The sequence below is a fragment of the Serratia sp. CY52157 genome, assembly GCF_052168495.1.
Taxonomy (GTDB): domain Bacteria; phylum Pseudomonadota; class Gammaproteobacteria; order Enterobacterales; family Enterobacteriaceae; genus Serratia; species Serratia ureilytica.
Map to the genome: position 1 here is coordinate 336195 of NZ_JBJNMO010000001.1, position 54368 is coordinate 390562.

Here is a 54368-nt window from a genome sequence, read left to right on the forward strand (position 1 = left end):
GCCGCGTCCGGCGGCCGTCGCGCTCAGGTGGCCGAGCTGGCGCGCGCCGGCATGGCGGTTGGCCTGGCAGGGCTGTTCCTCGAAGCGCACCCGGATCCGAACAACGCCAAGTGCGACGGCCCGTCCGCGCTGCCGCTGGACAAGCTGGAGCCGTTCCTGGCGCAGATGAAAGCCATCGACGACCTGGTGAAGAGCTTCCCGGAGCTGGATACCAGCAACTAAGCGCTCATCGCCAAAAAAAAAGCCCGACTCGTCGGGCTTTTTTACGTTTAGGCGCCGGTGTCCGCCAGCGCTTCCGGCAGCGTCGGGTAGAACTGCAGCCGGCCCTCGATCGGCTGCACCCGCGCGCGCGCCAGGGTTTTCAGCGGCTGGAACGGCACGTCGGTGATCACCAGCTTTTTATCCGCCGGCAGCGCGTCGATAAAGCGACGCAGGGCGCTCAGGCCGCCGGCGTCGAGCACCGGCACCGCATCCCATTGCAGCACGATCGTCCGATAGCCCTCGCTGCGCGCCAACAGTTCGGTAAAAATGCGCTCGGCGGCGGCGAAGAACAGCGGGCCGTTCACTCGCAGCACCAGGCGGCCATCGTCGGCGCTCAGTTCGCTTAGCCGCGTCATGCGGGCGATACGGCGCATAAACAGCAGCGATGCCAGCACGATGCCCACGGTAATGGCGATCACCATGTCGAACAGCACCGTCAGCGACATGCACAGCAGCAGCACCAAAATATCGTCCTTTGGCGCCCGGCGCAGCAGGTAAACCACCTTGTGGGCCTCACTCATGTTCCAGGCGACCATCAACAGCAGCGCCGCCATCGCCGCCAGCGGCAGATAAGAGAGCCACGGCGCCAGGACCAGCAGCGCCAGCAGCACCAGCAGCGCGTGGATGATGGCGGATACCGGCGAGGTGGCGCCGGCGCGCACGTTGGCGGCCGAACGGGCAATCGCGGCGGTCGCGGTGATGCCGCCGAAGAACGGCGCGATGATGTTGCCCGCGCCCTGGCCGATCAGTTCGCTGTTCGAGTTATGCTTCTTGCCGGTCATGCCGTCGAGCACCACCGCGCACAGCAGCGATTCGATCGCCCCGAGCATCGCCATCGAAAACGCCGCCGGCAGCAGGGCGGAGACGGTTTGCCAACTGAGGCTGAACGGCTGCCCGCCGCCGCCCGGCAGATCCCAGGGCAGCAGCAGCTGCGGCAAGATAGGCGGGATGCCCTGGCCGCTGCTGCCGTCGGCCAGCAGGTAGCTGAAACGGGAGCCGATGGTCGCCACCGGGTGGTCAAACAGCGTCAGCAGCCCCATCAGCGCAGTGCCCGCCAGCAGCGCCGGCAGGTGACCGGGCACGCGCAGGCCGAGTTTGGGCCAGAAGATCAGGATCAAGAGCGTCACCGCGCCGATCAGGGTATCGCCGAGATCCAACGTCGGCAGCGCCTGCAGCAGGGCGTACAGCTTGCCGACGTAGTTTTCCGGCGTGTGCGCCAGCTGCAGACCGAAAAAGTCCTTAATCTGCATGGTGGCGATGGTGATGGCGATACCGGAGGTAAAACCGAGCGTCACCGGCAGCGGAATGTACTCGATCAGCCGGCCAAAGCGCGCCAGCCCCATCAGCAGCAGAAATACCCCGGAGATCAACGTGGCGACCAGCAGGCCGGCCAGGCCGAACTGCTGCGAGACCGGATAGAGGATCACCACGAAGGCGGCGGTGGGGCCGGAGACGCTGTAGCGCGAACCGCCGCTGACGGCGATGACGATACCGGCGATGGCGGCGGTATACAGGCCATACTGCGGCGGCACGCCGCTGGCGATCGCCAGCGCCATCGCCAGCGGAATGGCGATAATGCCGACCGTCACCCCGGCGATGGCGTCTTTCAGCAACCGCGCCAGGCTATAAGGTTCCCGCCAGCAGGCGTCTATCAGCGCGCTGAAGGGGCGAATTTTGTTTATTTCATGGGCTTTCATCTACGGTGCGTACCAAATCTTCAAAAGTGAAAGGAATGGCGGGCCCGATGAGGTCCGTCTTGTCACGTGACTGATACCATACGCCTTTTGCTCAGCGGATTACCAGACCTGTATCAATTTGGCGCAGGAAATCAAAGAGTCGCCGTTTTATCCGGCGCTAAATGCCGCTGATGAGTAAGTCAGCCGCAGAATCTGCGGCTGAAAAGGAAGTGAACAATCAAGATTTTGACGGTTAATGCGGGGTGGGCAGGGATAAGCCGAGAAAATGGGCTAAAGTGCTCACCAGCAGCTGATGATCTTCTTTCTGCGGCGCGCCGGAAATGCTGATGCTGCCGACGCAGCCGAGGCCGGTCAGGGTGAGCGGAAAGGCGCCGCCGTGCACCGAATAGTCGCGCACGCTCAGCCCGTAACGCTCCTCCAGCGACGTTTGGCGCTGCTGCAGGCGCAGGCCGATAGCGTAAGAGCTTTTGTGAAAATGGTTCACCAGGTTGCGCTTGCGCCGCACCCAGTCGGCGATATCCGGCGTGGCGCCCGGCATGGCGTAATAAAACAGCGTTTGCCCGGCCAGCTGGATCTCGATGGCGATGCTCAGGCCGCGCCGCTCGGCGGCGGTTTTCAGCGCCGCGCCCAGTTCCCAGGCGGTCGCGGCGTCAAAATGCGCAAACGCCAGCGTCGCTTCCTGTTCGCTGAGTGCGTGCAGTTCATCGTCGATATTCATGCGGTTCTCCCCAGATAACCCAAAGCACAGAGTAGCCTGAAGCGTTCGCGATGAGATAGACGGCTTAGCGATAAGATAGAACTGCTACTCTATTAATAGACCGTGTAAAATGGCCGCCGCCGAAGCGGAGACGACAGGGATGCGTTATTCAACGTCTGCATATTACCCCCTGGCGACACCGAGGAGCGCGCTGACTATTTATGACTTACATTGCGTCCATTTCCACCCTTTACAGCGACGCCTGCATCACCTACGCCACGCTGTCGATAAGCTATTTCCTGCTCAGCAAGAATGCCCCGTTTTCTTATCAATCCGTACGGTGGAAGCGCATCATTTTCGGCCTGCTGGCCGGCGTGGCAGCGCTGTACTTAAGCCAGGACCGCCTGGAGCTGACCGATAAGGTTCACTACAGCTTTGCGATGATCCCGATGATTTTGGTGACGTTCTTCGGCGGCGGCGTCAGCGGGCTGGTAAGCTTTCTGTTCGCTATGGCACTGACCGGCGGCTTCACCGTCGATAACCTGTTCATCGCCTCGATCGTCGCGCCGCTGCTGCTGTCGCGGGTGTGGCTGAAGAAATCCCATCGGGTGTTTTACCTGACGATCGGCGTCATCGCGTTGTATCGTATCGTTGTGGTGTGGCTGTTGGTGGACCTGAGCGGGCTGTGGCCGGATGTGTTGCTGTACCAGGCGGCTTCGGCGCTCTGTCTGGCGATTTGCTATCATGCGCTGAATTTCAAAGAGCGCCACATCTACGCCTATTTCGCGATGCGCGCGCGCGCCACGACCGACAGCGTGACCCACATCAACAACCGCGCCAGCGTCGATTATCACCTGATGCTGCAGCGCGCCGAACGTCGCCCGTGCGGGCTGATGATCCTCGATTTGGATAACTTCAAAAACATCAACGACACTTACGGTCACCCGGCCGGCGACGTGCTGCTGGCGAGCGTGGGGCGGCTGTTGCAAAACAGCGTGCGCAATGAGGACTTTGTCGGGCGCTACGGCGGCGAAGAGTTTATGGTGATCACCGCCAGCTACGATCCGCAGGTGATCGGCGGGGTGGCCGAGCGCATTCGCAGCGCGGTGGAAAGCTCGACGTTCTTGCTGAATGCGCACGACGAAGCGCACATCACAATGTCCATCGGTGTGTCGCTGTATCTGCCTGGCATGATGCTGGACAAGGCGATCGCCATGACCGACGAGGCCTTGTATGAGGCGAAGCGCAGCGGCAAAAACCGGGTGGTGACCAGCCGCGTGATGCAGCTGGCGCCGCTGGGCGCCGGATTCCCGCGCGAGTAAGCTGCCCCCGCCGCCACGGCGGGGGCGTTGGCTCAGGCCGCCAGCGTGTGTTTGCGGAACGCGTTCAGCAGCTCTTCGGTGAACGTCAGGCGTTTCTGGCGATCGGCCAGATCGAGCGTGAACTTCAGCTTGCTCGGGCCATCCAGGCGGTAAACCTGCGGATTGCCCTGCAACAGGCCGATCAGATAACCCGGGTCGACGCGGTTATTGTCGCCGAACTCGATAAAGCCGCCGCGCTCATTGCTCTCGATGCGTTTGATCCCCAGCTTCTGCGCATGCAGCCGCAGCGCTGCGCACTGCAACAGGTTACGTGCCGCGTCCGGCAGCTGGCCGAAGCGGTCGATCAGCTCGACCTTCAGCTCATCCAATTCACCGTCGTTCTTCGCGCTGGCGATGCGCTTATACAGCGACAGGCGGGTATTGACGTCGGGAATGAAATCTTCCGGCAGCAGCGCCGGCATGCGCAGCTCCACCTCGGTCTGGCTGTTGGTAAGATCTTCCAGCGACGGTTCGCGGCCGTTTTTCAACGCGTCGACGGCGCTTTCCAGCAGCTCCATGTAGAGCGAGAAGCCGACGGTGGTCATCTGGCCGCTCTGGTCTTCGCCCAGCAGCTCACCGGCGCCGCGGATCTCCAGATCGTGGGTCGCCAGCGCAAAACCGGCGCCGAGGTCTTCCAGCGAGGCGATGGCCTCGAGCCGTTTATGGGCGTCGGTGCCCATGGCTTTCGGGTTTGGCGTCAGCAGATAGGCGTAAGCCTGGTGGTGCGAACGCCCGACGCGGCCGCGCAATTGATGCAGCTGCGCCAGGCCGAAGCGATCGGCCCGCTCGATGATGATGGTGTTGGCGCTGGGGATATCGATGCCGGTTTCGATGATGGTGGTGCACACCAGCACGTTGAAGCGCTGGTGGTGGAAATCGTTCATCACCCGTTCCAGATCGCGTTCGCGCATCTGGCCGTGGCCGATGGCGATGCGCGCTTCCGGCACCAGTTCAGCCAGACGCTGCGCCGCTTTTTCGATGTTTTCCACGTCGTTGTAGAGGTAGTAAACCTGGCCGCCGCGCAGCACTTCGCGCAGGATCGCCTCGCGCACCACCAGGCTGTCGTATTCGCGCACGAAGGTCTTCACCGCCAGGCGGCGCGCCGGCGGAGTGGCGATGATCGACAGATCGCGCATGCCGCTCATCGCCATGTTCAACGTCCGCGGGATCGGCGTGGCGGTCAGCGTCAGGATATCGACGTCGGCGCGCATCGCCTTGATGCGCTCCTTGTGGCGCACGCCAAAGCGGTGCTCTTCATCGACGATCAGCAGCCCCAAATCCTTCCAGCGCAGATCGCTCTGCAGCAGTTTGTGGGTGCCGATGATGATGTCCACTTTGCCTTCGGCCGCGTCGTCCAGCACCTGTTGCTGCTCTTTGGCGCTGCGGAAGCGCGACATCATCTCGATGCGGATCGGCCAGGTGGCGAAGCGATCGCGGAAGTTGTCGAAGTGCTGCTGCGCCAGCAGCGTCGTCGGCACCAGCACCGCCACCTGCTTGCCGTTTTCCACCGCCAGGAAGGCGGCGCGCATCGCCACTTCGGTTTTGCCGAAGCCGACGTCGCCGCACACCAGGCGGTCCATCGCCAGCGGCTGGCACATGTCGCTCAGCACCGCGTTGATCGCCTGTTCCTGATCCGGCGTGGTTTCGAACGGGAAGCTCTGGCAGAACAGCTGGTACTGCTCGCGGTTGTGTTTGAAGGCGAAACCGGCCTTGGCGGCGCGCTGGGCGTAAATATCCAGCAGCTCGGCCGCCACGTCGCGCACCCGCTCGGCGGCTTTCTGCCGCGCGCGGGTCCAGGCGTCGCCGCCCAGTTTGTGCAGCGGTGCGTTTTCGTCCGCGCCGCCGGCATAACGGCTGATCAGATGTAGCGAAGAAACCGGCACGTACAGCTTGTCCTCACCGGCGTAGGAGAGGATCAGGTATTCGGCCTTGATGCCGCCAGCTTCCAGCGTGGTCAGACCGACGTAGCGGCCGACGCCGTGCTCCAGATGCACCACCGGCTGGCCGGGATGCAGCTCCGCCAGGTTGCGGATAAGGGTATCGGTGTTGATGGTGCGCCGGTTGTCCTGCCGGCGACGGCTGACGCGCTCGCCGAGTAGATCGCTTTCGCAGATCAGCGCCCGCCGGCGCAGGCCGTCGAGGAAGCCGTGTTCGGCGGCGCCGACCATCATGTAACGGCCCGCGGTTTCCGCCTGATCGAGTCGTTGGATCAAGGCAGGCGCCAGCTTGATGCGGCCGAGCAGATCCTGCAGCGTTTCACGCCGCCCCTCGCTCTCGACGGAGAAGATCACGCTGCCGTCAAAACTTTCAATAAAGCGGCGCAGATTATCCAGCGGGGATTTATGCTGCGCCTGCACCGCCAGATCGGGCAGGGCATGGTAATCCAGATTGGTATTGCCCGCTTTGGCTGGCAGCTCATCGGTTTTCAGCGCGATGCGCGGCCAGGCTTTCAGCTCGCCGAACAGTGCGTCAACGCGCAGCCACAGCGTATCCGGCGCCAGCAGCGGGCGCATCGGATCGACGCGGCGGCTTTCGAAACGCTGGTTGACGTCCTGCCAGAAGCGCTCGGCGGCGCCCTCCAGATCGCCGGTGTTGACGATCAGCGTATTGGCCGGCAGGTAGCTGAACAGCGACGGCAGCGGCTGGCTGAAGAACAGCGGCTGCCAGTATTCGATGCCGGCGGGCCAGGCGCTTTTGCTGACCTGCTGATAGATGTGCTCGGCGTCACGACGCACCTCAAACTGCTCGCGCCACTGGCTGCGGAACAGCTCGATGGCGTTTTTGTCGGTAGGGAACTCGTGGGCCGGCAACAGATTGATGGCCTCGACTTCGCTCAGCGTGCGCTGGGTGTCGACGTCGAAGATGCGCAGGCTGTCTATCTCGTCATCGAAGAAGTCGATGCGGTAAGGCTCATCGCTGCCCATTGGATACAGGTCGAGCAGCGCGCCGCGGGTGGCGAATTCGCCGTGCTCCATTACCTGATCGACGCTGCGGTAGCCGGCTTGTTCCAGCTGCGCGCGCAGTTTGTCGCGCGACAGGCGCTGGCCTTTTTTCATCACCAGCGCATGGCCGTGCAGGAATTCGTGCGGGCAGACGCGTTGCATCAGGGTATTGACCGGCAGAATGATCACGCCGCGCGCCATGGTCGGCAGGTGATACAGGCTCGACAAACGGTCGGAGATGATTTCCTGGTGCGGCGAGAAGCTGTCGTACGGCAGGGTTTCCCAGTCGGACAGGGTGGTCACCATCTGATCGGTGAACTGTTGGATCTCGTCGCGCAGCCGCAGGGCGTTTTGCATGTCCGGCGCGATCAGCATTACCGGGCCAGGGTGACGCTCGACGATCTCGGCGCACTCCACGGCGCAGGCCGCGCCGGTCAGTTGCCCCAGCTGGCGCAGATCGCCCGCGCGTTCGGGCAGAGAATAACGGGGGGATGAGGAACGGTTACGGCTATCGGAAGTGCTCATTCAGGTATCTTTAATCAATGTGTTGGATGGCGTCCCGGCACGGATAACCCAGCGCCTTTATGCTGTTTATAGTAGCCCAGCGGCCGGCAAACTGACACCGATAAAAGTGCCCTGTCTCGCAAGTTATTGGGTTGGCATTGCATGCAAGCGCGACGCCAAACAGGCGTCGCGAGGGGCGGAAACAGCGCAAGATTAGCGCTTCTGATATTCGTCAAACGACAGGTAATCCGTATTCAGGACAATCGACGCTTTGCGCGAAATGATTTTAGCCGGTATGCCTGCCACGATGCAGTTGGGCTCGATATCGCTGGTGACTACGGAGTTGGCGCCAATCGTCACATTGTCACCGATGGTGACCGGGCCAACGATTTTTGCTCCGGCGGCAATGGTGACGTTATCGCCGATAGTGGCAACGTCGTCCCGGCTTTTGAAGAGGTTGTTGCCGATGGTCACCCCTTGCAGGATGGTACAATTTTTACCAATTTTGACGTTGGGATGGATGACGATGCCACCGAAATGCGGGATAACCAGACCTTCACCGATGCTGGCCTGATGGGGAATTTCGATGCCATATTTTATTTGCAGGCGCTTCAGATTCTTTACCAGCAGGCGGAAGCAAATTCTCTCAACGATATTGCGTTTCCTGGAATGAAAATCACTGTGCAGCCTCAGCGTGAAAATATAGTTAAAGCCGATGTAGTTCTGTTGGAAAAGGGACTTGATTAGTCTTGCGACGCCGGACTTTCTGCTGGCGCGAAAGAAGTCGGCATAAATTTTATATTTTGTTTCCGTTCTCATTGATTGCCCTTGGGTTTAACCGATAACTATCATCAACTTCGTCAATGTTGGCAGATAGTAACATAGGCCGAAATCGCTGGCGATCCTGTGCGGGAGTCCCAGACTGAAACCCGTCGGATAACGGCATGTGCCAATAATGATGGAAAACGAGGGCGCGGCGGGTGCCCTGCGAGCGACAGGGGCAAATGCGATTTCGCAGGCGACACTGTCATTTTCAGAAGAAACTGAGGCGGACCGGCAAAAACATTTTCGGCGACTCACCAAAACAGTCAAGGGTAAACAAGGGGTTATCCGCGATGGAAATGCCACATGCACATCGATGCAAGAATCGTAAAAATCTTTATTTTTCATTTAATTGTTTTCACGGCGACGATATAATCCGTGATCACTTTGCTTAAGCCACGGCTATCAAACGGATTTCATGTATCAACCTGTCGCGTTATTCATTGGCCTGCGCTACATGCGCGGGCGAGCCTCAGACCGCTTCGGGCGGTTTGTTTCCTGGCTTTCCACCATCGGCATTACGCTGGGGGTGATGGCGTTGGTCACCGTGCTGTCGGTGATGAACGGTTTCGAAAAGGATCTGGAGAACAACATTCTCGGCCTGATGCCGCAGGCGTTGGTCACCAGTCCGCAAGGATCGGTCAACCCGCAGCAGCTGACGGCCTCCGAGGTGCAGAAGCTGCAGGGCGTCACGCGCGTTGCGCCGCTGACCACTGGTGACGTGGTGCTGCAAAGCGCTCGCAGCGTGGCGGTCGGGGTGATGCTCGGCGTGAATCCCGACGAGGCCGATCCGCTGACCCCGTATCTGGTCAACGTCAAGCAGCAACAGCTGCAGCCGGGCCAATACAACATCATCATCGGCGAACAGCTGGCGGGGCAACTCGGCGTCAAGCGCGGCGATTCGCTGCGCGTGATGGTGCCGAGCGCCAGCCAGTTCACGCCGATGGGCCGCATTCCCAGCCAGCGTTTGTTCACCCTCATCGGCACCTTCCACGCCAACAGCGAGGTGGACGGCTATCAGCTGCTGGTCAACCAACAGGATGCTTCGCGCCTGATGCGCTACCCGGCCGGCAACATCACCGGCTGGCGTCTGTTCCTGCAACAGCCGCTGACGGTCGATACCCTCAGCCAGCAGGCGCTGCCGGCGGGCACCGTCTGGAAAGACTGGCGCGATCGCAAGGGCGAGCTGTTCCAGGCGGTGCGCATGGAGAAGAACATGATGGGGCTGCTGCTCAGCCTGATCGTGGCGGTGGCGGCGTTTAACATCATTACCTCGCTCGGCCTGCTGGTGATGGAGAAGCAGGGCGAGGTCGCTATTCTGCAGACTCAAGGGCTGACCCGTCGCCAGATCATGTCGGTATTTATGGTGCAGGGCGCCAGTGCCGGCATCATCGGTTCGCTGCTCGGCACGCTGCTCGGCGTGCTGCTGGCCACCAACCTGAACAACCTGATGCCGATCCTCGGCGCATTGATCGACGGCGCTTCGCTGCCGGTGGCGGTCGATCCGCTACAGGTGACGATCATCGCCGTGGTGGCGATGGCGGTTTCCCTGTTGTCCACGCTCTATCCTTCATGGCGCGCTGCCGCCGTACAACCCGCTGAGGCTTTACGTTATGAGTAACCATCTTTTGCTGCAGTGTGACAACCTGTGCAAGACCTATCAGGAAGGCAACCTGCACACCGACGTGCTGCGCAACGTCAGCTTTGCCATGCAGCAGGGCGAGATGATGGCGATCGTCGGCAGCTCGGGTTCCGGCAAGAGCACCCTGTTGCACCTGCTGGGCGGGCTGGACTCGCCGACCTCCGGCGAAGTGATCTTTAAGGGCGAATCGCTGAACGCCATGTCTTCGGCGGCCAAGGCCGAGCTGCGCAACCGCCAACTGGGCTTCATCTATCAGTTCCACCATCTGTTGCCGGACTTCACCGCGCTGGAAAACGCCGCCATGCCGCTCTTGATCGGCGGCGCCAAACCGGCGCAGGCGCAGGAGAAAGCGCGGGAGATGCTGGCGGCGGTCGGGCTGGAAAAGCGCAGCAAACACCGCCCGTCCGAGCTTTCCGGCGGCGAGCGTCAGCGCGTGGCGATCGCGCGCGCGCTGGTCAATAACCCGGCGCTGGTGCTGGCGGACGAACCGACCGGCAACCTCGACAAGCGCACCGCGGACAGCATCTTCGATCTGCTCGGCGAGCTGAACGTGCGTCAGGGCACCGCTTTCCTGGTGGTAACGCACGATCTGCAGCTGGCCAAGCGCCTGAGCCGCCAGCTGGAAATGGCCGACGGCCACCTGCAGGCGCAGCTGACCCTGATGGGGGCCGAGTAATGGCGGGAGCCTCACTGTCCTTCCTGACGGCCCTGCGTTTTAGCCGCGGCCGTAAACGCGGCGGCATGGTGTCGCTGATCTCGGTCATCTCCACCATCGGCATCGCGCTGGGGGTGGCGGTGCTGATCGTCGGTCTGAGCGCGATGAACGGCTTTGAGCGCGAGCTCAAGAACCGCATTCTGGCGGTGGTGCCGCACGGCGAGCTCGAGCCGGTCAATCAGCCGTTCAGCGGTTGGCCGTCGATTCTGCAGCGGGTGGAAAAGGTGCCGGGCATCTTGGCCGCCGCGCCGTACATTAACTTTACCGGCCTGATGGAAAACGGCGCGCAGCTGCGCGCGGTGGAAGTCAAAGGCGTGGATCCGCAGCAGGAGAGCCGACTGAGCGCGCTGCCGCAGTATGTGCAAGGCGACGCCTGGGCCAACTTCAAGCCCGGCGAGCAGCAGGTGATCCTCGGCAAGGGCGTGGCCGACGCGCTGGGCGTCAAGCAGGGCGCCTATGTCACGGTGATGATCCCCAACAGCGACCCGGAAATGAAGCTGCTGCAGCCGAAGCGCATTCGCCTGCACGTGACCGGCATTTTGCAGCTCAGCGGCCAGCTCGATCACAGCCTGGCGCTGGTGCCGCTGGCCGACGCGCAGCAGTATCTCGACATGGGTGACAGCGTCACAGGCATCGCGCTCAAGATGAACGACGTGTTCGCCGCCAACAAGCTGGTGCGCGACGCCGGCGAAGTGACCAACGCTTACATCTACATCAAGAGCTGGATCGGCAAGTACGGCTACATGTACCGCGACATCCAGATGATCCGCGCCATCATGTACCTGGCGATGGTGCTGGTGATCGGCGTGGCCTGCTTCAACATCGTCTCCACGCTGGTGATGGCGGTGAAAGACAAAAGCGCCGACATCGCGGTGCTGCGCACCCTGGGCGCCAAAGACGGCTTTATCCGCGCCATCTTCATCTGGTACGGGCTGCTGGCCGGGCTGCTGGGCAGCCTGAGCGGCGTGGTGATCGGGGTGATCGCCTCGCTGCAGCTGACCAACATCATCCGTGGCATCGAGAAACTGGTCGGTCACTCCTTCCTGTCGGGCGATATTTACTTCATCGACTTCCTGCCTTCCGAGCTGCACTGGCTGGATGTGCTGATCGTGCTGGCGACCGCCATCGTGCTGAGCCTGTTGGCCAGTTGGTATCCGGCGAGGCGCGCCAGCCGCATCGATCCGGCGCGGGTGCTGAGCGGACAATAAAACCGACGGGGAGGCAGCGATGCCGCCCCGTTTTTTTAGCCTGGGGATGGGTTATGTACTACGGTTTCGATATGGGCGGCACCAAGATTGAGCTGGGGGTGTTCGACGACAACCTGCAGCGCATTTGGCAAAAGCGGGTGCCGACGCCGCGTGAAGATTACCGGCAGCTGCTGGCCACGCTGTGCGAGCTGACCCTTGAGGCGGATGCGTTTTGCGGCCGGCGCGGCAGCGTCGGCATCGGCATTCCGGGCCTGCCCAACGACGATGACGGCACGCTGTTTACCGCCAATGTGCCGGCGGCGATGGGGCGGCCGCTGCCGCGCGATCTGGCGGCGCTGATCGGGCGCGAGGTGCGGGTCGATAACGACGCCAACTGCTTTGCGCTGTCGGAGGCCTGGGACGACGAGTTCCGCCGCTACCCGACGGTGCTGGGCATCATCCTCGGCACCGGCGTAGGCGGCGGCCTGATCGTCGAGGGCAAGACGGTGCCCGGGCGCAACTATATCGCCGGCGAGTTCGGCCATTTGCGCCTGCCGGTGGACGCGCTCGAGGTGCTGGGGCGTGATGTGCCTCGCGTCGCCTGCGGGTGCGGCCATCAGGGTTGCATTGAAAATTACATATCGGGCCGCGGTTTCGAATGGATGTACGCCCATTTTTATGGCCGGTGCTTGCCCGCCACCGAGATCATTGCGCATTATCAGGCGGGTGAGCCGCAGGCCGTGGCGCATGTCGATCGCTTTATGGACGTGCTGGCGATCTGCCTGGGTAACCTGCTGACGGTGCTGGATCCGCACCTGGTGGTGATCGGCGGCGGGCTGTCGAACTTCGACGCCATTTACCAGGCGTTGCCGCAGCGGCTGCCGGCGCACCTGCTGCGGGTGGCTCGGCTGCCGCGCATCGAGAAGGCGCGCTATGGCGACGCCGGCGGCGTGCGCGGCGCAGCGTTCCTCAATTTGGCTCGCCCAACGTAATGGGCGTTGCGGCTAGGCGTGAATGTATACAGCTAACAACGCCGCAACGTCCAGTAAGAAGGGTAAACAGGGAAAAGTAAGGAGAGAGTTAATGCACACTCGCCATCGGCTGTGTCAGTTTCGCAAGAGTAAGCATGTGCTGCATCAGCGCTTTCGTTCACGCATTTTTCACCGTGACACCATGGCGGCGGCCGAGCTGAAAAAGCCGTTTGTGGTGGTGTTGACCGGGGCCGGCATTTCGGCCGAGTCGGGTATTCGCACCTTCCGCGCCGCGGATGGGCTGTGGGAAGAGCACAGGGTGGAGGACGTCGCCACGCCGGAAGGTTTTCAGCGCGATCCGGCGCTGGTGCAGGCGTTTTACAACGAACGCCGCCGCCAGCTGCAGACGGAGGACATTGCCCCGAACGCCGCGCACCGCGCGCTGGCGGATCTGGAAGAGTGGCTGGGGGACAACTTCCTGCTGGTCACGCAAAACATCGATAACCTGCATGAGCGCGCCGGCAGCAAGCGGGTGCTGCACATGCACGGCGAATTGCTGAAGGTGCGCTGCACCCAGTCAGGCCAGGTGTTCGAGTGGCCCGGCGATCTCAGCGTCGACGAGCGTTGCCACTGCTGCCAGTTCCCGGCGCCGCTGCGGCCGCACGTGGTGTGGTTCGGCGAGATGCCGCTGGGCATGGACGACATCTACCAGGCGCTGAGCAAGGCCGATTTCTTCGTCGCCATCGGCACCTCCGGCCATGTCTATCCGGCGGCCGGGTTCGTGCATGAGGCGCGGCTGGGCGGCGCCTACGCGATGGAGCTGAACCTGGAGCCGAGTCAGGTGGAAAGCCAGTTCGACGAGAAACACTACGGCCTGGCCAGCGAAGTGGTGCCGCGTTTTGTGCACAAATTCCTGGTGGGCAAGGTGGCGCGGGCCGATAAGCCCTAAAGACATCAGGGCGCAATGCGCGCCCTGATGGGATGGCGGGGCGTGTTAGCGCCCGGCTTTCAGCTTTTGGAAGTAGCTTTCGTACAGCGTGCTGGCGTCGCCGACGTCGTTTTGCCACTCGCCGTGCTCAATCACCGTTTTATCCGGGTAGAGAGACGGATCGTTGGCGATCTCCGGCGACAGCAGCTTCTTCGCCGCCAGGTTTGGCGTCGGGTAACCGATGGTTTCCGCCACCTGTACCGCGATTTCCGGCCGCAGCAGGAAGTCGATCAGCTTCAGCGCCCCCTCGACGTTGCGCGCGTTGGCCGGAATGGCCAGGCTGTCCATCCAGAAGATCCCGCCTTCCTTCGGCCAGACGATCTCCAGCGGCGTGCCGGCCTGGCGCGCCACGAAGGCCGAACCGTTCCACACCATGCCGACGTTGACTTCCCCTTCCATAAACGGGTTGCCCGGGTTGTCGGAGTTGAAGGCCAGCACGTTCGGCATCAATTTTTGCAGTTCGCGGTAGGCGGCTTCAATCTCTTTCGGATCGGTGGTGTTGCCGGAATAGCCCAGCTTGAGCAGCGCCATCTGGAACACTTCGCGCGCATCGTCGGTCAGCAGCAGGCGGCCTTTGTACTGCGGCTGCCACAGATCGGCCCAGGAGGTGACGGTGGACGGATCCTGCGCGTCGCTGTTAACGCCGATGGCGGTGGCGCCCCAGATGTAAGGGATGGAGTAGTCGTTGTTGGGATCGAACGGCTTGTTCAGCAGGGTAGGATCAAGATCCTTGAAGTGGCTGAGCTTGCTCTTGTCGATTTTTTGCAGCATGCCTTCCTTGCTCATCTTGGCGATGAAGTAAGTGGAAGGCACCACCAGATCGTACGCGCCGTCTTTGTAGGTCTTCAGCTTGGCGTACATGCTTTCGTTGGATTCATAGGTGGAATAAATCACCTTGATGCCGGTTTCTTTGGTGAACTGCTCCAGCAGCCCCGGCGGGACGTATTCAGTCCAGTTATAGAAATACAGCGTTTTGCCGTCAGAGGCGTTTGCAGAGCAGAAACTCAGCGCCATCATCCCGGCTGCGAGCAGATGTGACCACTTTTTCATGCAGCGTATCCTTCAGCAGTAGTGAGCCGAACCCGTATGAGCCGCCGTTTTCGGCCGCGCCATACCCCAGAAAGGGGCCATTATAGGGGCCGGGGCGGGGTGGGTAAAGGCGGTTATCCCAGCGGCAAATCAGCGGGTTAACCGAGTCAGGGCCATCACCAAAGGCCGCTTTCATATCATTGTGGTCAATGAAAGAGACGGGCGCCGCAGCGCCCGGCGGGAAGGATTACTCGGCCTTGGGCGAGCGATCGCGCATCACCCACTGGCTGGCGATCACCAGCGTCAGCGACAGCAGCAGCAAAATGGTGGCCAGCGCGTTAACCTCCGGCGAGACGCCGACTTTCACCATCGAATAGATCTTCAGCGGCAAAATCTCGTAGCTCGGCCCGGTGACGAAGGAGGAGACGACCACGTCGTCCATCGACAGGGTGAAGCTCAGCAGCCAACCGGCCGCCACCGCCGGCATCGCCAGCGGCAGGATGATTTTGCGCAGGATGGTGAACTCGCTTGCGCCGAGATCGCGCGCGGCTTCCAGCATCTTCACGTCGAAGCCTTTCAGGCGCGCGTAGACGGTCACGACCACGAACGGCAGGCAGAAGGTGATGTGCGAGAACAGCAGCGACCAGAAGCCGAGCGAAATGCCCAGCAACATGAACAGCACCAGCAGCGAGATGGCCATCACGATGTCCGGCGACATCATCACCACAAACAGCATGCCGCCGACGAACGGTTTGCCGCGGAAGCGGTAGCGGTACAGCGCCACTGCGGTCAGCGAGCCGATCAGCGTGGCGAAGGTGGCGGAGAGCACCGCCATGGTCAGCGAGTGGCCCGCCGCCTGCAACAGGCTGTCGTTGTTGAGCAGCGTGCTGTACCACTTGGTGGTGAACCCTTGCCAGTTGATGCCAAAGCGCGAGGCATTGAAGGAGTTGACGATCAGGATGACGATCGGGATATACAGATAGGCGTATACCAGCGTCATAAAGCCGCCGCGCAGCAGACGTCCGATCATGCCAGATCCTCCTTCTTGTTCAGCAGGCGGGCGGCCCGGTAATAGACCAGCAGCAACAGCCCCATCACCAGCGTCAGGCAGATGCTGGTGGCCGCGCCGAACGGCCAGTCGCGGATATTGAGGAACTGGCTTTTAATCACGTTGCCGATCAGCAGGTTTTTGGCGCCGCCCATCAGATCGGCGACGAAGAACAGCCCCATCGCCGGCAGCACCACCAGCAGGCAGCCGGCGATAATGCCCGGCATGGTCAGCGGCACAATGATGCGGATAAAGGTTTGGAGCTTGCTGGCGCCGAGATCGCGCGCCGCCTCCAGGCAGGATTTATCGAGCTTTTCGATGCTGGAGTAGAGCGGCATCACCATAAACGGCAGCAGGATATACACCAGGCCGAGGATCACCGCTTCCGAGGTGTACATGATGCGCAGCGGCTTGTCGATAACGCCGATCCACAGCAGCGCGTCGTTGAGATAGCCGCGGGTGCTGAGAAACAGCTTCAGGCCGTAGATGCGGATCAGCGAGTTGGTCCAGAAGGGCACGATCAGCAGAAACAGCAGCAGCGGCCGCACCTTCTGCGGCAAGCGCGCCAGAATAAAGGCGAACGGATAGCCGATCACCAGGCAGCACAGGGTGGCGATCAGCGCCATGTTCAGCGAGTGCAGCAGCACCTGGGCATACAGCGGATCGAACAAGCGCCGGTAGTTATCCAGCGTGAACACCATCTGCACCAGGTTGGCGTCATCACGGGTCAGGAAGCTGGCGCCGATGATCATCAGGTTCGGCATGAACACGAACAGCAACAGCCAGGCGACGACGCCGACGATCACCACATTCTGGAAGACTTTACGCGATTTCTTCATCGGCCAGCACCACCTCCCAGCTTTCGACCCAGGTCACCGCCATCTTCTGATTGAGCGAGTGATCGACGTCCGGATCGTCTTCGTTGAAGAACTCGCTGACCATCACCGTTTTGCCGTTCTCCAGCTCGACCACCGATTCCAGCGTCATGCCTTTGTAGTTGCGCTCACGCACGTAACCGATCAGCCCGTCGTGCTGCGCGCTGTCGTTCACTTCTTCCACCCGCAGATCCTCCGGGCGCAGCAGCACCTTCAGCTTTTGGCCCGGTTCTACCGGCAGATCGGCATAGATGTCGCACTCGCGGCCTTCCACGTTGGCGCGCACCCGCTGCGGATCGAGGCGTTGCAGGACCACCGCGTCGAAGATGTTGATCTCGCCGATGAAGCTGGCGACGAACAGGTTTTTCGGCTCTTCATAGATCTCACGCGGCGTGCCGTCTTGCTCGATGCGGCCTTCGCGCATCACCACGATGCGATCCGACATGGTCAACGCTTCTTCCTGATCGTGGGTGACGAACACGAAGGTGATGCCCAGCTTGCGCTGCAGCGCTTTCAGTTCGTTCTGCATCTGCTTGCGCAGCTTGTAGTCCAGCGCCGACAGCGATTCGTCCAGCAGCAGCACTTTCGGCTTGTTGACCACCGCGCGGGCGATGGCCACACGCTGCTGTTGGCCACCGGAGAGCTGGCCCGGCCGCCGCTTGGCGAAGGCATCCAGCTGCACCATGCGCAGCGCCTCTTCGACGCGCGGCGTCAGTTCGGCCGCCGGCACCTTTTGCATGCGCAGGCCGAAGGCGACGTTGTCGAACACCGACATGTGCGGAAACAGGGCATAGCTCTGAAACACGGTGTTGACGTGGCGATGCTCGGCCGCAATGGCGGTAATGTCCTGGCCGTCGAGCGCGATGCGGCCCCGATCGGCGTCTTCCAGACCGGCAATCAGGCGCAGCACCGTGGTTTTGCCACAGCCGGAGGGGCCAAGAATGGTGAGGAATTCGCCGTGATTAATCGTCAGATCCAGATCGGCAATGATGGTTTTGCCATCGAACGCTTTGCTCAGGGCATGCAGTTCAACAAGGGGGGCTCGAGAGGATGTCTCAGTCATTTATCGTCTTACTCTATCCCGTGGGCTAATGCAGATAGAACCGCAACTGGAAAAGACTGCCGGAGCTTGCGGGCAGGCCCGCGATTCAAAAGAAGCTCAAACCAGTTGCGCCAATGGAAATTTTTCGAGCGCGCATGATAGACGCTGAATGCCGGAATTGAAAGCCGATCCGGCCCAGATGCCGCGTTTTTCATCATGATAGCGACAAATGACCCTGTGATGACAGCGTTATTTCCCTCTGAAATCATCACAAAGATTAATGATATTGGCGAATTCTGGTTAAAAATGACCTGACGCAATATTTGATCCTGATCGGTTCAGCATAATGAAACGCGATATTCTGAGGGGCCGCTACCATGGATAAATTACTTGACCGCTTTTTCAACTACGTCTCTTTTGACACCCAGTCCAAAGCGAACGTAAAGCATGTGCCGAGCACCGACGGGCAGTTGAAGCTGGCGCGTGCGTTGCAGCAGGAAATGATCGCGCTCGGCTTCGAGCGGGTGTCGCTCAGCGAGCACGGCTGCGTGATGGGCACCTGGCCGGGTAACGTCGCCTGGCCGGTGCCGGCGGTCGGTTTTATCGCCCATCTGGATACTTCGCCGGATTTCAGCGGCAAACACGTCAATCCGCAGATCGTCGAGAACTATCGCGGCGGCGACATTGCGCTCGGCATTGGCGATGAAGTGCTATCGCCGGTGATGTTCCCGATCCTGCACCAGATGTTGGGGCAGACCCTGATCACCACCGACGGCAAAACGCTGTTGGGCGCCGACGACAAGGCCGGCATCGCCGAGATCCTCACCGCCATGGCGCGCCTGCGCGCGCGCAAAATCCCGCACGGCGACATCCGCGTGGCCTTCACCCCGGATGAAGAGGTGGGCAAGGGGGCGCAGCTGTTCGACGTGGCGGCCTTCAATGCCGAATGGGCTTACACGGTGGACGGCGGCGGCGTCGGTGAGCTGGAGTGCGAAAACTTCAATGCCGCCTCGGTGACGATCAAAATCCTCGGCAACAGCGTGCACCCCGGCAGCGCCAAGGGCGTGATGGTCAACGCGCTGTCGCTGGCTACCCGCATTCATCAGGCGCTGCCGGCGGACGAAACGCCGGAGACCACCGAGGGTTACCAGGGCTTTTACCACCTCAGCAGCATCAAGGGCAGCGTGGAACGCGCCGAAATGCACTACATCCTGCGCGACTTCGAGCGCGAGGGATTCGAGGCGCGCAAACGCAAGATGGTGGAGATCGCCCGCGAGGTCGGCAAAGGCCTGCCGCGCGATTGTTATATTGAAGTCAGCATCGAAGACAGTTATTACAACATGCGCGAACAGGTGGCGGAGCATCCGCACGCGATCGCGCTGGCGCAGCAGGCAATGCGCGACTGCGACATTGAACCGGTGATGAAACCGATCCGCGGCGGCACCGACGGCGCGCAGCTGTCGTTCCGCGGCCTGCCGTGCCCGAACCTGTTCACCGGCGGCTACAACTACCACGGCAAGCACGAATTCGTGACGCTGGAAGGCATGGAGCAAGCGGTGGCGGTGATCATGCGCATCGCGGCGCTGGCCGCCGAGCGGGCGCGGTAAAACGGGACGCTTGCGATTATCATAATCGCTTGCCGCAACAAGGCGTTGCTCATAGTGTGGAAGTCCATTCCCCACGCATAAGGACCGCATGATGAGCACCGAATTCCGCATCGCCGGCTCGCATTTGACGCAGTTCGTTCAGGCGATTTGGCGCCAGGCCGGCAGCACGGCGCGCGAAGCCGAGCTGGTGGCCGATCACCTGGTGCAGGCTAATCTGGCCGGGCACGATTCGCACGGCGTCGGCATGATCCCCAGTTACATGGCATCGCTGGCGCAGGGGCAGTTGCAGCTTAATCAACATGCCGAGGTGGTGCGCGACGCCGGCGCGGTGCTGACGCTCGACGGCGCGCGCGGCTTCGGCCAGGTGGTGGCCAGCGAAGCGATGGCGCTGGGCATTGAGCGCGCCGGCAAACTGGGCCTGGCGGCGGTGGCGCTGCACAACGCGCACCATATCGGCCGCATCGGCCATTGGGCGGAACAGTGCGCCCGCGCCGGTTTTATCTCGATTCACTTCGTCAACGTGGTGGGCGATCCGATGGTGGCGCCGTTCGGCGGCAGCGATCGCCGCTTCGGCACCAACCCGTTCTGCGCCATTTTCCCGCGGCCGGGCCGCACGCCGCTGCTGTTGGATTTCGCCACCAGCGGCATCGCCTTCGGCAAGACCCGGGTGGCCTATAACAAAGGCTTGTCGGTGGCGCCGGGCTATCTGATCGACGAACACGGGCAACCCACCACCGAACCGAAGGTGATGCACGAAGCGCCGTTCGGGTCACTGTTGCCGTTCGGCTTGCACAAAGGCTATGCGTTGGCGGCGATGTGCGAGATCCTCGGCGGCGCGCTCTCCGGTGGCCGCACCACCCACGACGCCACGCTGAAAGCCGACAGCGACGCCATCTTCAACTGCATGACGACCCTGATCCTCGATCCTCAGGCCTTCGACGCCCCGCAAATGCAGGCCGAGGCCGAAGCGTTTATCGGCTGGGTGAAGGCGTCGCCGCCGAGCGGCGAACAGCCGATCGCCGTTCCAGGAGAATGGGAAGAGGCCAACCGCGCGGCGCGGCTGCAGCAGGGCATACCGATAGACGCCAATACCTGGCGGCAGATTTGCGCGGCGGCGGAGCAGGCGGGCATGGCGAATGAAGCGCTGGCCGGTTTTCGCGCGCAGGCGCGGCAGGCATAAAAAAAGCCACCCGATAGGGTGGCTTGTTCGCGTACTCGCAATCAGTCGTTAAAGTACCAATAGCCGCTGTTGACCAGCGCGGTCAGCAGCGCCAGGAATGACGGGTCGTCCACCGCGTCGCCGAGCAGGGCGGCGTCGACGCTGAAGTGCTGGCACAGGGCGTCTGCGGCCTGCAGCTGGTCGGTGTCGATCAGTTCGCCGTTGACGAAGCAGCGATCGCCGACGCGCAGCACGCGCAACCCGCCCAGGCGCTGCAGCGCTTCACCCTGTTGCAGCAGTTCGTAGATTTCCCCGGCCTGATACGGCGGCTCCGGCGGCGCCAGATCCAGCTCGTGGCGCGATTGGGAGATAAACTCGCCGAACCAGTGCTGGAAGTGTTCCGGCTGTTGCACCAGATCCAGCATCATCTGCCGTAAGGCGTCCACTTCCTGCGGCAGGATCTCCGCCGGGTGTTCGCGCAGTTTAACGTCCGGATCGCCGTAGCGTTTGCTGCCCAGCTCGCGCGCCAGCACGTAATCGGCGAAGCCGCTCACCAGCTCGCGGCCGTTCGGCGCGCGGAAGCCCACCGAGTAGTTGAGCGCGTTTTCCAGCGCGTAGCCTTCATGCGGGAAGCCCGGCGGAATGTAGAGAATGTCGCCCGGCTCCATCTCTTCGTCGATGATGGCGTCGAACGGCTCTACCTGCAGCAGATCCGGATGCGGGCAGTGCTGTTTCAGCGGCGTTTTTTCCCCGACTCGCCAGCGGCGGCGGCCAGTGCCCTGAATGATGAACACGTCGTACTGATCGAGGTGCGGGCCGACGCCGCCGCCCGGCACCGAGAAGGAGATCATCAGGTCATCCATCCGCCAGTCCGGCAGTTGGCGGAACGGGCGCATCAGCGCTGCGGAAGGCTCATGCCAATGGTCCACCGCCTGCACCAGCAGCGACCAGTTGTTTTCGCTCAGGTGATCGAAGCTCTCGAAGGGGCCGTGCGCGACCTGCCAACGGCCGTCCTGGTGGCTGACCAGGCGGCTGTCCACTTCGTTTTCCATCGCCAGCCCGGCCAGCTCATCCGGGGAGATCGGATCGATAAAGTTTTTGAAGCCGCGCTTCAGAATCACCGGACGTTTTTGCCAATAACGTTGCAAAAAATCGTTCCAGTCCAGGTCTAATTGATAATCCATGTTCTATTCCAGGATAGAGAAGTGAGCCTGAGTGCGATTATAACGGAAGTTTGGCCCCGTGGATCGGGGCCGCAGAGGCATAATTTACTCGTTGTGGTGGGTATCGTGCTGGCGGGCGAAGGTGACCTGCATGCGCGCGCCGCCGAGCGGGCTGTCGCTGATGACGATTTCGCCGTCGTATTGCTCGATGATCTCCGCCGCCACCGACAGGCCAAGGCCCTGACCGGGACGCAGGGTATCCACCCGCTGGCCGCGCTGGAAGATCAGCTGGCGCTTGCTTTCCGGGATGCCCGGGCCGTCGTCGTCGATGACGAGGATGAGGTTTTTCTCGGAGTGCAGCGAGGTGATTTCCACGAACTCGAGGCAGTATTTGCAGGCGTTTTCCAACACGTTGCCCATCACTTCCATAAAGTCGTTCTTCTCGCCCATAAAGGTCACTTCCGGCGAGATGTCCAGCGTGATCACCACCCCTTTACGCTGATAAACCTTGTTCAGCGCCACCACCAGGCTGTCGAGCAGCGCCGGCACCGAGTGGATCTCGCGCGTCAGCACCGTCTGGCCGGAGTTGATGCTGGCCCGATGCAGGTAGTAACCGATCTGCTGAGAGATGCGCCCGATCTGATCCAGCATGATCGGCTCGGCTTCTTCGATGGTGGTCTGCTTGCCGCTGCGCAGCGAGCGCAGGGTGCTTTGCAGCACCGCCAGCGGCGTTTTCAGGCTGTGGGTCAGATCCGACAGGGTGGTGCGGTATTTGGTGTAGCGCTGGCGTTCGTTGCGCACCAGAATGTTCAAATTGCGCACCAGGCCGCGCAGTTCGCTGGGCGGGTTCTCATCCAACTGATCGCGTTCGCCGTTCTCCAGCTCGCCCACCTGATTGACCAGCGCCTTGATCGGTCTCAGGCTCCAGTAAGCCGCCAGCCACAGCAGCGGCACCACCAGCAGCAGGTTGGCCAGCAGCACGTAGCTGAACCACTCCCACACCACGTCGGAGCGCTGCAGCTCCTGCGGAATGCTGTCGACCACCACGATGGTCAACGCCGGCAGCCGCGCCGTGGCGGCATAGGTATTGACCGCCACCGAGTGCGTCAGCGCGTTCTGATCGGTATCGTCATAATTCTTCAGCTGATCCTGCGCTTTGGGGTTGTCCCCCAGCACTTCGCTACTGATGCGGGTATCGGTGTCAATTTCGTAGAAGCCGGACTCTTCCAGCCATTCCTTGTTGATCAGCTTCTCCAGCTCCGGCACTTTGCGCTGGCTCCACAGCAGGTTGCCTTTATCGTCGTAGATAAACACCAGCGTGGGAAAATTGAGATCGATATCGGGAGGAATGGCGATGGTGAGCTTGTTGTCTTTCCACTGCGCCAGGCTGAAGAACAGGTTGCTTTCGCCGCGCAGCAGGCGGAAGGCGGTCTTGTCGAAGCTGACGATGTAGCCGACGACCGCCACCAAACCGTAAGAGAGCGACAGCGCCAGGATCACCCCGGCGGTCGCCATCAGAAAGCGGGCGCGCAGCGAAAACGGTTTTTTATTCTTGTTGAACATCATGTTCACTTCGCGTCAAAACGATAGCCCTGGCCACGTACCGTGGTGATCACTTCATGCGGGTATTCCGCCTGCACCTTCTTGCGCAAGCGGCCCATCAGCACGTCGATGGTGTGGCTTTCGCGCAGTTCGGCGTCCGGGTAAAGCTGCAGCATCAACGAATCCTTGCTCACCACCTTGCCGGCGTTGCGGATCAGGGTCTCGATGATGGTGTATTCAAAGGCGGTCAACTTGATCTGTTGATCGTTGACGCTCAGTTCGCGGCGCGACAGATCGATCTGGAACGGCGGCAGCACGATCACCTGCGATGCCAGGCCGCTGTTGCGGCGCATCAGCGCCTGCATGCGGGCGATCACTTCTTCCAGGTGGAACGGCTTGGTGACATAGTCGTCGGCGCCGGCTTCCAGCACCGCCACTTTGTCCTGCCAGCTTTCGCGGGCGGTCAGCACCAGGATCGGCAGCTTGGTCTGGTGCGCGCGCCAACGGCGGATCAGGCTCAGGCCGTCTTCGCCCGGCAGGCCGAGATCGACGATGGCGATATCCGGCGCATGCTCCTGCAGGAAATAATCGGCTTCCTTGGCGTCTTCAGCCGCATCGACCTGATGGCCCATCTCGCGCATCTGAACGGAAAGGTGGTGGCGCAGCAAACCATTATCTTCAACAACCAGTACTCGCATGGCGAACTCCTGTGACTGTGCGGGTGAATGTCCTGTCACCCACGCGATAAAAGGGAACACGCTCTGCGGCGTGTCAGGGGATAACGCGGCCACCTGAACCATTTTGGCAAAAAATGCTGAGGTTATGGTAGGTATAACCCGCCCGGCCCGCAAGAGAGCCGAAGCAATGTATTAAAATAAGCGTTATCAATTTGTTCGCCGACATTATCGACAAGCTCTGATAAACGTCGGATAAACAGCGGCGGGGCAACGTTAAACGCAACTTAAACGCGTCGGGCATTGCCGCGAAAGGAAAGTGTGAACCGGAGCGCTTGATAAGCTTTAAAGGTACTAATAAGGTATTATTGAGGTATCGGCATATTTTCTCAGGAGCGATGGATGAAGCAATTAACCCAGGCAGAACGCATAGCGGGCGCATTTTACGGACAGATGTTGGGCGACGCGCTCGGCATGCCTTCCGAGCTGTGGCCGCGCGAGCGGGTTAAGCGCCACTTCGGCTGGATAAACGGCTTCCTCGATGGGCCGGCGGAGAACTCGGCCGCCTGTTACTTCAAGGCCGGGCAATATACCGACGATACCTCGATGGCGTTGGCGCTGGCCGATGCGCTGCTGGAAGCGGAAGGCGAGGTGGTGCCAGAACTGATCGCCCGCAACGTGATCCGATGGGTGGACAGTTTTGACGCCTTCAACAAGAACATTCTCGGCCCCAGTTCCAAACTGGCGTTGAGCGAGCAGAAAGCGGGCACGCCGATCGCCGCGTTGGAAAACAACGGCATCACCAACGGCGCGGCGATGCGCATTTCGCCTTTGGGTTGCGTGCTGCCGTCTGCGCCGCTGGAGGGGTTCTGTCAGCAGGTGTGGCTGGCCTCCAGCCCGACGCACAAATCCGACATCGCCGTCGCCGGTGCCGTGGCGATCGCCTGGGCGGTTTCGCGTGCGGTGGAGGGGGCGGACTGGGCCTCGATTCGTCTGGCGTTGCCGGGCGTAGCGGAGTATGCCCAGCGCCGTCAGGTGACGACGTTCAGCCCTTCGCTGGCGGCGCGCATCGAGTTGGCGTTTCAGGTGGTGGATGAGGCGGCCGATCCCGAACAGGCATCCGAGCGGATATATCAACTGATTGGCGCCGGGGTGAGCACCATCGAGTCGGTGCCGGCGGCGTTGGCGATGGTGCAGTTGGCGCAAACCGATCCTACCCGTTGCGCCGTGCTGTGCGCCAACCTGGGGGGCGATACCGACACCATCGGCGCGATGGCCACCGCTGTCTGCGGCGCGCTGCACGGCGCCGAAGCGATGGATCCTGCGCTGCTGGCGCAGTTGCAGCGGGTGAATCCACTGGACGTCGAGGCGTATGCCCAGGCGTTCGTGCGTTTTCGCCGCCGTCGGCAGGGCGAGGCGTAACGGATCAGCTTTCGCTGGTAAATTCGTACATGTCGCTGCGGCAGAAGCTTTCGCTGTATTCGATAGGCTTCTTGCGGTGGTCGAACAGCGTCTGGCGCACGATCAGCAGCGGCATCGGTTCTGATAATTGCAGCGCCCGGCGGATGTCGTCATCGGCCATGGCCGCGCTGACCTGGCTGCGCAGCGATCCCATCTCCACGTTACTTCGGCGGAAGTAGTCATAGAGCGAGATGCCAATCTCGTCGACGTTGGCAATCGCCGCCGCCACCACGTAGGACACCGCCACCGACATCGGCTGCCGATCGAGAAAGTGGATACGTTTGAGTTGATAGATCGGCGTTCCGGTCGCCAGCTGGAGCTTTTCCGCCAGTTCGGCGCTGGCCGGTACCCGTTCACGGCTGAGCCATTGCGTGTCCGGCCGGCGCCCTTGTTGCATCACCTCGCGCGAGAACCCTTTGACGTCCGCTAATGAATAGCGCAGCTTCGGCGCGGGCCGTTGCGCCTGGATGAAAGTGCCGTAACCGCGTGAACGGCCGATGATGCCGTCTTGCTCGAGACAGGCCAGCGCTTTGCGCACCGTGATGCGCGAGATGCCGAGCCGTTCGGTAAACAGACGCTCGCTGGGCAGGAAATCCCCCGCGTTCAGCAATCCTTGCTCGATGGCCTGGCGCACCGAGGCGTTAAAGCGCAGATACAGCGGCATCGCGCCCGCGCTGGCCAGATCCTGCAGCAGTTTTTCCAGCAGACGCTGGTTGGTCTCCTTGCTCATAGCCGACGGAAATCCTGTAGCCTCAATGCAATGGCTTATTTAAGGGGATTTCGCCGGGCAGCGCAACTGCCGCCGCCGAGGGGATGAAATAAGGTAGAGTAGTGTGCAATCGCCCCGAGTTTGGAGAAACAGACAGCCCATGAGTGACCACCCATTCTGCGCGGACGACGCGGCAATCCTGGCGGCCTTCACCCAGCAGCGTCAGCAGGGGCTGACCCGACGTTCGGCGCTGCATCAGGCCCTGTTGCGGCTCATCACCGCCGGGGAACTGCCGTGGCGGGCGAAGCTGCCGCCAAGCCGCGCATTGGCGCCCCGGCTGGGGGTGGCGCGCGATACGGTGGAGCAGACCTACGCGCGGCTGGAGGCGGAGGGATACATCAGCCGGGCGGTGGGGCGCGGCAGCTATGTTCGCTATCGCTGCGATACGTTGCTCGGCCGTGAACTGCTGGCGACGCAGGCGGGCCAGGAGGCGCGGCTGGCGAAACGCGAGCTAAGCGATCGCGGCCGGGCGTTGCTGGCGGTCAGCCATACGCCGCACACCAGCCGTCAGGCGTCGCTGACGCCCTCGCTGGCTGATCTGCGGGCGTTTCCCATCGATTCGTGGCTGCAGTGGGAAAAGCAGGCGCTGCGGCGGCACGGCGAGCGGCTGTTGGGGTATGCCGATCCGCAGGGCTTGCCGGAGCTGCGTGCGGAGATCGCGCACTATTTGCAGCGGGAGCGGGGCGTCAAGGCGACGGCGGAGCAGGTGATCGTGGTCACCAGCTCTCAGCAGGCGCTGGCGCTGTGCACGCAGGTGCTGTTCGATCCCGGCGATGCGGTATTCGTCGAAGAGCCGGGTTACCAGGGGGCGAAAAAACTGGTGCAGTCGGCGGGGCTGCAGGCGCGGCCGATCGGCATCGATGAGCAAGGGCTGGACGTCGGGCAACTGATGCAGGCTTCGGGCGGCGGGCGGGGCGTTTACATCACGCCGTCCCATCATTACCCGCTGGGATACTCGCTGAGCCTCGAGCGGCGCCTGGCGCTGTTGCAGTGGGCCCAGCGCCGGCGGGCCTGGATCATCGAAGACGATTACGACGCCGAGTTCAACTACGATCGACAAACCAAGGCGGCGCTGCAGGGGCTGGACAGCGGCGGGCGCACGCTGTACATCGGCACCTTCAGCAAGACGCTGTTTCCGGGGCTGCGCATCGGTTTCATGATCGCGCCGCCGCAGCTGGTGCGGCCATTGGTCGCCGCCAGGCAGTTTCAGGACGGCTACACGTCGGCATTGGCGCAGATGACGCTGTTCCACTGCCTGCACGAGGGCGGCTACGCCGAGCATCTGCGCAATATGCGCACGCTGTACAAGGCGAGGCTGGACGTCCTGTACGACGCGGTACATCGCCATCTCGCGCCCTGGACGCGCCCGGCCTTGCCGCAGGGTGGCCTGCAGCTAGTTTGCCCGCTGGCGGATGCGGCGACGGAGCGGCGGCTGGTGACGGCGGCGGCCGAGCGGGGAATACGATTGTACGGCCTGGCGGATTTCTACACCGGCGCGCCGCAGCGCGGGGCGCTGGTGCTCGGTTTCTCGGCCTATGCGCCGGACGAGATCGTGCGCTTTATCGCCACGCTGGCGCAGGTGTTCAACGCGCTGCCGCGGGAAAACGGCGGTTAAAATTGGTCTGCTCGGCGTTTTGAATTGGTCCGTATTACACCGTCGCTGCGCGGTGTATCCTGCCGCTATTCGGTTATTTCCCTAATGGAAATAATATCTTAACCCCGTGAGGCGCTATGAACCCATCAAATCGTGAAGTGACTATCCGCAGAATCAATGGCGACGACAGAGCGCAATGGCTGGCGTTGTGGCAGGGCTATCTCGACTTCTACCGCGCCGACGTGGCGCCGCAGGTGACCGATCGCACCTTCGAACGGTTGGGGCAGGATGAACAGGTGTACGGGCTGGTGGCGGAGGATGCCGACGGCCGGCTGCTGGGGCTGATGAACCTGGTATTCCATCCGTCCACCTGGAGCGCGGTGGGCTATTGTTATATCGAAGATCTTTATGTGTCGCCGCAGGCGCGCGGTCATAAAGTGTCGGAAAAACTGTTCGAACAGGCGTATCGGCTGGCGGAGGCGCGCGGCAGCGATCGGGTCTATTGGATGACTCAGGAGTACAACGCGCCGGCGCGTTCGCTGTACGACAAAATCGGCAGAAGAAGCTCGTTTATCGTTTATACCCGTTAACCGCAGGAGGCGCGTATGGCAATGAATCGTTATGGTCAGCCGATTGGCGAACCGATGCCGGATTGGCAGCCGGCTCGCCGCCCGGGCGGCGCAACGCTCGGCGGGCGTTTCTGTTCACTGGCGCCGCTCGAGCCGCAGCGGGATTACGCCGCGCTGTACGATGCTTTCCAGCTGGCGCCGGACGGCCGCGACTGGACCTATCTGTCTATCGAACGGCCCGATACGCCGGCGGCGATGCTGCAGCATCTGGAGACGCTGCAGGCCAACCCGGGGCTGGTCAATCTGACGGTGTTCGACGCCGCCAGCGACGCGCCGGTGGGGACGGTGGCGCTGATGCGCATCGACGAGGCCAACGGCGTGCTGGAGATCGGCCACGTCAGTTGGTCGCCGTTGATGAAACAGCGCTCCAGCGCCACCGAAGCCATCGCGCTGCTGCTGCGCTACGCCTTTGATACGCTGGGCTATCGCCGCTGCGAATGGAAGTGCGACAGCCACAACGCGCCGTCGCGCCAGGCCGCGCTGCGCTTTGGTTTCCGTTACGAGGGCAACTTCCGCTTTGCGGTGATCGTCAAGGGGCGCAGCCGGGATACCGACTGGTTCGCCATCACCGCCGACCGTTGGCCGACGGTGCGGCAGGCGCTGGCGCGTTGGCTGAGTGCCGAGAACTTCGATGCGCAGGGGCGGCAGATCGCCCGGCTGCAGGTGTTGCGCGGCGAATAATAAGCAACAAGGCGGCCCGCGGGCCGCCTTGTCGTTGTGGGTCTAACGCGCTTACTTCAGCTCGTCGACCAGGGTAGTGGCGCGGCCGATGTAGTTGGCCGGGGTCATCGCCTTCAGACGGGTTTTCTCTTCTTCCGGCAGCGCCAGACCGTCGATGAACGCCTGCATGCCGGCGGCGTCCACGCGCTTGCCGCGGGTCAGCTCTTTCAGCTTCTCGTAAGGCTTCTCGATGCCGTAACGGCGCATCACGGTCTGGATCGGTTCGGCCAGCACTTCCCAGTTGTGATCCAGTTCGTCCAGCAGGTGCGGCTGGTTCACTTCCAGCTTGCTGATGCCCTTCAGGGTGGCCTGATAGGCGATCAGCGCATAGCCCAGGCCCACGCCCAGGTTACGCAGCACGGTGGAGTCGGTCAGGTCGCGCTGCCAGCGGGAGACCGGCAGTTTGCCCGCCAGGTGGCCCAGCACGGCGTTGGCCAGCCCCAGGTTGCCTTCGGAGTTTTCGAAGTCGATCGGGTTGACCTTGTGCGGCATGGTGGAAGAACCGATTTCGCCGGCGATGGTCTTCTGCTTGAAGTGGTTCAGGGCGATGTAGCCCCAGATGTCGCGGTCGAAGTCGATCAGGATGGTGTTGAAACGCGCTACGCAGTCGAACAGTTCGGCGATGTAGTCATGCGGTTCGATCTGGGTGGTGTACGGGTTCCAGGTGATGCCGAGCGAGGTCACGAACGCTTCGCTGAACTGATGCCAGTCCACTTCCGGGTAGGCGACGATGTGGGCGTTGTAGTTGCCGACCGCGCCGTTGATTTTACCCATGATCTCCACGCGCTCCAGCTGGCGGTACTGGCGCTCCATGCGGTAAGCCACGTTGGCGAACTCTTTGCCGACGGTCGACGGCGTAGCCGGCTGGCCGTGGGTGCGCGACAGCAGCGGGATATCGCGGTATTCCAGCGCCAGCCCTTTCAGCGCGTCGATGATTTTACGCCAGTAAGGCAGCACCACGTCCTGACGAGCGCTTTGCAGCATCAGCGCGTGCGACAGGTTGTTGATGTCTTCGGAGGTGCAGGCGAAGTGGATGAACTCGGATACCGCGTGCAGCGCAGGCACCGCCGCCACTTTTTCCTTCAGGAAATACTCGACCGCTTTCACGTCGTGGTTGGTGGTGCGCTCGATGGTTTTGATGCGCTGCGCGTCTTCTTCATTGAATTCCGCGACGATTTTGTCGAGGAAAGCGTTTGCGTCGGCGTCAAAAGCGGGAACTTCCTTGATTTCTGCGCAGGCGGCCAGTTTTTGCAGCCAACGTACTTCAACCTGTACGCGGAATTTCAGCAGACCGTATTCGCTGAAAATGGGGCGCAGTGCGCTGACTTTATCACCGTAGCGTCCATCAACGGGGGAAACGGCGGTCAGTGAGGATAATTCCATCGGTAGCAACTCCTGGGATCGATTAACAATGAGCAACGATATTTTGCGCCTGCTTGAACAGACGATTACGGGAAAACATTAACTGCAGGCGGCTGCCGCCGACCTGTTGCCACAGCACGGCGGCGCGAATGCCGGCCAGCAGCGTGGCGCGAACTTTGGCCTGCACCTGCGGGTTCTGCAAGATCGCCGGTGAGCCGGTCACCTGGATGCGCGGCCCTAGCGGACTGACCACGTCGACATAAATGCCGGCCAGCGCGCTGATGATGGTGTCCGACTCAAGATCGAAGTGCGCCAGCTGGCGTTCGAGCTGGCCGAGGCGTTCGCCGAGCGTGTTCATCGCCTGTTTGTTGGCGTTGAGCTTGCGCTCCAGCACCATCAGGCTGATGGTGTAGCGGGTCAGTTCCGCGCCCGGCCCTTTGTTGTTGGCATTCAGCACGCCCATCAGGGTTTCGAGGCCGACCATCAAATTGCGTTCCTCGCCGCCGAACACCGCCAGCGTAGAGGGTGGGTCCATCTGCAGCAGGCTTTTCAGCGAGGTGTGAAACGCTTCGCGGTTGCATTGCCCTTCATGGGCCAATTGCTGAACCAAACGCGCCGACTGGCTGATACCCGCCATGGCCAGCGTGATGTCATAATAATTCTTCGCCACGATGACTCCTGTAAACGCGGTGAACGGTACATGGCTTACTGTATAAGGTTGTGCGTATCGCCAGGGTAACGGCGGCGGCCGCGAACGGTAACGATCGGGCGTGGCTGTAACAACGATGACAACGAATGCCGCGGATCATGCCATAAAATTGAGGGTAAACCCAGCGTCTAATACGCCTGTGGTGAGGCGGATGCGCCGTGCGGCGCAGAACTGCGCAAATAGACGGCGAAAATCGCCGGTGGCGCGGCACGAACTTATTGTTGCGGCGGCAAATAAAGTGCGGCGGCTGCATCTATACTGCCAACGTGACCCCTCAAATAAAGACCTTTATATGCACGTAAAAAACAAGCAGCCGCTGCCGGCGGTGACGCTGGCGGCCATCGGCGTGGTGTACGGCGATATTGGCACCAGCCCGCTGTATACCCTGCGCGAATGCCTGACGGCAGAGGAGGGCATCACCATGACGCCGACGTCGATCTACGGCTTTCTGTCGTTGATTTTCTGGCTGTTGACGCTGGTGGTGTCGATTAAATACATCTGCTTCGTGATGCGCGCCGACAACGACGGTGAAGGGGGGATTCTGACGCTGATGTCGCTGGCGATCCGCAAGCTGGATGCGCGCTGGGTGCCGGCGGCGGTGCTGGTCGGGCTGGTGGGCGGCAGCTTCTTTTATGGCGATGGGGTGATTACCCCGGCCATTTCGGTGCTCTCGGCTATCGAAGGCCTGCAGATTATCGCACCCGAGCTGGACAGCTTTATCGTGCCGCTGTCGCTGCTGGTGTTGACCGCGCTGTTCGCGATCCAGAAACACGGCACCGGCAGCGTCGGCAAACTGTTCGCCCCGGCGATGGTCATCTGGTTCCTGACGCTGGCGCTGCTCGGCATCGGCGGCATTTTGCATCACCCCGGCGTGCTGCGGGCGCTGAACCCTTACTGGGCGGTGAATTTCTTCCTCGAGTACAAGGCAGTGTCGTTCTTCGCGCTGGGCATGGTGGTGCTGTCGGTCACCGGCGCCGAAGCGCTGTACGCCGACATGGGCCACTTCGGCAAAAAACCGATCCGCCTGGCGTGGTTTACGCTGGTGGCGCCGGCGCTGGTGCTGAACTACTTCGGCCAGGGGGCGCTGCTGTTGGCCAACCCGGCGGCGATCAATAACCCGTTCTTCCTGCTGGCGCCCACCTGGGCGCTGATCCCGCTGCTGGTGATCGCCACGTTGGCGACGGTGATCGCCTCGCAGGCGGTGATCTCCGGCGTCTTCTCGCTGACGCGCCAGGCGGTGCGGCTGGGCTACCTGCCGCCGATGCGCATCATCTATACCTCCGATCAGGAGTCCGGGCAGATCTACATTCCGGTGGTGAACTGGCTGCTGTTCGCGGCGGTGTTGATCGTGATTATCAGCTTCAAACACTCCAGCAACCTGGCCTCGGCTTACGGCATCGTGGTGACCGGCACCATGCTGCTGTCGTCGATTCTGCTGAGCATCGTGGCGGTGAAAAACTGGGGCTGGCCGCGCTATCTGGGGGGGCTGATGCTGCTTGCCATGCTGTGCATCGACGTGCCGCTGTTCGGCGCCAACCTGATCAAACTGGCGACCGGCGGCTGGCTGCCGGTGGCGCTGGGGTTGATCATTCTGCTGATCATGCTGACCTGGAAGACCGAGCGCTCGCGCCTGATCCGCCGGCTGCGCGACAACCAGGAAGGGCTGACCGCGCTGATCGAGTCGCTGGAGAAGGCGCCGCCGAAGCGGGTGCCGGGCACCGCGGTGTTTATGGAGCGCACGCCGCATGCGGTGCCGCTGGTGCTGCTGCATAACCTGAAGCACAACAAGGTGTTGCATGAGCGCGTGGTGCTGCTGACTATCGTGACTACCGACATGCCGTATGTGCACAACGTGCAGCGGGTGGCGATCGAACAGCTGTCGACGAGCTTTTGGCGGGTGGTGGCGAGCTACGGCTGGCGCGAAACGCCCAACGTGACGGATATCCTTTATCGCTGCGGCCTGGAGGGGATGAGTTTCACCATGAACGAGACCTCGTTCTTCATGTCGCGCGATACGCTGGTATTGGGCAAGCGCCCCTGGTATCTGCGCGTGCGCGGCAAGGTGTTCCAGCTGTTGCAGCGCAACGCGCTGCGGGCGCCGGATCTGTTCGAAATCCCGCCAAACCGGGTGATCGAACTGGGGGCGCAGGTGGAATTCTGAATAAAAAAAACGCTGCGGTAAACGCAGCGTTTTTCTTGGGCGGCAGGCGAACTACGCCAGGCGCTGTTCGATGATGCCGCCGCCGAGGCAGATTTCGCCCTGGTAGAACACCGCCGACTGGCCGGGGGTGACGGCGGAGACCGGCTCGTCGAAACGCACTTCGATGCGTTCGTCGTCGAGCGGGGTCACGGTGCAAGGGATGTCCTGCTGGCGATAGCGGGTCTTCACCGTACAGCGGAACGGGCCGGTCAGCGGCAGGCGATCAACCCAGTGCAGCTGCTGCGCGATAAGGCCGACTGACATCAGGCGCGGGTGATCGTGCCCTTGCGCGACCACCAGCACGTTATTGGCCACGTCTTTATCCACCACGTACCACGGATCTTCGCTGCTGTCTTTCAGGCCGCCGATGCCTAACCCTTTGCGCTGGCCCAGGGTGTGATACATCAGGCCCTGGTGTTCACCGACGGTCTGGCCGTCGACGCTAACGATCGGGCCCGGCTGCGCCGGCAGGTAGCGGCCGAGGAAGTCGCGGAATTTGCGCTCGCCGATAAAGCAGATGCCGGTGGAGTCTTTCTTCTTGGCGGTGACCAGCTCCAGTTGCTCGGCGATGCGGCGCACCTCCGGCTTCTCCAGTTCCCCAACCGGGAACAGGCTTTGCGCCACCTGCTCGTGGCTCAGGGTATAGAGGAAGTAGCTCTGATCTTTGTTGCCGTCGACGCCGCGCAGCAGGCGGCTTTTGCCGTCCACGTCCTGGCGGCGCACGTAATGGCCGGTGGCGATGAAATCGGCCCCCAGGTCTTCGGCGGCGAACTCCAGGAAGGCTTTGAATTTGATTTCTTTATTGCACAGGATGTCCGGGTTCGGCGTGCGGCCGGCCTTGTACTCTTCCAGGAACAGCTCAAACACGTTGTCCCAGTATTCCGCCGCAAAGTTCACCGTGTGCAGTTCGATGCCCAGCTTGTCGCAGACCGCTTGCGCGTCGGCCAGATCGGTCGCGGCGGAGCAGTACTCTTCGTCGTCGTCTTCTTCCCAGTTTTTCATGAACAGCCCAGCGACCTGATAGCCCTGTTGCTGTAACAGATAGGCGGTAACGGAAGAGTCGACGCCGCCGGACATACCGACGATTACTTTTTTCTGGCTGTTGTCTGACATGGGGATCTCACGAACTTGAACACGAACCGTGCTGATAAAAACAAGCGCAGGATTTTACCACGTTGCCCGCGCCGGCGCACTGTTCATCTTGTGCTGCCCGGTGCCCTTAAAACGGCCAGGCGAAGCTGCCGACCAGCGACAGCGGGTAGCGCTCCGGCTGCTGGTAGCTGCGAATGCTCTCGGCCACCAGCGCGGAACGCAGGTTGGGCGCCTGCAAAATCTCGTCGGCGCTCAACCACAGGCAGCGATCGATGTCGCTGTCGTGCGGCTCGGTCGGCAGCGGCTGTTCCAGCTCGATGACGAAGCAAAACCGCAGGAACGCCGTGCGATCCGGCGCAATCCATTGGTGCAGACGTAAAAACGCCTGCGGCGTGGCGCGGATGCCGGTCTCTTCCCACAGCTCGCGCTCGGCGGCCTGCACCAGCGTCTCGTCGGCCTCCAGGTGGCCGGCCGGCTGGTTCCACAGCGCTTTGCCGTTGATGGTCTCTTCGACGACCAAAAATTTGCCGGCGGCGTGCACTACGCAGGCCACGGTGACGTGCGGTTTGAACATGCGGTCTCCTTACAGCGGTTTGTCGATGCGCCGATAGATATCGTCCAGCTCGGCGATGCGGGTGCGGTAGCTTTTGAGCAGACAGGCGGTGTCGCCGCCGCACCGCTGGCGTTTTGCCAGCCAGGCCTGCTGGCTGTCCTGCATCGCGCCGCGCGCGCCCATGGCGAACAGGCCGCGCAGGAATTGGTATTGGGTGGCCATTTGCACATCCAAATCGTTCAGCGTGCGGTTGGCGCAGATGGCTTGCTCATCGCGGCTTGCCGCCTTGGCGCAGTCGAAGCTGGCGGCCTGGGCGGCAAACGGGGCCGCCAGAGCGGCGAGCAGCAGCGCGATCGGCGTGGATTTCATGGCGCCTCCATCAGTTATCGGTCTACAGAGAATCGATGCTTTTCCATTCACCAGGCTGCAGTGAGCCCAGCGAAAGATTACCCATACTGTAGCGAATCAGGCGCAGGGTAGGGAACCCGATATGCGCCGTCATGCGACGCACCTGGCGGTTTCGCCCTTCGAACAGGGTGATTTTCAGCCAACTGGTGGGGATGGATTTACGCTCGCGGATCGGCGGGTTGCGCGGCCATAGCCACTGCGGCTCGGCCACCAACTCAACACCGGCGGGCAGCGTCGGGCCGTCTTTCAGCGTAACGCCGCAGCGCAATGGCGCCAAATCGCTCTCCTGCGGCGCGCCCTCGACCTGCACATAGTAGATTTTGCCGGTGCGCTTGCCCGGCTGTGTGAGCTGCGCCTGCAGCTGGCCGTCGTTGGTCAGCACCAGCAGCCCTTCGCTGTCGCGATCCAGGCGCCCGGCGGCGTAAACGTCGGGGAAGGGGATGTACTCTTTCAGCGTGGCGCGGCCGGCTTCATCGGTGAACTGCGGCAGCACGTCGAAGGGCTTGTTGAATAACACAATTCGACGCGGCCCCTTCGGCGCGGCGGGTTTGGCGGCATTCGGCTTGCTGAATCGTTTAACGTTGTGATTTCTAACAGAGAATTTTTTCATAACAGTTGAGATTACGGATGATAAGCGCATTATAACCGAATCCGTTTCGGATTGGCGCGGACCGAATATTCAAGTAGTATCTACACGCATCTTACAAAGCATTAACAAAATTGCGCTTGAAGGAGAGGTTGATGGAAAGCAAAGTAGTTGTTCCGGCAGAAGGTAAAAAAATCACGGTTGACGCCCAGGGTAAACTGGTTGTTCCTCATAACCCGATCATCCCGTTCATCGAAGGCGACGGCATCGGCGTTGACGTGACTCCTGCCATGATCCACGTGGTTGATGCGGCCGTTAAAAAGGCTTACCACGGCGAACGTAAAATCTCCTGGATGGAAATCTACACCGGCGAAAAATCTACCCACGTTTACGGTAAAGACGTGTGGCTGCCGGACGAAACTCTGGACCTGATCCGCGACTACCGCGTCGCCATCAAAGGCCCCCTGACCACCCCGGTCGGCGGCGGCATCCGTTCTCTGAACGTGGCCCTGCGCCAGCAGCTGGACCTGTACGTGTGCCTGCGCCCGGTGCGTTACTACCAGGGCACTCCAAGCCCGGTGAAACAGCCTGAGCTGACCGACATGGTGATCTTCCGCGAAAACGCCGAAGACATCTACGCCGGCATCGAGTGGAAAGCCGGCTCCGCCGAAGCGGACAAAGTGATCAAATTCCTGCGCGACGAAATGGGCGTGAAGAAAATCCGCTTCCCGGAGCAGTGCGGTATCGGCGTGAAGCCATGCTCTGAAGAAGGGACCAAGCGTCTGGTGCGCGCGGCGATCGAATACGCCATCACCAACGACCGTGACTCCGTGACCCTGGTTCACAAAGGCAACATCATGAAGTTCACCGAAGGTGCCTTCAAGGATTGGGGCTATGAGCTGGCGCGCGAAGAGTTCGGCGGCGAGCTGATCGACGGCGGCCCATGGCTGAAGATCAAGAACCCGAACACCGGCAAAGAGATCGTGGTTAAAGACGTGATCGCCGACGCCTTCCTGCAGCAAATCCTGCTGCGCCCGGCGGAATACGACGTGATCGCCTGTATGAACCTGAACGGCGACTACATCTCCGACGCCCTGGCGGCCCAGGTAGGCGGTATCGGCATCGCGCCGGGCGCCAACATCGGCTCTGACTGCGCGCTGTTCGAAGCGACTCACGGCACCGCGCCGAAGTACGCCGGCCAGGACAAAGTGAACCCAGGCTCCATCATCCTGTCCGCAGAGATGATGCTGCGCCACATGGGCTGGTTCGAAGCGGCTGATCTGATCGTTAAAGGTATGGAAGGTGCCATCGCCGCCAAGACCGTGACCTATGACTTCGAACGCCTGATGGAAGGCGCTAAACTGCTGAAATGTTCAGAGTTTGGTGACGCTATCGTTAAACACATGTAAGTGTGTTCAGCGCTTGAATGAGAGCGGGAGCCTAAGGGCTCCCGTTTTTTTATTGTTCAAATGAGCAAGCGATTTTAAGCGTTAGCCGATTCACGCACGACCAGCACCGGGCAATTGGCGTGGCGCACTACCGCGGTGGCATTCGAGCCGAGGAGGTAAGTCATTGCAGAAGGGCGGTTGGAACCCATCACAATAATCTCCGCGTTAAGCGCATCGGCGAGTTCCAGGATCTGATCTTTGGGATCGCCGACGGCGACATGCGTGGTTACGCGATCCTCGGGAACGCTGAATTGTTTTGCCGCTTTCGCCAGCCCCTCGGTCGCTATCGCAATGGTTTCATCTTTGGTTTCCACCGCCGCCGTGGCGGCAAAGCCGAAGGCCGCGTAGGTGGCGCGCGACGGGATCACCGCCAGGAAATGGACGTGGGAGTCTTCGAGCCTGGCGAGCGCGTTGACATGCGGGATGACCTGCTGTGTTAATTCCGGCTCGGTAATATCCACGGGAACCAAAATAGTTTTGTACATACTCCCTCCTTATCGTTTTAAAAAACTCCACTTATCGGATTATAGCCGTTCGACGCCGGGAAAGGGGAGATCCGTATGGCAAACCTGGCAACGTTGTCTGCTGAAATGTCAGGCGTTTATCGACGTTATCGTTAAACGCCAATGGGCGCGCTTACTGTTTGAATAGAAAGGGAGCCATCGGCTCCCTTTGTTTTAGCAGGCTCAGATTATCGGAACCTTAATGAGGGATTTCCGACACCTCTTTGACTTCCGTCTTGTTGATTTGCTGTTTGACGCCATTGGCGTCGGTATACCCGATCAACCCGGCAGAAGTCTCTTTCGGTTTGCCGTCACTGATGATCGTTCGGCCATCGTGGGTATGAATAGCGTAGCTGGTGCGTGTGCAGCCTGACAGTGCGGCGATGGCAACCAGGGCGATCGCGGGAAGAACAAGCGCTTTTTTCATTTGTAGCTCCTTTTAGTTATCCAACTCACTCATGTTTGCAATCTGGTCTCGATTGATCTGTTCCGTTTTGCCCGTTTCAGCATTTCGATAGGAGACCAATCCGGTATCTTTATCGATCTGGGGCTTGCCGTCGGTAATAATGATTTTGCCGTCCGTCGTTTTGATCGCCTGATTGGAAGCGCAGCCCACCAGGGACATCAATGCTGTTGCCGCCAGCAGCGCGGCAAAGGGGCGTTTGCTTTTCATACCTACCATCCTGGTTACTTAAACAAATTTAATATCAGGAAAGTAAGTATAGGCAGATTTTCCAGATTGCCAGGGTTGAAAGCGCTTCTAATGGGATAAAAAATTAAGAATAACTTAATTTATTGATGGAGTGATTACTCGTTCGGATAACAAGGTTATCGATAGGTCAGGGTGTTCAGCTGTACGCCCCGCCTGGGGCGCTATGGCTTCATGTCATCATCGGCCCACGATTCTCCGCATGCCGATGCTTGATACTCGCAATGTCTCTGGCGGTTTGGCGTTAATTCTGTATAAGTATGCGCCGGGGATCTTGTCGAATACCACGTTGATTTTGGCTGATAGTCATCCATAAGGACAGGGATATGAAAATCACGCATTCAGGCTTTAAAACCGGCGCCGCCACATTATTGGCGGCGATGCTCGCGCTGGCATTAACGGGGTGTGCCAAGAGCACCGCCCCCAGCCAAACCGATCCGGTGAATAAAGAGGTTGACGATCTTTTCGCCAACCTTGGCAACCCAAAGGCGCCGGGAAAAGAGAAAGAACACTATATCGCCCAGTTGCAGGCCGCGATTCAAAGCCATTTGAAAGATGCCGAAGCCTACTCAGGCAAGCGTTGCACATTGAGCATCAAGCTGGCGCCGGACGGTATGCTGATCAGCATTCGGGCTGTTCAAGGGGATCCGGAACTTTGCCAGGCCGCGATAAAGGCAATCGTCAATGCACGTTTGCCTAAACCGCCAACGGCCGCGGTTTACGAAGCGGTCAAAAGCAGCGTATTGGAATTTCGTCCGCAGTGAAAATAAACGGCACTGCGATGCCAGACAATTAAACCAAAGTCACAGGCCGTATTTTCATGCGGCCTGTGAGTATTGGGTTGTGCAATATTTCGTATAGCGCTTCCTCATGCTAAAGCCCGTTTTTTCGGCATTATTTCACGGCATGTGGCGCCACTCTCTACCGATACATCATCGCGCTCACGCGCTCGCTTCGGTCTTTAAAACCGTTGCTGCGCATCGTTACCACATAGTAGCGATAGTGGTGTTTCTGTGCGTACTCGCGCACCAGATCTTCGGCGAACAGGCCGCTGAAGGTGACGGTGGTGACGAACGTCAGCCCTTTCACTTCGTAGGTGCCGATCTCTTGCGGGGTGCCGATATACGGCGGCGGGAACACGGTTTTGTGGAACTGGCAGCCGGCCAGCAGCAGGGTAAACAGCAGGGCGGCGGAGATTTGCGGTATTCTCATCGGGAAATGCTTTCCTTCCTTGGCGTGTGTTTTGGTAACTCTATAATAGGATTACAAAATTCGACCGGGATGTAAAAACTATCCCGCCGCGGTTGCCGTTTCGTTGATGCGGTATCGCCGTTATCCATCAGCATGAGGATTAAAACATGTTTGTTCGCCAGGCCACCGACAGCGATGCCTCAGCCCTGATCGCCCTCGACAGCATCGCCGAATACGAGCCGCAGCGCGCGGCGCAGATCCGCGCCTGGTGCGGGCAGGGCGTCTGTTATCTTGCCGAGGAGCAGGGCATGGCGATGGGATACGGTGTGCTGCACTATCACTTCTTCGGCTGCGGCTTTGTGGAGATGCTGATGGTCGGCGAGCGCTATCGCCGCCGGGGCGTCGGGCAGGCGCTGATTGCGGCGCTTAAGTTGCACTGCCGGCACCCGAAGCTGTTCACCTCCACCAATCATTCCAACCTGCCGATGCAGCGGCTGCTGTTGAACGCCGGGTTTGTCGCCAGCGGCCAAATTGACAATCTCGATGACGGCGATCCGGAGCAGGTCTTTTTTACCCCGCTGCGCTAATACAGCCGGACATCCACCGCCTGCTGTTGCAGCCAGGTGCTGACGTAGCCATAAGCGGCATAGAAGGCCAGCAGCGCGAAGATCAGCACGGAAAGCGAGGCCAAAAATTTGACGTCGCCCTGCTTCGAAAGCTGGTAAGCGCAAGAGATAAAGGCCAGCAGGCACAGCAGGGTGAAGGCGATGGCCAGCGTGGCGTAGAGAATAAGCATAACGAAACCCGTTCTTCCTTGTGAGCGCGGCAAGGATACCACAGACAAAAAAGGGGCCCAAACGGGCCCCGGTGCGATACGGCGCGAGAGGTTTACTCCGCCGCGTCGGGATGATTCTTGCCTTCTTCGATGAATTCTTCGTCGATCTCTTCGATGTTTTCCTTGCTGTCGCGGCCGGACAGGATGTTCCAGCAGGCGATGAACAGCGCGGCGATCAATGGCCCGATGACGAAGCCGTTAATGCCGTAAATCTCCATGCCGCCCAGGGTGGAGATCAGGATCAGGTAGTCCGGCATTTTGGTGTCTTTGCCTACCAGCAGCGGGCGCAGAATGTTGTCCACCAGGCCGATTACGACCACGAAGAACACCACCAGGAAGATGCCTTTCCACAGCATGCCGGTGGCGAAGAAGTAGATCACCGCCGGCACCCAGATGATGGCGGAGCCCACGGCGGGGATGATCGACAAGAACGCCATCAGCGCGCCCCACAGCAAGCTGCCGTCGATGCCGGTAAAGTAAAACGCCAGCCCGCCGAGCGCGCCTTGCACCACGGCGACCACCACCGTGCCCTTGACGGTGGCGCGGGAGACGGCGGCGAACTTCACGAACAGGTGGTGCTTCACGTGCTGTGAGAGCGGCAGCGCTTCGAGCGCCAGGTTCACCAGATACGGGCCGTCTTTCAGCAGGAAGAACAGCAGGTAGAGCATCACGCCGAAGCCGACGACGAAGTTGAAGGTGCCTTTGCCGATCAGGAACACGCTGCCCGCCAGGTATTGCCCGCCCTTGAGCGCCACCTCGGAAAGTTGTTTTTGGATCTCGGCGGCGCTGTTGAGGTTATGCTCCGCCAGGAAGCGCTGCGCCCAGCCGGGCAGATGACGCATGAAGTCCGCCAGCATGGTCGGCAATTGGCTGTTGTTGGTCTGCAGCTTGGTGTAGATCATGTTGAATTCCATCGCCAGCGATGAGGCGATGATCGCTAACGGCGTGAACACGATCAGGCAGATCAGCGCCACCGTCAGCAGCGACACCACGCCGTTGCGTTCGCCGACGTACTGCTTCAACTTCTTTTTCACCGGATGGAAAATCACCGCCAGAATAACCGCCCACAGCACCGAGGAGTAATAAGGCCCCAGCACGTCGAGAAAGGCGGCGGTAACGATGAACAGGATCAGAATAAAGAATCCCTTGGAAATGCCTTTAGACATCATAGTCGTCCCTCAAAAGATGAATTTTCAGCATAGATGAACTGAATGAAAACAACACTATCATTACCTTTGCTTATCCGGTAGGGGATTTTTAACGGCGTATTCCATAGGGTTACTAAGGGGAAAGGAGGGCGCCGCGCGAGGCTCAGGCGGCGGCGCAAGGAAAGAAAGAACGCTAAATAGTTAACAAAATTTATTGATTGTGTTTCATTTTGTGTGTTGCGCTTGCCCCCTGCGCCAGGCTTTCCTAGTGTTGATGAGGGCGGCCGTTCGCCCGATACCACGAAGGAGTATGCAAATGACAGAACACAAACGACTTGCCGTTATCGAAAAGGCATTGCTGATCGCTTTCGCCGGTCTGCTGATTTATCTTGTTGCGACCGGCGCCTTGTCATTGTCGGGCCTGGATCATCACTGGCCTTATCCTTCACGATAAGCACGCGCCCGCACCAGGGAATATTCAGCACCGCTAATAATAAATAGAACCTCCTTTCTCATTATTGCGCCATTACGCCGCATTGCGCGGCTCGCGGCGAAAAATCAGCGCCAATCCCGCCCCTGACACCGCCGCCGCCAGCACCAGCCACGCCGGCGCCGCCCAACCGGCCGCGGCCACGATGGCGCTCAGCGCGACCGGGCCGATCACCTGGCCGAGGTAGTTCCCCTGCATCACCAACCCCAGACTCAGCGGCAGCAGCGTGGGCTCTGGCGTCGCCGCCGGCGTGGCGGCCAGAATGGTGGCGGGCAGCATGCCGGCGATGGCGCAGAACAGGAAGCACAGTGGGATCAGCAGGCCATTGGGCGTCATCGGCAGGAAAATGCCGATGCCGAAGATGCCGATGACCAGGCTGGTGGCCGCGAGCAGGCTACCGGCCCGCAGACCGCGCGACAGCAAGAACCCGGCGGCGAGATTGCCGAGGATATTGACGGCCACCGCCGCCGCGCTGATGCCGCCGGCGGCCGCCAGCGTCAGACCGATGCGCTGCATCAGAAAGATCGGTAAAAAGGTCATCACCGAGAAAAACTGCAGGTTATAAGCGGTGAACATCAGCGCCAGCAACAGCGGCTGGCGCGCCCGCAGCATCGCGCCCAGCGCTTGCCGCAGCGGCAACGGCGGAGCGTGCGCGTCGGCGGTGCGGCGCGGCGTGGTCAGCGGCAGCAGCAGCGCGGCCAGCAGCGTCAGCGCCGCACCGGCCTGCCAGTTCTGTTGCCAGCCCGCCAGGTGAGGGCCGAAAAACAGCGAAATGGCGATGCCCGCCGGCATGAAGGTGCTCCAGATGCCGAACACCAGGCTGCGCTGCGCCGGGGCGACGATGCGGTTCAGCACCGCCGGCGAGGCGACCACCACGATGACGAAGCCGAGGCCTTCGACAAAGCGGCTGACGATCAAGCCGCTGAAGTCGTGCAGCGTGGCGCCGGTAAAGCTGGCGGCGCTGACGATCAGCAATCCCAGCGCCAGCAGGCGCCGATCGCCCCAGCGGCGCACCAGCAGCCCGGCGGCGATGCCGCCGAACACCCCGACGAAAGGAAACGCCGAGATGACCCAGCTTAGCGTCTCCAGTGAACGGCCGAATTCGGCCTGCAGCGCCGGCAAGGCAATGGTGGCCTTGCCCACGTGCAGCGCCGCGGCGATGCCGGCGAACAGCACATTGATGACGGCTAGCCAGGGCGTGGCGGCGGGGGAAACGCGGTCGATGGCGTCCGGTTTAATCGCAGTCATAACACTCTCCAGTGGCGGTAACGCCCTCACTATGCGTCTGCGCTACGACAGAAGTCGTTCAAATGCTGCGCTGTCACGCGGGGAAATTATTCATTTCGAGCTTTATTTTGCGCGCCTCGTTGTTTGGTTCGCCAGCGTGCCGCCCTGCGTGGACGCGGGTGCCCGTTCAGCGGTTTACTGTTCCGGCACGCAGCGAGCGTGCCCGATCAATTTTATTTATAAGGAGCAGTGTATGTCAGAGATGATGAATGAAAACGGAGCGCCGGTGATGGAGTGGAGCTACGGCGGCCGGGGTGACGATATCAGCAGCAGCCTGACCTTCGACACGGTAGAGGAACAGCCGCATGGTTTCCTGATGACGGTCGATCGGCCGGTTCAGATCTTCAAAGAGGCGCTGTCGCCGCTGATGGCCTTTGTCACGCTGCTGCGCCCGTTGTATGCGAAGACGGGCGAGGGATTCCAGTTCGTGCCGGTTTCCAACCCCTGGACCGACGTGCAGCGCCTGCCGCCAAGCGCCGGTTATCTGGGCGTGCAGGTCAACGCCGGTCTGTTCTTCCACGGGGCCAAACCGACGCACTATAAAGATCGCGACGGCCAGATGAAACCGATCGACGGCGGCACTGTCCTGCAGAACATCACCGTGCTGCATCAGGTGGCGCAGCCGCAGGGCCCGGGCGAAGGCGGGATCTGAGGCTGAAACGTTATCACGGGGCCGGACGCGGCCCTTATCTCGCCTTGAAAACCGCCCTTGGCTTGGGTAAAAAGGGTTGTCTATTCAAGGAGAAGAGTATGTACAGCGACAACGAGAAAAAATTCTACATCATCCTCAACCGCAACCACGAACCGGCCACGCTGTTTAACGCCTCCTGCCATCTGACGGCGGGCATCACCGATCTTATCGAGCAGCGCGAGTTTCACCACTACCCGAGCAGCCTCGACGGCGTCAGCGCCAATATGAGCCATTACCCGATCGTCATCCTGCAGGCCAAGAACAGCAGCCAGCTCAGCAACCTGATCCTCAAATGCAAGGAGGAGGGCGTGCTGTCCAACTTCTTCACCACCACCATGCTGTCGCATTCCGCCGAGCAGCAGATCGCCGACACCGCCAATACCCCCTACGAGCAGTTGGACTTCGTGGCGGTAGCGCTCTACGGCGACACTGAACAGCTTAAGCCGCTCACCAAGAAGTTCTCCGTCTACCGTTAATCGCGAACGGCATCACATCAGGGGCGGCAACGGCTATGATATTTTTCCATCAAATCGTTGATGGAGATGAACATGAGCGGCAAGAAAACCACCATGGCGGCCATCGCCAGAGAGGCGCGGGTCGGCATCGCCACCGTCGATCGGGTGATCAACCAACGCGCGTCGGTGCGGCCCGCCACCCAGCGCCGGGTGATTGAGGCGGCGAAAAAGTTGGGGTTCGCGTTGGAGAAGTCCCACTGCCTGTCGGCGGTGCTGGGCAGGCCGGAGCGTCGCCTGAGAATGGGGTTTATCCTGCTGCGGCGCGAACACTCTTTCTATGCGCAACTGGCTGATGAACTGATGGCGCAAGCGGCGCCGTATCATGAGCCGGGTCAGCCGCCGCAGTTCATCTTCCACTCTCTCAATGCCATCGGTGACACCGCCGCCGCCATTAGCCAATTGAGCCGCCAGGTGGAAGCGATCGGCGTGCTGGCGCTGGATCATCCCCTGATCCACTACGCCGTAGAAGAAGCCGCCCAGGCGGGCATCAACGTTTTCGCGCTGCTGTCGGATTTATCGGTGCCCAGCCGCGCCGGCTACATCGGTCTGGATAATCAAAAAGCGGGCCGCACCGCCGGCTGGGCGGTGGATCGTCTGTGCCGGCGTCAGGGCGACGTCGGTGTGATCATCGGCGACAACCGTTTTACTTGCCAGGAAGCCTGCGAGATCGGTTTTCGCTCCTACCTGCGTGAGCAGATGAGCGGCCAGCGTGTGTTGGAACCGGTGCGCAGCCTTGAGGACGCGGAAACGGCGCGCCGGGTCACGCGTGAACTGCTGGCGAACCACCCGGAACTGGCGGCGCTTTACGCGCCGAGCGGCGGTGTGGAGGGCATTATTCAGGCGTTGCGAGAGAGCGGCCGGCAGCGCGACATCACGCTGGTGTGCCACGGCCCGGTGCAGGGTGGTGAAATGGCGCTGCTCGACGGCACGGTGGATCTGCTGCTGTGCCACCGCATTCCCGAATTGGCCGCCACGATCGTCGAGACGTTACTCGCCGCCGATGAACAACCGGGATTACGCCACATCATTAATCGCTTCGATGTGATCACCAAAGAAAACCTCTGACGGCCGCTGAGTGGTGGTTGCCGAGCTCAGGGCGCAGCCAGGTGTCGCCTGAATTTGATTAAAAACTATCAAATAATTTATCAAAAATAGCGCGATCTCTATCAAGAAATAAAATTTTCATTGTTGATGGTTTTGGAATTTTTGTTTGATACTGCCGGCATTCCCCGCAAAAAAGGAGCCGTCGCCATGACTTTGCCTATCGCCAATGCGCCCTGCAGTTGGGGCGTTGATGATCCGAACAACCCCCATTTGCCGCCCTATGCCACGGTTCTGCAAGAAGCGTCGGCGGCCGGCTACCGCAGCATCGAGCTGGGGCCGTGGGGCTATCTGCCGACGCAGAGCGAGGCGCTGTGTGCCGCGCTGGAGCAGCATCGCCTGTCGCTGGTGGCCGGCACGATTTTTGACGATCTGGTCAGCGAGGCGAACATTGAGCGCCTGCTGGCCCTGACTCATCGGATATGTCGCAACCTCTCGCGGGCGCCCAGGGCGGAGCCGACCGAGGGCGATCGCGCCGCGCCGCCGTTCTTGGTGATTATCGATTTCGGCAATCTGCAACGCGCCAGGTTCGCCGGGCATTCAGATTTAGCGCCGCGTTTGTCGCAGGGGGAGTGGCAGAGGATGATCGGGCACATTACGCGCATCAGCGAACTGGCCTGGCGGGAATACGGTGTGCGGCCGGTGGTGCATCCGCACGCCGGCGGCTGCATCGAGTTCGCCGACGAAATCGACCGGTTGGCGGCGGACATTCCGCATCACACCGCCGGATTGTGCCTGGATGCCGGCCATCTGTATTACGCCGGGCTGGACCCGGCTGCCTGGCTGAGCAAGCACTTTGAGCGTCTTGATTATCTGCACTTCAAAGACGTCGATCCGCAGGTGTTCCGCGAGGTGCTGGCGCGCGGCGTCGATTTTTTCACCGCCTGCGCCGAGGGTGTCATGTGCCCGTTGGGCAGCGGGGCGATCGATTATCCGCAGCTGCGCGCGCTGTTGGCCGAGCGCGGATACCGGGGCTGGATCACTATCGAGCAGGAGCGCGATCCGCGCAATGTGCAGGGCAGCCTGCAGGACGTCACCGCCAGCTTGCGCTACTTGCGCGGCCTCGGCTTTTAATCAGGAGAAACACGATGATCAACGGCAGCAAACCTTTGGCCAGATCGTTGCGCTGGGGCATGGTCGGCGGCGGCGGCACCAGCCAGATCGGTTACATCCACCGTTCGGCGGCCTTGCGCGACGGCGCGTTTACTCTGTTGGCCGGCGCGTTCGACATTGACGCCGAACGCGGGCGTGATTTTGGCCGGAGTCTGGGCGTGGCGGCGGAGCGCTGTTATGCGGATTATGCCGAGATGTTCCGCGCCGAAGCCGCGCGGGCGGACGGCATCGAAGCGGTCTCGATCGCCACGCCGAACAACACCCATTACGCCATTTGCCGGGCGGCGCTGGAGGCGGGATTGCACGTGGTATGCGAGAAGCCGCTGTGTTTCAGCGTCGAAGAGGCGCAGGCGCTGGCGGCGCTGTGCGAGCGGCAGCGCAAAGTCATCGGCGTGACCTACGGCTATGCCGGGCACCAGATGATTTTGCAGGCGCGGCAGATGATTGCCGATGGCCGGCTGGGGGAAATTCGGCTGGTGAATATGCAGTTCGCCCACGGCTTTCACGCCGCGCCGGTGGAGCAGGATAATCCCAGCACTCGCTGGCGGGTCGATCCGCGCTTTGTCGGCCCCAGCTATGTGCTGGGCGATCTGGCGACCCACACGCTGTTCCTGGCGGAAACCATGGCGCCGCAGCTGAAGATCCGGCGGCTGCTCTGCAGTCGACAAAGCTTTGTGCCGTCGCGCGCGCCGTTGGAGGACAACGCCTATGTGCTGATGGAGTATCACAACGGCGCCATCGGCTCCGTGTGGGCTTCGGCGGTCAACTGCGGTTCGATGCATGGCCAAAAGGTGCGCATTGTCGGTGAAAAGGCCAGCCTGGAGTGGTGGGATGAACAACCCAATCAGCTGCGCTTCGAAGTGCAGGGCGAGCCGGTGCGGATCCTGGAGCGCGGCATGCCGTATCTCGCCGCGTCGGCGCTGGCGGACGATCGCATCGGCGGCGGCCATGCGGAGGGGCTGTTTGAAGCCTGGTCGAATCTCTACCGCCGCTTCGCGCTGGCGATGGACGCCACCGATCGGCGCGACGCAGCCTTCCTGGCCGACTTCTGGTACCCGGACGTGCAGGCCGGCGCGCTGGGCGTGAAGTGGGTGGCGCGCTGCGTGCAATCCGCCGAAACCGACGCCGGCTGGGTCGCCTTCGACTGAGCGAGCGATTCGCTCAGACGCTGGCCCCGTCGTAGCTGTGGATCTGTAACGCATCCAGCGCGACGTCCGGCACGCAACGCAGGTTAACGGCGCACATCGCGGCGCCGTCTGGCGCGGTGCCGTAGGCGAAGGGCTGGGCTCCGCAGACTCGGCAGAACTGATGGCGGATCCTGTGGTGATTGAAAGTGTAGGTGCTGAGCTGGTCCTGACCGCTGTTGAGCGTGAAAGCGCTGATGGGGAAGAACGACAGCAGCAGCCCTTTGCGGCGGCAAATCGAACAGTTGCAGCTGAGGGCTTCGGTCGGCAGTTCGGCGTCCACGGTAAAGGTGACGGCGCCGCAGTGGCAGCTTCCCTGGAATGACATGGCGATGATCCTGTAACAGGGGAGAGTGTTTGCCCAGTATCCAGTATAGTGCAATTTATCGTCACTCGGCCGCGCCGGGCGCGGTTTCCTTAATAAATGCGCGGTTTTCTGGTAGGTTAAGGTTTAACGTCATCAAAAGGAGATCGCGATGTTAGAGCATTACTATCCGGCAAACATGGGCGCCGAACCGGTCACGGACGAACAGCACAAGCGGCTGGTGGCGGTGCAGGCGGCGCTGGAGCTTATCAAGGCTACGCTGTCAGACACCAACGATGGCAACGGCGTGGATTTCCAGCTGAAGGCGGCGGAGAAGCACATCGGCCCGATGGCCGACGCTATTCAGGAAGCCCTGAAGTAACGGTTCGCCGTCACGTCAACCGCCCGTATCGGGCGGTTTTTTTTTGCGCCGATTACTGCGGTCATTTACGACGCCAGCGGCTCAAGCCATCATCAGGTGCTCGTTCATATTCCGCTCTCGCGCCTTTGCTCGACGGCGGTTGCCAACCGCGCCGGAATAGGATTAAATGCCGCACTGACTGTATAAATAAACAGGGGTGTTACAATGAGCCTGGCGCTGAAGGGTGAGAAGATCGCGCGTAACCGCTTTACCGGCGAAAAAATTGAAAACGGCAGCTTTATGCTGTGTGATTTTTCGGGCGCCGATCTGACCGGCACCGAATTTATCGGCTGTCAATTTTACGATCGCGAGAGCCGACAGGGCGGTAACTTCAGCCGCGCGATCCTGAAAGACGCGAGTTTTAGAAGCTGCGATTTATCGATGGCCGATTTCCGCCACGTTGACGCATTGGGGTTGGAGATCCGCGAATGTCGCGCGCAGGGAGCAGATTTTCGCGGCGCCAGCTTTATGAATATGATCACCAGCCGCACCTGGTTTTGCAGCGCCTATATCACCAAGAGCAACCTGAGCTACGCCAATTTTGCCAAAGTGGTGTTGGAGAAATGCGAGCTGTGGGAAAACCGTTGGCACGGCGCGCAGGTGCTCGGCGCCAGCTTCAGCGGCTCCGATCTGTCCGGCGGCGAATTCTCCGGTTTTGACTGGCGCGCCGCCGATGTCACCCAGTGCGATCTGAGCAACGCGGAACTGGGCGAGTTGGATTTGCGCACCACCGATCTGCAGGGCGTTAAAATGGACAGTCACCAGGCCGCTCAACTGCTGGAGCGGCTGGGGATCGCAATCATCGGCTGAAGGGGAGGGTTAGCGCGATGGTTGGGCAAATAAGCGATTGAACGCTTGATCCGCGTCCACGGGAATGCGGCGTTGCATTACCGGGATAGTGAAACGCGGATCGCGCACAAAGTGCCGAGCTTGCTCGTTGAGCGGCACGACGGCGATCGCCAGATTGTCGTTAGCCTGCATGACGCCTTCCTGCTCGAACAAGGCGAATACCGGCGCGTGGCGCGCGTTGCCCAATGAGCAAGCCGAAATCCAATAATCGCCGTCTTGGGCAAATTTGCACTGCGCCGCTTGCGGGCCAATCGCGCTGATTTGTTTGGCTATCAAGGCGTTCGCGTTTTCCACATAGCTTGGCGGTGCCGGCTGGCAGCCCGCCAAACTGAGCGTCAGCGCCGTCAGCATCAGTGTTCTTTTGCCCATCATAGCCATCCTTGAGGTCATTTCCTGTAAAGTAAAATAATTATCCTAACAACGATAATGCGCCAGTGTCGAGAACAGATTGATTTATTAAGCTTTTATTTCTCTTTCATGACGATTAAGCGGTTTTCTTCAGTGTTATAGCAGGGAGTAGTTTCGCGTGAAGGGAAGAGCAGAACGCGGAATCGGCGGCTGTTTGCGCGTTCATGATCGGCCCCGGCGCGGCGAGTCCAATCGTTCGTTATTTTTCACCCCGAACGCCGCGCCGAAAACCCTGAGCTGGCGGCAGATGTAGGCGGTGCTTTGCGGTAATAAATTTATGAGGCAGATGAATATAATTTAAAATATATCTTGCTTAAATAATTTAGCTGTGTGTAAATAGCGTCATCGGTTTGTAGTACAGACCTTATGAAAGCAGTTTTAGTAAAGCAGTTCTCAGTATTAGCGATATCCCTCAGATACCTCTTCTTCCGCGAATTCTCTTCTCTAGTGCCCCATAAGTTTCCAATAAAAACAGACCTCTATCGCCCTATGGCGTCGCAAAAATATAAAGGAAATATCTCTATGTCCAATAAAATGACTGGTTTGGTAAAATGGTTTGATGCAGGTAAAGGCTTTGGCTTTATCACCCCGGCAGACGGCGGCAAAGATGTGTTCGTACACTTCTCCGCTATCCAGAGCAACGATTTCAAAACGCTGGGCGAAGGCCAACAGGTTGAGTTCACTATCGAAAATGGCATGAAGGGGCCTTCTGCCGGCAACGTGGTCGCGTTATAATTTTTGGCCGAGGTGCAATTTCTTACGACAGCGATGATGGTTTAAGCCGGAGCAGTTAAGCAATGAAATCCTCAGCCTGAATAAACTCCGGGTTCGCCCGGAGTCTTTCTCGATACGTCATTAGCTCAGCAGGAAGAGCGGCAGCGAAATTATTCGTTGGCGGACTGGGGTTCGATTCCTCGATGACGTTCCAATAATTAATGATTATTGGCAACAGAAAAACAGATTGCCGCAGAATTAATAACGCCGCGTTTCAGTCTATTTTTCTGTTGTGAAAAAGTCGCGCTTAGGCTGCGTAATGTTGGAGTGTGGGATGGACGCTTACGCCATAACATGACAGCCGGGAAAGTCACCGGCACACGATTAATAGCCCCGGCCTTGGCCGGGGTTTTTTATACCCGCGATCTTAACGCTGCGAGTCCAGCAGTTCGTTATTTTTCACCACGTCCTGCGCCTTGAGGTAGCTCTCGATCAGCAGCTGATAGGCCGGGAAGATTTTGGTGTAGACTTCGGCCCACTGCTGAGCGTCGGCGCGATTCCAGCTGCCCTGCAGCTCGGAGGCGACGCCGGCGGTGTCGATCGGCACCACGCCCGCCTGTACCACGCGCGCCAGGGTAATTTCCTGCGCCATTTTCGAGTAGGTGCCGGAGGCGTCGATTACCGCGAAGACCTTATAGCCTTCGGCCACCGCGCTGATGGACGGAAAGGCCATGCAGACGCTGGTGATGGTGCCGGCGATGATCAGGGTTTTGCGGCCGGTGGCTTTGACCGCCGCCACGAAGTCCGGGTTGTCCCAGGCGTTGATTTCCCCTTTACGGGCGACGTATTGCGCGTGCGGCGCATTCTGGTGAATTTCCGGGATCAGCGGGCCGTTGGGGCCCTGCGGCACCGAGGCGGTGGTGATCACCGGCAGTTTGCTGAGGGTGGCGATGCTGGCGAGGGCGGCGGCGCGAGCGCGCAGTTCGGTCATCGGCATATCGGCGACGGTCTGAAACAGACCGCTCTGGTGGTCGATCAGGAGCATGACCGCGTCATTAGCATCAATAACAGGACGCTGGCCGTTGAAGTTGGCTGGAGTGCTCATGGTGTCTTCCTTTTTTCGTCGTGAGGTCAGTGGGTATCTTCTTTGATTGATAAGGCTGAAACTCAGCACTTGCCTACAGTGTAGGGAGAGGAGAGAAATCCGGTAGAGCCTAAAGCCGGGATGCATCGTTCCATAAATGGAACGACACTGCAGCAGGCGCGGGGCTAAACTTAAGGTGCATGAGAAACATGCGGCAAGGAACGCCATCCTGTTCATGGGTTTGACGCGGAGGGCCGCCGTCATGGCTTATCAGCATATCGTTGTCGCCACGGATCTCAGCGAAGACGCCGAGTTCCTGTTGGGCAAGGGCGCCAGGTTGGCCGCCGCGCTCCAGGCCAAACTTTCACTGATTTATATCGATATTCACCGCGCCGGTTATTATGTCGATCTGGGCGTGGGAGATTACAACTACACCGATCGCACGTTTTCGGAGCGGGTGAAGAATATGCTCAATGCGATCAAAGGGCATTCTTCCTATCCGGTGGAAGAGGTGATCGTCAGCCGTGGCGCATTGACGGAAGAGCTGAATCGGGTGGCGAAGGAAAAAGGGTTCGATCTGGTGATCTTCGGCCATCACCACGATGTCTGGAGCCGGCTGGTTTCTTCGGCGCGTCAGGCGATCAATGAGTTGAACGTCGATCTGCTGGTGATCCCCATCGAGAAAAAATAGTCGCGGCCGCCGGCGGGCGGCTGCTTTTTTCATTCGCATCGCTTATCTCTGAGCGGCCATAACCGTCGATCTGCAATAATCCCGCTTGCTGACAATCCGCCAGGAAAATAGTGACTGGCCGCAATTTTATTATCTCCATCAATATGTTGGCCAAAATCCGATAAAGATTAACCCAGCGCATTGAAATGACTCGCATACCTCCTTTTGGTTAATAAACCGCACGTTTTGACTGGCTCTCAGGGAGCCTGCGTCTTATCCTCGGGGCAATGAGATTTGTATGACTTATATAAATGCGTTTACATGGAGGAGGTCTCATGCGTTTTGACAATAAAGTCGTGGTTATCACCGGTGCGGGCAATGGCATGGGGGAAGCGGCGGCGCGGCGTTTCTCCGCCGAGGGTGCCATTGTGGTGCTGGCCGACTGGGCCAAGGAAGCGGTAGACAAGGTCGCCGCTTCGCTGCCGAAGGGCCGCGCGATGGCGGTGCATATCGACGTTTCCGATCACGTGGCGGTTGAAAAAATGATGAACGAGGTGGCGGAAAAACTGGGCCGCATCGACGTCCTGCTGAACAATGCCGGCGTACACGTGGCGGGCAGCGTGCTGGAAACCAGCATCGACGACTGGCGTCGCATCGCCGGGGTCGATATCGACGGCGTGGTGTTCTGTTCCAAATTCGCCTTGCCGCACTTGCTGAAAACCAAAGGCTGCATCGTCAATACCGCATCGGTGTCCGGCCTGGGCGGTGACTGGGGCGCGGCCTATTACTGCGCGGCGAAAGGCGCGGTGGTTAACCTGACGCGCGCCATGGCGCTGGATCATGGCGGTGACGGCGTGCGCATCAACTCGGTCTGCCCGAGCCTGGTCAAAACCAACATGACCAACGGCTGGCCGCAGGAGATCCGCGACAAGTTCAATGAGCGCATCGCGCTGGGGCGTGCGGCGGAGCCGGAAGAAGTGGCGGCGGTGATGGCGTTTCTGGCCAGCGACGACGCCAGCTTTATCAATGGCGCCAACATCCCGGTCGATGGCGGGGCGACCGCCTCGGACGGCCAACCGAAGATCGTCTAAGCGTTAATGCGCAGGCCCGGCCATTATGACCGGGCCTGTTGTTTTAGACGCCGATGCGATCGCGCAGCGTGTAGTAGGCCGCGCCGATGGCGGTGAACGGGATCTGCAGATTGCGTCCGCCGAAGAACGGCAGGTGCGGCAGCTTGGCGAAGGCGTCGAAGCGTTCGGCGTCGCCGCGCATCAGCTCGGCGATCAGCTTGCCCGCCAGATGGGTGCAGGTTACGCCGTGGCCGCTGTATCCCTGCATGTAGTACACGTTATTCTCCAGCCGGCCGAACTGCGGCATGCGCGACAGCGTCAGCAGGAAGTTGCCGGTCCAGCGATAGTCGATACGCACCCCTTTCAACTGCGGGAAGGTCTTCAGCAGCTTCGGCCGGATCAGGTTATCGATGTCGTCCGGATCGCGCGCGCCGTACACCACGCCGCCGCCGTACAGCAGACGATGATCGGCGGTGATGCGGTAGTAATCCAGCAGGTAGTTGCAGTCCTCCACGCAGTAATTCTGCGGGATCAGCGCCTGCGCTATCTCCGGCGCCAGCGGTTCGGTGGTCACCACCTGGGTACCGCACGGCATGCTGCGCTTGGCCAGCCGCGGCTCCAGCT

At 60.5% G+C, this 54368-nt stretch carries 59 protein-coding genes and 1 pseudogene (2 of these 60 cut by a window edge); 30 read left to right on the forward strand and 30 right to left on the reverse strand.

Annotated elements, in window-relative coordinates; genetic code table 11:
- A protein-coding gene (gene kdsA / locus ACJ8IP_RS01685; RefSeq protein ID WP_004941087.1) for a 3-deoxy-8-phosphooctulonate synthase crosses the window boundary here: on the forward strand, positions 1 to 222 show its end. It extends 633 nt beyond the left edge of the window; the window shows 222 of its 855 coding nt (coding positions 634-855); its start codon lies off the left edge, out of view; it ends in the stop codon at positions 220 to 222.
- Between the two features lie 47 nt (positions 223 to 269).
- Here the strand turns inward: kdsA and dauA are convergent, their stop codons facing one another.
- Positions 270 to 1958 carry a C4-dicarboxylic acid transporter DauA gene (dauA, locus tag ACJ8IP_RS01690; protein WP_442524282.1) on the reverse strand — a complete coding sequence of 563 codons (1689 nt, stop codon included), beginning with the start codon at positions 1956 to 1958 and terminating at the stop codon, positions 270 to 272.
- 232 nt (positions 1959 to 2190) lie between these two features.
- Positions 2191 to 2676 carry a heme-degrading domain-containing protein gene (locus tag ACJ8IP_RS01695; protein WP_193159956.1) on the reverse strand — a complete coding sequence of 162 codons (486 nt, stop codon included), beginning with the start codon at positions 2674 to 2676 and terminating at the stop codon, positions 2191 to 2193.
- Between the two features lie 200 nt (positions 2677 to 2876).
- Here ACJ8IP_RS01695 and ACJ8IP_RS01700 point away from each other — a divergent pair, with 200 nt between their 5' ends.
- Positions 2877 to 3977 (forward strand): GGDEF domain-containing protein, encoded by a 1101-nt coding sequence (locus tag ACJ8IP_RS01700; RefSeq protein WP_273974333.1) that lies wholly within the window; start codon positions 2877 to 2879, stop codon positions 3975 to 3977.
- Between the two features lie 32 nt (positions 3978 to 4009).
- On the opposite strand, the gene mfd is transcribed toward ACJ8IP_RS01700, so the two are convergent.
- Positions 4010 to 7483, reverse strand: a complete 3474-nt coding sequence (gene mfd, locus ACJ8IP_RS01705) for a transcription-repair coupling factor (RefSeq protein ID WP_273974332.1) — start codon at positions 7481 to 7483, stop codon at positions 4010 to 4012.
- Positions 7484 to 7675: 192 nt separating this feature from the next.
- On the reverse strand, positions 7676 to 8281 hold the full coding sequence (locus ACJ8IP_RS01710; protein WP_025302502.1) for a serine O-acetyltransferase: 606 nt from the start codon (positions 8279 to 8281) through the stop codon (positions 7676 to 7678).
- A 136-nt stretch (positions 8282 to 8417) separates the two neighbouring features.
- On the opposite strand from ACJ8IP_RS01710, the gene ACJ8IP_RS01715 reads away from it, so the two are divergent.
- From ACJ8IP_RS01715 to cobB, 6 genes are all read left to right on the forward strand, one after another.
- Positions 8418 to 8615 carry a hypothetical protein gene (locus ACJ8IP_RS01715; protein WP_139276940.1) on the forward strand — a complete coding sequence of 66 codons (198 nt, stop codon included), beginning with the start codon at positions 8418 to 8420 and terminating at the stop codon, positions 8613 to 8615.
- Positions 8616 to 8702: 87 nt separating this feature from the next.
- Positions 8703 to 9905, forward strand: coding sequence for a lipoprotein-releasing ABC transporter permease subunit LolC (gene lolC / locus ACJ8IP_RS01720; RefSeq protein WP_116286402.1), 1203 nt, complete (start codon positions 8703 to 8705; stop codon positions 9903 to 9905).
- Entirely contained in the window at positions 9898 to 10602 is a 705-nt protein-coding gene (gene lolD, locus ACJ8IP_RS01725) for a lipoprotein-releasing ABC transporter ATP-binding protein LolD (protein WP_004941120.1), read from the forward strand. Before lolC ends, lolD begins: the two co-directional genes overlap by 8 nt.
- Positions 10602 to 11849 carry a lipoprotein-releasing ABC transporter permease subunit LolE gene (gene lolE / locus ACJ8IP_RS01730; protein WP_004941124.1) on the forward strand — a complete coding sequence of 416 codons (1248 nt, stop codon included), beginning with the start codon at positions 10602 to 10604 and terminating at the stop codon, positions 11847 to 11849. The genes lolD and lolE overlap by 1 nt, the downstream gene beginning before the upstream one ends.
- 53 nt (positions 11850 to 11902) lie before the next feature.
- Entirely contained in the window at positions 11903 to 12820 is a 918-nt protein-coding gene (gene nagK, locus ACJ8IP_RS01735; protein WP_164106070.1) for an N-acetylglucosamine kinase, read from the forward strand.
- Between the two features lie 91 nt (positions 12821 to 12911).
- Positions 12912 to 13748 (forward strand): Sir2 family NAD+-dependent deacetylase, encoded by an 837-nt coding sequence (cobB, locus tag ACJ8IP_RS01740; protein WP_046899329.1) that lies wholly within the window; start codon positions 12912 to 12914, stop codon positions 13746 to 13748.
- Positions 13749 to 13793: 45 nt separating this feature from the next.
- Here cobB and potD read toward each other — a convergent pair whose 3' ends face one another.
- The 5 genes from potD to ACJ8IP_RS01765 all read right to left on the reverse strand — a co-directional run bounded on the left by potD (position 13794) and on the right by ACJ8IP_RS01765 (position 18101).
- Positions 13794 to 14837 carry a spermidine/putrescine ABC transporter substrate-binding protein PotD gene (gene potD, locus ACJ8IP_RS01745; protein WP_033642768.1) on the reverse strand — a complete coding sequence of 348 codons (1044 nt, stop codon included), beginning with the start codon at positions 14835 to 14837 and terminating at the stop codon, positions 13794 to 13796.
- A 226-nt stretch (positions 14838 to 15063) separates the two neighbouring features.
- A complete protein-coding gene (gene potC / locus ACJ8IP_RS01750) occupies positions 15064 to 15846 on the reverse strand; it encodes a spermidine/putrescine ABC transporter permease PotC (protein WP_033642769.1) in 783 nt (260 codons plus the stop codon).
- Positions 15843 to 16703 (reverse strand): spermidine/putrescine ABC transporter permease PotB, encoded by an 861-nt coding sequence (gene potB, locus ACJ8IP_RS01755; protein ID WP_033642771.1) that lies wholly within the window; start codon positions 16701 to 16703, stop codon positions 15843 to 15845. The genes potC and potB overlap by 4 nt, the downstream gene beginning before the upstream one ends.
- Positions 16687 to 17802: a spermidine/putrescine ABC transporter ATP-binding protein PotA gene (gene potA, locus ACJ8IP_RS01760; protein WP_033642772.1), complete on the reverse strand. Its 1116-nt coding sequence runs from the start codon at positions 17800 to 17802 to the stop codon at positions 16687 to 16689. The genes potB and potA overlap by 17 nt, the downstream gene beginning before the upstream one ends.
- A gap of 8 nt (positions 17803 to 17810) precedes the next feature.
- Positions 17811 to 18101 carry a hypothetical protein gene (locus ACJ8IP_RS01765; RefSeq protein ID WP_129993149.1) on the reverse strand — a complete coding sequence of 97 codons (291 nt, stop codon included), beginning with the start codon at positions 18099 to 18101 and terminating at the stop codon, positions 17811 to 17813.
- 57 nt (positions 18102 to 18158) lie between these two features.
- Between ACJ8IP_RS01765 and pepT the strand changes: the two genes are divergently transcribed.
- Positions 18159 to 19388 (forward strand): peptidase T, encoded by a 1230-nt coding sequence (gene pepT, locus ACJ8IP_RS01770; RefSeq protein ID WP_033642773.1) that lies wholly within the window; start codon positions 18159 to 18161, stop codon positions 19386 to 19388.
- Positions 19389 to 19479: 91 nt separating this feature from the next.
- Positions 19480 to 20568, forward strand: a complete 1089-nt coding sequence (locus ACJ8IP_RS01775) for a malate/lactate/ureidoglycolate dehydrogenase (protein WP_072627794.1) — start codon at positions 19480 to 19482, stop codon at positions 20566 to 20568.
- Positions 20569 to 20609: 41 nt separating this feature from the next.
- On the opposite strand, the gene ACJ8IP_RS01780 is transcribed toward ACJ8IP_RS01775, so the two are convergent.
- The 3 genes from ACJ8IP_RS01780 to phoP all read right to left on the reverse strand — a co-directional run bounded on the left by ACJ8IP_RS01780 (position 20610) and on the right by phoP (position 23950).
- On the reverse strand, positions 20610 to 21731 hold the full coding sequence (locus tag ACJ8IP_RS01780; RefSeq protein ID WP_004941161.1) for a ribosomal protein uL16 3-hydroxylase: 1122 nt from the start codon (positions 21729 to 21731) through the stop codon (positions 20610 to 20612).
- A gap of 84 nt (positions 21732 to 21815) precedes the next feature.
- Entirely contained in the window at positions 21816 to 23273 is a 1458-nt protein-coding gene (gene phoQ / locus ACJ8IP_RS01785; protein ID WP_033652118.1) for a two-component system sensor histidine kinase PhoQ, read from the reverse strand.
- Positions 23274 to 23278: 5 nt separating this feature from the next.
- Positions 23279 to 23950, reverse strand: a complete 672-nt coding sequence (phoP, locus tag ACJ8IP_RS01790; protein WP_004941169.1) for a two-component system response regulator PhoP — start codon at positions 23948 to 23950, stop codon at positions 23279 to 23281.
- A 378-nt stretch (positions 23951 to 24328) separates the two neighbouring features.
- Here phoP and ACJ8IP_RS01795 point away from each other — a divergent pair, with 378 nt between their 5' ends.
- On the forward strand, positions 24329 to 25348 hold the full coding sequence (locus ACJ8IP_RS01795) for an ADP-ribosylglycohydrolase family protein (RefSeq protein WP_072627764.1): 1020 nt from the start codon (positions 24329 to 24331) through the stop codon (positions 25346 to 25348).
- Between the two features lie 4 nt (positions 25349 to 25352).
- Here the strand turns inward: ACJ8IP_RS01795 and ACJ8IP_RS01800 are convergent, their stop codons facing one another.
- Positions 25353 to 26117 carry a GntR family transcriptional regulator gene (locus tag ACJ8IP_RS01800; RefSeq protein ID WP_047026255.1) on the reverse strand — a complete coding sequence of 255 codons (765 nt, stop codon included), beginning with the start codon at positions 26115 to 26117 and terminating at the stop codon, positions 25353 to 25355.
- Between the two features lie 139 nt (positions 26118 to 26256).
- On the opposite strand from ACJ8IP_RS01800, the gene pdxR reads away from it, so the two are divergent.
- The 3 genes from pdxR (at position 26257) to ACJ8IP_RS01815 (ending at position 29060) form a co-directional block, all read left to right on the forward strand.
- On the forward strand, positions 26257 to 27771 hold the full coding sequence (pdxR, locus tag ACJ8IP_RS01805) for a MocR-like pyridoxine biosynthesis transcription factor PdxR (RefSeq protein WP_442524283.1): 1515 nt from the start codon (positions 26257 to 26259) through the stop codon (positions 27769 to 27771).
- A gap of 116 nt (positions 27772 to 27887) precedes the next feature.
- The gene (locus ACJ8IP_RS01810) at positions 27888 to 28340 is read left to right on the forward strand and encodes a GNAT family N-acetyltransferase (protein WP_033652064.1); all 453 of its coding nucleotides are present in this window, start codon (positions 27888 to 27890) and stop codon (positions 28338 to 28340) included.
- A 15-nt stretch (positions 28341 to 28355) separates the two neighbouring features.
- A complete protein-coding gene (locus tag ACJ8IP_RS01815; RefSeq protein WP_046899339.1) occupies positions 28356 to 29060 on the forward strand; it encodes a GNAT family N-acetyltransferase in 705 nt (234 codons plus the stop codon).
- Between the two features lie 51 nt (positions 29061 to 29111).
- On the opposite strand, the gene purB is transcribed toward ACJ8IP_RS01815, so the two are convergent.
- Together purB and hflD are read right to left on the reverse strand one after the other, a co-directional pair.
- Positions 29112 to 30482: an adenylosuccinate lyase gene (purB, locus tag ACJ8IP_RS01820; RefSeq protein WP_442524284.1), complete on the reverse strand. Its 1371-nt coding sequence runs from the start codon at positions 30480 to 30482 to the stop codon at positions 29112 to 29114.
- 22 nt (positions 30483 to 30504) lie between these two features.
- Positions 30505 to 31131, reverse strand: a complete 627-nt coding sequence (gene hflD / locus ACJ8IP_RS01825; protein WP_046899340.1) for a high frequency lysogenization protein HflD — start codon at positions 31129 to 31131, stop codon at positions 30505 to 30507.
- A 331-nt stretch (positions 31132 to 31462) separates the two neighbouring features.
- Between hflD and kup the strand changes: the two genes are divergently transcribed.
- The gene (kup, locus tag ACJ8IP_RS01830; RefSeq protein ID WP_147839169.1) at positions 31463 to 33331 is read left to right on the forward strand and encodes a low affinity potassium transporter Kup; all 1869 of its coding nucleotides are present in this window, start codon (positions 31463 to 31465) and stop codon (positions 33329 to 33331) included.
- 51 nt (positions 33332 to 33382) lie between these two features.
- On the opposite strand, the gene mnmA is transcribed toward kup, so the two are convergent.
- The 4 genes from mnmA to rluE all read right to left on the reverse strand — a co-directional run bounded on the left by mnmA (position 33383) and on the right by rluE (position 36033).
- Complete coding sequence (mnmA, locus tag ACJ8IP_RS01835; protein ID WP_016928066.1) at positions 33383 to 34483, reverse strand: tRNA 2-thiouridine(34) synthase MnmA; 1101 nt, start codon at positions 34481 to 34483, stop codon at positions 33383 to 33385.
- A gap of 106 nt (positions 34484 to 34589) precedes the next feature.
- A complete protein-coding gene (locus tag ACJ8IP_RS01840; protein ID WP_442524285.1) occupies positions 34590 to 35036 on the reverse strand; it encodes an NUDIX hydrolase in 447 nt (148 codons plus the stop codon).
- Positions 35037 to 35045: 9 nt separating this feature from the next.
- A complete protein-coding gene (locus ACJ8IP_RS01845) occupies positions 35046 to 35384 on the reverse strand; it encodes a lysozyme inhibitor LprI family protein (protein WP_089191582.1) in 339 nt (112 codons plus the stop codon).
- Positions 35385 to 35406: 22 nt separating this feature from the next.
- Positions 35407 to 36033, reverse strand: a complete 627-nt coding sequence (gene rluE, locus ACJ8IP_RS01850) for a 23S rRNA pseudouridine(2457) synthase RluE (RefSeq protein ID WP_046686908.1) — start codon at positions 36031 to 36033, stop codon at positions 35407 to 35409.
- A gap of 131 nt (positions 36034 to 36164) precedes the next feature.
- Here rluE and icd point away from each other — a divergent pair, with 131 nt between their 5' ends.
- On the forward strand, positions 36165 to 37418 hold the full coding sequence (icd, locus tag ACJ8IP_RS01855; protein WP_015377612.1) for an NADP-dependent isocitrate dehydrogenase: 1254 nt from the start codon (positions 36165 to 36167) through the stop codon (positions 37416 to 37418).
- Positions 37419 to 37492: 74 nt separating this feature from the next.
- Here icd and uspF read toward each other — a convergent pair whose 3' ends face one another.
- The 3 genes from uspF to ACJ8IP_RS01870 form a co-directional block, all read right to left on the reverse strand.
- Complete coding sequence (uspF, locus tag ACJ8IP_RS01860; RefSeq protein ID WP_042784284.1) at positions 37493 to 37942, reverse strand: universal stress protein UspF; 450 nt, start codon at positions 37940 to 37942, stop codon at positions 37493 to 37495.
- 217 nt (positions 37943 to 38159) lie between these two features.
- Positions 38160 to 38387, reverse strand: a complete 228-nt coding sequence (locus ACJ8IP_RS01865) for a YgdI/YgdR family lipoprotein (RefSeq protein ID WP_019454813.1) — start codon at positions 38385 to 38387, stop codon at positions 38160 to 38162.
- A gap of 12 nt (positions 38388 to 38399) precedes the next feature.
- Positions 38400 to 38633 (reverse strand): YgdI/YgdR family lipoprotein, encoded by a 234-nt coding sequence (locus tag ACJ8IP_RS01870; protein WP_223523969.1) that lies wholly within the window; start codon positions 38631 to 38633, stop codon positions 38400 to 38402.
- A gap of 362 nt (positions 38634 to 38995) precedes the next feature.
- On the opposite strand from ACJ8IP_RS01870, the gene tolA reads away from it, so the two are divergent.
- Positions 38996 to 39433: a cell envelope integrity protein TolA gene (tolA, locus tag ACJ8IP_RS01875; RefSeq protein WP_182073937.1), complete on the forward strand. Its 438-nt coding sequence runs from the start codon at positions 38996 to 38998 to the stop codon at positions 39431 to 39433.
- Positions 39434 to 39590: 157 nt separating this feature from the next.
- Here tolA and ACJ8IP_RS01880 read toward each other — a convergent pair whose 3' ends face one another.
- On the reverse strand, positions 39591 to 39881 hold the full coding sequence (locus tag ACJ8IP_RS01880) for a hypothetical protein (RefSeq protein WP_033642787.1): 291 nt from the start codon (positions 39879 to 39881) through the stop codon (positions 39591 to 39593).
- Positions 39882 to 40027: 146 nt separating this feature from the next.
- Here ACJ8IP_RS01880 and ACJ8IP_RS01885 point away from each other — a divergent pair, with 146 nt between their 5' ends.
- Entirely contained in the window at positions 40028 to 40447 is a 420-nt protein-coding gene (locus ACJ8IP_RS01885; RefSeq protein ID WP_273974330.1) for a GNAT family N-acetyltransferase, read from the forward strand.
- Here the strand turns inward: ACJ8IP_RS01885 and ACJ8IP_RS01890 are convergent.
- A complete protein-coding gene (locus tag ACJ8IP_RS01890; RefSeq protein ID WP_033652077.1) occupies positions 40444 to 40656 on the reverse strand; it encodes a hypothetical protein in 213 nt (70 codons plus the stop codon). The two genes, ACJ8IP_RS01885 and ACJ8IP_RS01890, sit on opposite strands and share 4 nt — an antisense overlap.
- Before the next feature lie 92 nt (positions 40657 to 40748).
- Positions 40749 to 41864, reverse strand: a complete 1116-nt coding sequence (locus ACJ8IP_RS01895) for an AI-2E family transporter (protein WP_033652078.1) — start codon at positions 41862 to 41864, stop codon at positions 40749 to 40751.
- Between the two features lie 295 nt (positions 41865 to 42159).
- Between ACJ8IP_RS01895 and ACJ8IP_RS01900 the strand changes: the two genes are divergently transcribed.
- Complete coding sequence (locus ACJ8IP_RS01900) at positions 42160 to 42297, forward strand: hypothetical protein (RefSeq protein ID WP_016928056.1); 138 nt, start codon at positions 42160 to 42162, stop codon at positions 42295 to 42297.
- A 72-nt stretch (positions 42298 to 42369) separates the two neighbouring features.
- On the opposite strand, the gene ACJ8IP_RS01905 is transcribed toward ACJ8IP_RS01900, so the two are convergent.
- Positions 42370 to 43581: an MFS transporter gene (locus tag ACJ8IP_RS01905; protein ID WP_442524286.1), complete on the reverse strand. Its 1212-nt coding sequence runs from the start codon at positions 43579 to 43581 to the stop codon at positions 42370 to 42372.
- A 232-nt stretch (positions 43582 to 43813) separates the two neighbouring features.
- Here ACJ8IP_RS01905 and ACJ8IP_RS01910 point away from each other — a divergent pair, with 232 nt between their 5' ends.
- From ACJ8IP_RS01910 to ACJ8IP_RS01930, 5 genes are all read left to right on the forward strand, one after another.
- On the forward strand, positions 43814 to 44272 hold the full coding sequence (locus tag ACJ8IP_RS01910) for a hypothetical protein (RefSeq protein WP_033652080.1): 459 nt from the start codon (positions 43814 to 43816) through the stop codon (positions 44270 to 44272).
- Positions 44273 to 44370: 98 nt separating this feature from the next.
- Complete coding sequence (locus ACJ8IP_RS01915; protein ID WP_004941246.1) at positions 44371 to 44787, forward strand: DUF2000 domain-containing protein; 417 nt, start codon at positions 44371 to 44373, stop codon at positions 44785 to 44787.
- 72 nt (positions 44788 to 44859) lie between these two features.
- A complete protein-coding gene (locus tag ACJ8IP_RS01920) occupies positions 44860 to 45891 on the forward strand; it encodes a LacI family DNA-binding transcriptional regulator (RefSeq protein ID WP_046898570.1) in 1032 nt (343 codons plus the stop codon).
- 186 nt (positions 45892 to 46077) lie between these two features.
- Positions 46078 to 47001, forward strand: coding sequence for a sugar phosphate isomerase/epimerase family protein (locus ACJ8IP_RS01925; protein ID WP_442524287.1), 924 nt, complete (start codon positions 46078 to 46080; stop codon positions 46999 to 47001).
- Between the two features lie 14 nt (positions 47002 to 47015).
- On the forward strand, positions 47016 to 48188 hold the full coding sequence (locus tag ACJ8IP_RS01930; protein ID WP_033652084.1) for a Gfo/Idh/MocA family protein: 1173 nt from the start codon (positions 47016 to 47018) through the stop codon (positions 48186 to 48188).
- A 13-nt stretch (positions 48189 to 48201) separates the two neighbouring features.
- Here ACJ8IP_RS01930 and ACJ8IP_RS01935 read toward each other — a convergent pair whose 3' ends face one another.
- Positions 48202 to 48552 (reverse strand): GFA family protein, encoded by a 351-nt coding sequence (locus ACJ8IP_RS01935; RefSeq protein WP_016928050.1) that lies wholly within the window; start codon positions 48550 to 48552, stop codon positions 48202 to 48204.
- Between the two features lie 148 nt (positions 48553 to 48700).
- Between ACJ8IP_RS01935 and ACJ8IP_RS01940 the strand changes: the two genes are divergently transcribed.
- Together ACJ8IP_RS01940 and ACJ8IP_RS01945 are read left to right on the forward strand one after the other, a co-directional pair.
- Positions 48701 to 48910, forward strand: coding sequence for a hypothetical protein (locus ACJ8IP_RS01940; protein WP_004941260.1), 210 nt, complete (start codon positions 48701 to 48703; stop codon positions 48908 to 48910).
- A 204-nt stretch (positions 48911 to 49114) separates the two neighbouring features.
- Positions 49115 to 49759 (forward strand): Qnr family pentapeptide repeat protein, encoded by a 645-nt coding sequence (locus tag ACJ8IP_RS01945; RefSeq protein WP_033642796.1) that lies wholly within the window; start codon positions 49115 to 49117, stop codon positions 49757 to 49759.
- A gap of 9 nt (positions 49760 to 49768) precedes the next feature.
- On the opposite strand, the gene ACJ8IP_RS01950 is transcribed toward ACJ8IP_RS01945, so the two are convergent.
- A complete protein-coding gene (locus ACJ8IP_RS01950) occupies positions 49769 to 50167 on the reverse strand; it encodes a hypothetical protein (RefSeq protein ID WP_084587960.1) in 399 nt (132 codons plus the stop codon).
- A gap of 561 nt (positions 50168 to 50728) precedes the next feature.
- Between ACJ8IP_RS01950 and cspE the strand changes: the two genes are divergently transcribed.
- Positions 50729 to 50941, forward strand: a complete 213-nt coding sequence (cspE, locus tag ACJ8IP_RS01955; protein ID WP_164106060.1) for a transcription antiterminator/RNA stability regulator CspE — start codon at positions 50729 to 50731, stop codon at positions 50939 to 50941.
- A 114-nt stretch (positions 50942 to 51055) separates the two neighbouring features.
- Positions 51056 to 51134, forward strand: a pseudogene (locus ACJ8IP_RS01960).
- Between the two features lie 213 nt (positions 51135 to 51347).
- On the opposite strand, the gene ACJ8IP_RS01965 reads toward ACJ8IP_RS01960, so the two are convergent.
- Entirely contained in the window at positions 51348 to 52025 is a 678-nt protein-coding gene (locus ACJ8IP_RS01965; RefSeq protein WP_016928046.1) for an isochorismatase family protein, read from the reverse strand.
- Between the two features lie 241 nt (positions 52026 to 52266).
- Here ACJ8IP_RS01965 and ACJ8IP_RS01970 point away from each other — a divergent pair, with 241 nt between their 5' ends.
- Complete coding sequence (locus ACJ8IP_RS01970; RefSeq protein WP_147839343.1) at positions 52267 to 52695, forward strand: universal stress protein; 429 nt, start codon at positions 52267 to 52269, stop codon at positions 52693 to 52695.
- Between the two features lie 314 nt (positions 52696 to 53009).
- Positions 53010 to 53765, forward strand: a complete 756-nt coding sequence (locus ACJ8IP_RS01975; protein ID WP_016928044.1) for an SDR family NAD(P)-dependent oxidoreductase — start codon at positions 53010 to 53012, stop codon at positions 53763 to 53765.
- 43 nt (positions 53766 to 53808) lie between these two features.
- Here the strand turns inward: ACJ8IP_RS01975 and ACJ8IP_RS01980 are convergent, their stop codons facing one another.
- On the reverse strand, positions 53809 to 54368 hold the 3' end of the coding sequence (locus ACJ8IP_RS01980; protein WP_016928043.1) for an NAD(P)/FAD-dependent oxidoreductase. It continues 721 nt past the right edge of the window; 560 of the gene's 1281 nt are visible here — the last part of the coding sequence; its start codon lies off the right edge, out of view; its stop codon occupies positions 53809 to 53811.

Bases quoted from the DNA above. Each gene is read 5' to 3' on its own strand.
- dauA (WP_442524282.1), bottom strand. From the start codon at position 1,958: ATGAAAGCCCATGAAATAAACAAAATTCGCCCCTTCAGCGCGCTGATA.
- ACJ8IP_RS01695 (WP_193159956.1), bottom strand. From the start codon at position 2,676: ATGAATATCGACGATGAACTGCACGCACTCAGCGAACAGGAAGCGACG.
- ACJ8IP_RS01700 (WP_273974333.1), top strand. From the start codon at position 2,877: ATGACTTACATTGCGTCCATTTCCACCCTTTACAGCGACGCCTGCATC.
- mfd (WP_273974332.1), bottom strand. From the start codon at position 7,483: ATGAGCACTTCCGATAGCCGTAACCGTTCCTCATCCCCCCGTTATTCT.
- ACJ8IP_RS01710 (WP_025302502.1), bottom strand. From the start codon at position 8,281: ATGAGAACGGAAACAAAATATAAAATTTATGCCGACTTCTTTCGCGCC.
- ACJ8IP_RS01715 (WP_139276940.1), top strand. From the start codon at position 8,418: ATGATGGAAAACGAGGGCGCGGCGGGTGCCCTGCGAGCGACAGGGGCA.
- lolC (WP_116286402.1), top strand. From the start codon at position 8,703: ATGTATCAACCTGTCGCGTTATTCATTGGCCTGCGCTACATGCGCGGG.
- lolD (WP_004941120.1), top strand. From the start codon at position 9,898: ATGAGTAACCATCTTTTGCTGCAGTGTGACAACCTGTGCAAGACCTAT.
- lolE (WP_004941124.1), top strand. From the start codon at position 10,602: ATGGCGGGAGCCTCACTGTCCTTCCTGACGGCCCTGCGTTTTAGCCGC.
- nagK (WP_164106070.1), top strand. From the start codon at position 11,903: ATGTACTACGGTTTCGATATGGGCGGCACCAAGATTGAGCTGGGGGTG.
- cobB (WP_046899329.1), top strand. From the start codon at position 12,912: ATGCACACTCGCCATCGGCTGTGTCAGTTTCGCAAGAGTAAGCATGTG.
- potD (WP_033642768.1), bottom strand. From the start codon at position 14,837: ATGAAAAAGTGGTCACATCTGCTCGCAGCCGGGATGATGGCGCTGAGT.
- potC (WP_033642769.1), bottom strand. From the start codon at position 15,846: ATGATCGGACGTCTGCTGCGCGGCGGCTTTATGACGCTGGTATACGCC.
- potB (WP_033642771.1), bottom strand. From the start codon at position 16,703: ATGAAGAAATCGCGTAAAGTCTTCCAGAATGTGGTGATCGTCGGCGTC.
- potA (WP_033642772.1), bottom strand. From the start codon at position 17,802: ATGACTGAGACATCCTCTCGAGCCCCCCTTGTTGAACTGCATGCCCTG.
- pepT (WP_033642773.1), top strand. From the start codon at position 18,159: ATGGATAAATTACTTGACCGCTTTTTCAACTACGTCTCTTTTGACACC.
- ACJ8IP_RS01775 (WP_072627794.1), top strand. From the start codon at position 19,480: ATGAGCACCGAATTCCGCATCGCCGGCTCGCATTTGACGCAGTTCGTT.
- ACJ8IP_RS01780 (WP_004941161.1), bottom strand. From the start codon at position 21,731: ATGGATTATCAATTAGACCTGGACTGGAACGATTTTTTGCAACGTTAT.
- phoQ (WP_033652118.1), bottom strand. From the start codon at position 23,273: ATGTTCAACAAGAATAAAAAACCGTTTTCGCTGCGCGCCCGCTTTCTG.
- phoP (WP_004941169.1), bottom strand. From the start codon at position 23,950: ATGCGAGTACTGGTTGTTGAAGATAATGGTTTGCTGCGCCACCACCTT.
- ACJ8IP_RS01795 (WP_072627764.1), top strand. From the start codon at position 24,329: ATGAAGCAATTAACCCAGGCAGAACGCATAGCGGGCGCATTTTACGGA.
- ACJ8IP_RS01800 (WP_047026255.1), bottom strand. From the start codon at position 26,117: ATGAGCAAGGAGACCAACCAGCGTCTGCTGGAAAAACTGCTGCAGGAT.
- pdxR (WP_442524283.1), top strand. From the start codon at position 26,257: ATGAGTGACCACCCATTCTGCGCGGACGACGCGGCAATCCTGGCGGCC.
- ACJ8IP_RS01810 (WP_033652064.1), top strand. From the start codon at position 27,888: ATGAACCCATCAAATCGTGAAGTGACTATCCGCAGAATCAATGGCGAC.
- ACJ8IP_RS01815 (WP_046899339.1), top strand. From the start codon at position 28,356: ATGGCAATGAATCGTTATGGTCAGCCGATTGGCGAACCGATGCCGGAT.
- purB (WP_442524284.1), bottom strand. From the start codon at position 30,482: ATGGAATTATCCTCACTGACCGCCGTTTCCCCCGTTGATGGACGCTAC.
- kup (WP_147839169.1), top strand. From the start codon at position 31,463: ATGCACGTAAAAAACAAGCAGCCGCTGCCGGCGGTGACGCTGGCGGCC.
- mnmA (WP_016928066.1), bottom strand. From the start codon at position 34,483: ATGTCAGACAACAGCCAGAAAAAAGTAATCGTCGGTATGTCCGGCGGC.
- ACJ8IP_RS01840 (WP_442524285.1), bottom strand. From the start codon at position 35,036: ATGTTCAAACCGCACGTCACCGTGGCCTGCGTAGTGCACGCCGCCGGC.
- ACJ8IP_RS01845 (WP_089191582.1), bottom strand. From the start codon at position 35,384: ATGAAATCCACGCCGATCGCGCTGCTGCTCGCCGCTCTGGCGGCCCCG.
- rluE (WP_046686908.1), bottom strand. From the start codon at position 36,033: ATGAAAAAATTCTCTGTTAGAAATCACAACGTTAAACGATTCAGCAAG.
- icd (WP_015377612.1), top strand. From the start codon at position 36,165: ATGGAAAGCAAAGTAGTTGTTCCGGCAGAAGGTAAAAAAATCACGGTT.
- uspF (WP_042784284.1), bottom strand. From the start codon at position 37,942: ATGTACAAAACTATTTTGGTTCCCGTGGATATTACCGAGCCGGAATTA.
- ACJ8IP_RS01865 (WP_019454813.1), bottom strand. From the start codon at position 38,387: ATGAAAAAAGCGCTTGTTCTTCCCGCGATCGCCCTGGTTGCCATCGCC.
- ACJ8IP_RS01870 (WP_223523969.1), bottom strand. From the start codon at position 38,633: ATGAAAAGCAAACGCCCCTTTGCCGCGCTGCTGGCGGCAACAGCATTG.
- tolA (WP_182073937.1), top strand. From the start codon at position 38,996: ATGAAAATCACGCATTCAGGCTTTAAAACCGGCGCCGCCACATTATTG.
- ACJ8IP_RS01880 (WP_033642787.1), bottom strand. From the start codon at position 39,881: ATGAGAATACCGCAAATCTCCGCCGCCCTGCTGTTTACCCTGCTGCTG.
- ACJ8IP_RS01885 (WP_273974330.1), top strand. From the start codon at position 40,028: ATGTTTGTTCGCCAGGCCACCGACAGCGATGCCTCAGCCCTGATCGCC.
- ACJ8IP_RS01890 (WP_033652077.1), bottom strand. From the start codon at position 40,656: ATGCTTATTCTCTACGCCACGCTGGCCATCGCCTTCACCCTGCTGTGC.
- ACJ8IP_RS01895 (WP_033652078.1), bottom strand. From the start codon at position 41,864: ATGATGTCTAAAGGCATTTCCAAGGGATTCTTTATTCTGATCCTGTTC.
- ACJ8IP_RS01900 (WP_016928056.1), top strand. From the start codon at position 42,160: ATGACAGAACACAAACGACTTGCCGTTATCGAAAAGGCATTGCTGATC.
- ACJ8IP_RS01905 (WP_442524286.1), bottom strand. From the start codon at position 43,581: ATGACTGCGATTAAACCGGACGCCATCGACCGCGTTTCCCCCGCCGCC.
- ACJ8IP_RS01910 (WP_033652080.1), top strand. From the start codon at position 43,814: ATGTCAGAGATGATGAATGAAAACGGAGCGCCGGTGATGGAGTGGAGC.
- ACJ8IP_RS01915 (WP_004941246.1), top strand. From the start codon at position 44,371: ATGTACAGCGACAACGAGAAAAAATTCTACATCATCCTCAACCGCAAC.
- ACJ8IP_RS01920 (WP_046898570.1), top strand. From the start codon at position 44,860: ATGAGCGGCAAGAAAACCACCATGGCGGCCATCGCCAGAGAGGCGCGG.
- ACJ8IP_RS01925 (WP_442524287.1), top strand. From the start codon at position 46,078: ATGACTTTGCCTATCGCCAATGCGCCCTGCAGTTGGGGCGTTGATGAT.
- ACJ8IP_RS01930 (WP_033652084.1), top strand. From the start codon at position 47,016: ATGATCAACGGCAGCAAACCTTTGGCCAGATCGTTGCGCTGGGGCATG.
- ACJ8IP_RS01935 (WP_016928050.1), bottom strand. From the start codon at position 48,552: ATGTCATTCCAGGGAAGCTGCCACTGCGGCGCCGTCACCTTTACCGTG.
- ACJ8IP_RS01940 (WP_004941260.1), top strand. From the start codon at position 48,701: ATGTTAGAGCATTACTATCCGGCAAACATGGGCGCCGAACCGGTCACG.
- ACJ8IP_RS01945 (WP_033642796.1), top strand. From the start codon at position 49,115: ATGAGCCTGGCGCTGAAGGGTGAGAAGATCGCGCGTAACCGCTTTACC.
- ACJ8IP_RS01950 (WP_084587960.1), bottom strand. From the start codon at position 50,167: ATGGGCAAAAGAACACTGATGCTGACGGCGCTGACGCTCAGTTTGGCG.
- cspE (WP_164106060.1), top strand. From the start codon at position 50,729: ATGTCCAATAAAATGACTGGTTTGGTAAAATGGTTTGATGCAGGTAAA.
- ACJ8IP_RS01965 (WP_016928046.1), bottom strand. From the start codon at position 52,025: ATGAGCACTCCAGCCAACTTCAACGGCCAGCGTCCTGTTATTGATGCT.
- ACJ8IP_RS01970 (WP_147839343.1), top strand. From the start codon at position 52,267: ATGGCTTATCAGCATATCGTTGTCGCCACGGATCTCAGCGAAGACGCC.
- ACJ8IP_RS01975 (WP_016928044.1), top strand. From the start codon at position 53,010: ATGCGTTTTGACAATAAAGTCGTGGTTATCACCGGTGCGGGCAATGGC.